Raw genomic sequence first — 57,671 nt, forward strand, 5'->3', positions numbered from 1 at the left:
TTGTTTGATGATCTCATTCTGTATTCTTGTTCGGCCCAGCTGTTTTTTTATTCATATATAGCTGTCGGCTCATTATCATCCGGGTGGATAGCAGCCTCAATCGAAATAAGGAAAAACATCCGTATCTCGCTCATTTCCAATCAGGCTCAACCACTTTAATATGCACACTTAATGAATATATATGCACAAACCAAATCATTCTGAGATCTCTATAGTGCTTCAGAACCACTACCTTTTTCAACATTTTCTTGGGATCTATAGCAAACAAAGCAGAAAAATACACTTCAGATGACTCAATGAAGCACATGAAATGTGCAAAAACCGAGCAATAAAAACAACCTTGTTTGTCTGTATGAGATGAATTAATCTCAAGACACTCAATTCAGCCTCACCCGGAGCCAAACACATGCAGCTGGATGATTTTGATAAAAAAATACTTGAACTGATGCAAAAAAACAGTCGAATACCGACTGAAACCATTGCAGAACAAATTGGTTTATCCACTTCCGCAGTACAAAGAAGACTCAAAAAAATGCGTGAGGAAAAAGTCATCCTCAATGAAATCGTGGTTGTTGCCCCCCAATATCTGACACATACCATGACTTTCATCGCAGGAATGGAAATTGAACGGGATAACTACGAGGTACTGGCCCGGTTTAAAGCATGGGCAAAAGCGAAAGATAATATTCAGCAAATTTATTATGTGACTGGTCAGGTTGACCTGATGATTGTTGTGACTGCCGCAGATGCGGTCGCTTATGACGCATTTATTGAATTACTGATGCAGGAAAATCCTCAGATTCAGCGGGTAAAAACACATGTGGTGCTCGACAAACCCAAGCAATCTTTTTATGTGCCACTCAAAGAAGCCCAGCAATAAAAGCACGCTTTCTCCGGCATAAAAATACCGGGAGCAGTGAGCCACTCTCCGGTATATCAACGAATTAAATGGCCTTAAACTGATTCGTCAGCGGATCATACTGATATCCCATCCCCGCCAGCTTATCGATGACCAGTTCGGAGTCAAACTCATAAGTTACCGTCAAATCGTCAAAGCTATCACACTCCAGACGAAGCTTTTCATTCACAATACCAAGCAAAATAGGACTATCCAGTTTCCCGACATTTGATAAATCCATCGCGATACTCTCCTTCTGCAGATCTGCCACGAAAAAATACCACCTATTCAAGCGTAGCCCCAAATCTGTCATCAGCGCGCAAATATCATGGAAGAATTGTCCGGTTTAGCGTGAATCCGGACGCTGTATCACACAATCAGGCTGGTGAGCCGGACAATTGAGGCTCTGCTGAGATAACTGAATGTGTTGATTTTGTGAATTGTGCTGATACAGCGAGTTAAAGCCGGTCATCGATGAAAGGAGCAAAAGGCATGACAGGGCCAACAACACCCGGCTCACAGTTGAAGACAGAAACAGATGCCAGCACCACAACAACAACCCGGCAATCATCAAACTGAAATAGATTAAAACAGAAGAAGTCATGATCGACAGCTGTTCATCCGAAAGCCCGTAAGTAAACGGAACAATGCAGACTGTGATCATCATTGCCGCCAGAACGCCAACAGCCGGAAGTAATTTATGAAATGCCTGCAAACGGGATTTCGCCATGACCAATAACAAATGGGCACTGATTGCACCGGACAAAATAGTCGAGAAAGCAATCACGACCCCACCAATCCAGTCCGGCATCCCGACTATCGTCATGATCACCAGAACCAGTGCTGCCATATCAGCCAGCCATAACAACATCAATGGCCCTGAGTCACGGGTTTTCCCTGTTTTCACCCGGGTATAAAGCCCGGCGATCAAAGCAGTGACGACCATAGCCAGTAAATGCTGAACCGCCACACTTGCCCACAATAACGCCAGTACCGGAAATAACCGGTGAATCCTTCCTCTTTGACCGGGGCAGATTTCTCCTTTCATCAAAACTAAGGTCAAAATCAACTGGGCCCCTGCAAGCATTGGGATCAGTGCAGAGAAAAAAGCAGATAACATCATAATTTACAGCAATTCAGATTCAGGTTAGGCGCAGATTATATCAAAACCGGTCAGGCGCAAAGAACGAAATCATCACCCTTTGTTTCTGATCTGATTTTCCCGGATATCAATATGGCTGGTTTTCGTTATCGGCCCCCGCTATAATTCCCGCCACAAAATGATGAGGTCAAAAAATGCACAACGCTGTTACACCAATTTTCGGACACAAAAAATACTGGGCGGAATGTTTCGGTACCGCGCCTTTTCTGCCGACCAGTAAAAAAGAAATGGAGAAATTGGGCTGGGACAGCTGTGATGTGATCATCGTAACCGGTGATGCTTATGTCGATCATCCAAGCTTTGGTATGGCGATTATCGGGCGCTTACTTGAATCTCAGGGTTTCCGGGTCGGTATTATTGCCCAGCCGGCGTGGAAAGATAAGCAGGATTTTATGGCCCTTGGCAAACCGAACCTGTTTTTTGGTATCACGGCCGGCAATATGGATTCGATGATTAACCGTTATACTGCTGACCGGAAAATCCGCCATGATGATGCGTACACGCCGGATAATCAGGGAGGTCGCCGGCCAGACCGGGCAACACTGGTTTATTCTCAAAGATGCCGCGAAGCATATAAGGATGTGCCGGTAATTCTGGGGGGGATTGAAGCAAGCCTGAGACGTGTGGCCCATTATGATTACTGGTCTGACAAAATTCGCCGTTCGGTGTTATTCGATGCAAAAGCCGATTTACTTCTGTTTGGTAACGCAGAACGAGCCTTAATTGAGGTCGCTCACCGGCTTGCAGGTGGTGAGGCGGTGGAAACGCTGCAAAACATTCGCGGTACAGCAGTGATTCGACAGGCTGCACCAGAAAATTTCCGGGTGATTGATTCATCGAGAATTGAAAAACCAGGACGTCCGTTTGTGCCGGTCAATCCTTATCAAACCGAAACGGCCTGCGAAACCAATAAGAATAATGAACAATCTCAGCCTATTACGGTCCGTCCTTCCCGTCATGATGCAAAAACGACAGCAGTCCGGTTACCTTCATTTGAAAAACTGCTCAATGACCGGATTTTGTATGCCCATGCAAGCCGTATTCTTCATCTGGAAACCAACCCATATTCCGGAAGAGCATTAATACAAAAACATGGTGATCGCGAATTGTGGGTCAATCAGGCCCCGATTCCGCTCACGACTGAAGAGATGGATTTTGTTTTTGGCTTGCCCTACGCAAGAACACCGCATCCCCGCTACGGCAAATCCAAAATTCCGGCTTATGACATGATTAAAACCTCTGTCAATATTATGCGGGGCTGTTTTGGGGGATGTTCTTTTTGCTCGATTACAGAACATGAAGGCAGAATTATCCAGAATCGCTCTCAGGAATCCATTATTGAAGAGCTGCAAGAGATTCGCGATAAAGTACCGGGCTTTACCGGAACGATATCAGACCTTGGCGGGCCGACGGCCAATATGTACCGCCTTGGCTGTTCAGATCCGAAAGCGGAAGCAAATTGCCGCCGTCCTTCATGTGTTTTTCCGGGAATTTGTCACAAACTGAACACTGACCATAAACATACAATCGATCTTTACCGTGCTGCCCGCGGCGTCGATGGCATTAAGAAAGTGCTGATTGCCTCCGGGGTTCGCTACGATCTGGCAATCGAGTCGCCGGAATATGTCAAAGAGCTGGTCACTCATCATGTGGGCGGATACCTGAAAATTGCACCGGAACACACAGAAAAAGGACCGCTTGATCTGATGATGAAACCGGGCATGGGCACCTATGACAAGTTTAAAGCCATGTTCGAAAAGTTCAGCGCAGAAGCCGGTAAAAAACAGTACCTGATTCCTTATTTTATCTCTGCTCATCCCGGTACAGAAGATGAAGATATGCTCAATCTGGCTTTATGGCTGAAACAGAATAACTTTGAATGCGATCAGGTCCAGAATTTTTATCCTTCGCCGATGTGTAATGCAACGGCGATGTACCACTCTGAAACGAACCCGCTGAAACGGGTCAAATATAAGCAGAGGGATGTTATTCCTGTCGCAAAAGGAGAAAGGCAAAGACGTTTGCATAAAGCCTTACTCCGCTATCACGACCCGAAAAACTGGCCGCTGATCAGGGAAGCTTTAATCAAAATGAATAAAAAGCATCTCATTGGTGACAAGCCCGGATGTCTGATTCCTGCAGAGGACCCGCAAAACAGCCATACCCCCGCACAGCGCAGAAAATCTGGCCGGCATGGTTCAAACCGCTTTGCGACAAAACATACCAAAAATCAGCCGGGTTTGATGCAAAACGGACAACGAAATAACAAAGATAAGCAGCAACCTCAATCATCTCAGTCACGGAACCAGTCAAAGTCTGGCGCCCAACCCACCCATTCGCCAAAGAGAAAGACAAAAAAAGCGCGATAAACCATCGCGCTTCACTTTCATCTGAATCCGGAAAATACGCTTCAGGCGTATTTTTCTTCAAAGGTTTTCATAAAGTTAACCAGCGCCTGAACACCTTCCAGCGGCATTGCGTTATAAATGGAAGCTCTCATTCCACCCACAGCCCGGTGACCTTTCAGTGCGACCAGTCCCTGCGCTGCTGCTTCTTCGAGAAAAGTGCTGTCCAAATCAGGGTTTTCGAGCTGAAAAGGAACATTCATCAGCGAACGGTTATCCGGATGAACTTTATTCTTATAGAAAGAAGACTGATCAATATAATCATACAGCAAAGCGGCTTTTTTCCGGTTCACCTGTTCTATCACTTTCACCCCACCCTGCGCTTTCAGCCACTGGAAAACCAGCCCTGATAAATACCAGGCAAATGTTGGTGGTGTATTAAACATCGAGTCCTTTTCAGCCAGAATCTTATAGTTCAGCACGGAAGGCAGCACATCACTGGCCAAATCAAGTAGATCATCACGAACAATCGCAATACAAATACCTGCCGGACCCACGTTTTTCTGAGCACCGGCATAAATGACACCATATTTGCTGACATCAATCTCACGGGAAAGAATTGTCGATGACATATCGGCGACAATGGGTTTATCTGTTACCGGCAGGTCATTGATTTCAATACCATCAATCGTCTCATTCGGACAGAAATGAACATAAGCAGATTCGGCATTCACCTGCCACTCACTTGCAGGTTTTACCGCAACGAGTCCGTCACATTCTGTTTTTGCTTCATAAATATCAACATCGCAATATCTGCGCGCTTCTTCAATCGCGCTCTCAGCCCAATATCCGGCATCAATATAAGTTGCTTTTTTAGCAGCTCCCAACAGGTTCAGTGGGACCGCTGCAAACTGAGCTCGCGCGCCACCCTGACAGAAAAGGACTTTATAGTTGTCCGGGATATTCAGCAAATCCCGGAGATCCTGCTCGGCCTGATTTGCGACTTCAATAAATTCTTTACTGCGGTGGCTGATTTCCATGACCGATGTTCCAAGGCCATGCCATTCAACAAATTCCGCTTGTGCTTTTTGCATTACAGCTTTTGGTAAAACAGCAGGACCTGCACTGAAATTGAATACAGTGTCAGCATTTGGCTCCATGAATGATTTACTCCTACGATCAAAGAGAAAAAGAAAGGTTCATACGATTAATAACACTTTTTCTCTGACAAAAAAAGTTACCGGGCAAAAAAGTTACTGGGTAAAAATTACCGGGTAAAAAAGATATTGGCCCCAGAGCATGTTGGTCTGGCTATATAAGACATAAGACAGAAAAGAGGCATAAGACAGAAAAGAGGCGCAAAGCACCTCTTTTCCTTTTTGATGACAGATTCAGTTTTACCGGGACAAGTACATCAGCATCATCAGAGAGGAAGCTAACGGCATTTTTTCACCGCTTTCAAAAATGAGATTGCCATCCTTGATGGTTGTATTTGTCACATAGACATCCCCTTTTTGTTGCACCATCTCCATGACAATCAACTCATCAATGCCTCTGCGCAGATCCGGATCTTTATCAATCAGACTCACCGGCACTGTCGCGTGGATTTCACCCTCGAGCTTATGCAGCAGTTGCTGCGGATTCATTGTGACGGACTCAATTCCCTCCGGCAAAGTCAGTTTCATTGATGTTTGTACCTGACCATCATCTAAACCAATATTCAGACGATCCAAAATAACAGAAAAGCCTTGCTTCACCAGTTGATTCAGAGCGTCAATCATTTCAGCCTGACTGATTTGCACGGCTTCGGAAGATTTCGCTTTATCTGCCGCAGATACGATTTTTGTTACACTGGCTTTATCCAGATTAACGATAGAGAAATCCATTTCCAGTCCGGTCAGGTTCCCCATCGGTGATGTGATCGCTGCCGTTTTAACGACCTGATTCATACTCATACGGCTTGCGTCAGCATTCTGAGACAAACCTGATTCGAAATTAAATTGATTCAGCTCGACCTGATTTCCTGACAATACATCTTCAAATGTGACTTTTTCCGTATTAAGGTGTTGTTTACCCAGCCAGAAATACCCTTCTTTCTTTCCTTCTCCATTCCCTGAAACATGCTCAAATGACAGTTTCTCTTCCGAAGCGAAATTCATGACGAAGGACGGAATCTGATACTGATAATTCACCTCGCCCGTGGCTCTGGCATGCCCGTTAAGCACAGCTTCATCGCTTGTCAAAGCCCATGATGTCTCATCATTTTTGCCATGATAATCCATCTTGCCCAGCGTCGTGGTAAAATCAGAATTCCCCACCAGGCTGGTGCTGGTTTTGATAACAAGCGGAAAGTCAGGATAATTTTTCAGTGTTGTTTCCGCATCCACAGAAAAAATGCCATGACGAATGTCACTGCGCCATATCAGGGAAACAGGAAAACCATCGGCCTGCAAATTGCTTTTCAGCTCTGGATCCACCACGGTCATTTCCACTTCAACTTGAGTGGATAAATAACCACGATCATAAGTCAGCGTTTTCCCTTCCACCCACTGATTTGAGAACGCACTCATTTCTCTATCAAATGCATTTTGAGTTATTTGTCCGACAACCAGTGGCCAACAGGCCACAAGACAAACAGCACCACCAACTGCTGCATATTTCTTTATTTGACTCATTATCGTAGTTCTCTGTTATTTTCAATCAATACGGCCAGATTCAATCAGGTTAAACAAATGATTTGTCCAACAGAATTTTTTAAACTGATATATCCACACAGCCTGAAGATGAGGTGTTCAGGTTGTGTGGATATATAGCGACCGTAACCGCTGTCTGTTTTAACATGTAAAGCGGCATTATAAAACCTGGGTCTCATCCTTAATGACGGATCCATGGTAAATTTTAGGTAACATAGTTGTTAAATCGAGAATAATGTGAACGATTATGCCATTCTTTGTTTAGATAATAATCCGGTAAGTGTTGAGCAATATCAGAATGAGCTGATGCCGTTTGCCGGGAGGTTTGACCTGTATTATGTCGACTCTCTGACAGAAGCTCAGCAAACACTCGATTTTATCCATGAACACTCACAAGATGTCGCCTTGGTGATTGCCAGTCATCATCATGCTCTGCAAGGCGCCGATTTCCTCATTCATCTCGATCAGCTCCCCCATACAAAAACAGCCAGAAAAGTTCTGATCAGTGCCGGAAAAGATATTCAGGCAATCTTATCCGCAGTCAACGAAGGCCGGCTTGACCACTGTCTGACAAAACCCCTTCAGGATAAGGTTCTGTATAAAACGGTCCATAAAGAGTTAACACACTATATTCTGGAGAAAGACCCTGAAAATCTGTTGAATTATAGTCATGAGCTCGATTCTAAAAAGCTGATGCGGGCTCACATTGATAATTCAATGCGTCGTTTCAGACAGGGTTTTATTAACGATTATCATCAAATGCCGGATAGTGAACTGGCTGAAAATGTCATTGTTTCACTCTATGCTTTTTTTGAAAAGAAAGATGAAACGAAGGCATGCAGAACTTATTCTGCAAATCATCTGTTAACGAAAGAAGGAGAAGAAAATCAGTACCTTTGGTTCATCACTAACGGCGAAGTTGCATTATTTAAAAAAGATGAACAGGGACAGGACCGGGAGGTTGTACGCCATCAAAAAGGCAACCTTGTGGGTGGTATGTCATTCGTCACTGGTGAACTCTCTTTTTCAACCGCGATTACACTGACAAAAACACATGTCATCAAACTCGACAGAGATGTATTTTCACGGGTGATGCACTCTGACAGCCAGCTACTGCCACTGTTTACGAATTTACTGCTGAGACACTTTAACCGCCGGCTGCAAAGGAGCATTTTAACCAAACTTAAACTGGAAGAAACGCTCGAATCGCTGGAGTCCACACAAAAGCAACTGATTGATCAGGAAAAGCTCGCCGTTCTGGGTCAGTTAGTTGCAGGTGTCGCACATGAACTGAATAATCCTGTCGCCGCTATTCTGCGTGGGGTTGAAACATTATCACAGGAAGTTCAGTGGATTTTTGACACTTATCCGGAAATATTCCCACCAGATGCTAATCAGTTACTGCATCAATCTATGACGATTTCTCCAATGTCAACCTCAGAGGAGAGACAGCGAAGCCGGACACTTGAAAAAACTTTGGGCGATCGTCATCTCGCTAAAAAGCTGGTTAAACTTCGCCTCGATGCCCGGGAAGATATCCTGCATCAGATCAAAACAAATGCATCAGGCGCTCACGACTACATCAGCCAACTGGAACATGTTGCCAGAACCGGCAGTACGCTGCGATCAGTTCAGGTTTGTGCACAAAGAATAGCTGACATGGTGAAGGGGCTTAAAAGTTATGCCAGAGATGATAAGGAACGTATTTGTCAGGTTGATATTCATGAAGGTCTCGAGGATACACTGGTCATTTTTGAAAACAAACTCAAACGACACCATGTGATCAAAGAATATGACACACTGCCGCTGATTACCGGCCAACCGACGGCCTTACAGCAGGTGTGGGTCAATCTTATTTCAAATGCTATTGACGCATTACCGGAAAAAAACGGACAACTTGAAATTATCACGGCCACTTTGAAACATCATGGACAGCCATATATCAGGGTTACCGTGCAGGATAACGGCATCGGTATTGCCGAAGAAATGAAAGCACATATTTTCGAACTAAACTTTACGACAAAGAAAGAAGGTAATTTCGGATTAGGTATCGGGCTCTCTGTTTGTCAGCAAATTATTCAGCAACATCACGGCTGGATTGATCTCGATTCAACAGTTGGGAAAGGTACATCAATCCATGTGTATTTATCCGCACAATAACAATCAATCCATTAATCAGATACGGCAAATCAGCCAGGAGAGCTTATGAATCAACGTTACTTAATTCTCTGCGTTGACGATGAGAGAGAAATTCTCGACAGTGTCTCACAAGATTTAGATATTTTCGAAGAGCATTTCACGCTCGAAGCAGCAGAATCAGTGTCTGAAGCAAAAGAAGTCATTGCTGAATACGCACAACAGGGGATCAAACTGGCGCTTATTTTATGTGACCATATTATGCCGGAACAAACGGGTATTGAGTTTCTAATTGAATTAAATCAGGAAGCATCAACCTTAAATAGCAGAAAAGTCCTCTTAACCGGCCAGGCTGGCCTGGATGATACTGTTGAAGCGATTAACCATGCCTGCCTTGATTTTTATATCAGTAAACCCTGGCAAGGTGATCAGTTACGTGACATTGTCAAAAATCAACTCACACAATATATGATAAAAAACGAATCCGATCTGACCGGATGGATGCCGGTTCTGAATACCGGAGAAATTCTTGCGGCCATGTCAAAACACCGTCATGATTTTGGCGAATAACCCACCAACCCATTTGGTGATGCAGTCGATCTGGTTAGTAAGTGGTGAAATTACATACAGTTTAACATTTTTCTTTCTCTAAAATGGCATTATATTTGCTTTATTCCCGTATACTCGACAAAAGCATGACGCTTTCCGGGTGGATGCCTGCGAGCACATTTAAAATGTTTTTGATCATGGAATGAACGGTGGGATAACACACTACCCTTTAGTCAGAATTTGAAATCACAAGGTTTAACTATGCGTAAAATTATTGGTGTAACAGCGTTGTTACTTGCATCTGGTTACTCTCAGGCTGCAGCTCCGGATCCAAACGATCCCTCAGTGATGAGTAACTTTAGTTACGACTATTATGAAGCCCGTATTGGCTTAAGCCCGACAACGTATGGTGCAAAACTCAGCATGTCTATTCACCCGAACGCTCATATGATTGGTCGTGTCGATTCAAAGCTCAGTGGTGACTACGATCTGTCAGCAGGTCTGGGCTTTCATGCACCTGCGAATAACTGGGCAGATTTCACCGGAGAAATGCTGTTTCGTATGATTGAACCTGAACACTCTAACGACACTGATACAGGCATGGAATTAACTTTAGGCGTGCGTCAGTGGTTAGGGCCGCAACTTGAGGTGGGCGGAAAAGCCGGCTATCTGACATTAGATAATAATAATGACTGGATTGGCTCTGTTTATGCCAGATTTCATTCAACAGAACTATTTTCTGTCGGTGCTGAAGCACGCTTAAATGATAATTATGATGATCAGGTCATGCTGACAGCGCGTTTCAAATATTAAGCTTTAAATAACTTCCCTTTGTTAATGTGAAATAGCCAGGTCAGCTGATCTGGCTATTTCATTTCTTGTGGTAAAGTGAGATGTATTTTCAGGTGAGTTTTTCTCTCTGATAATTCTCTGTTGCCTGCCTGACTGCTTCATACGCCAAAATGAGTTGTTGCTGTCTTGGCTCTCGTATTAATTCCCAGTAGATCCCTTCAATTGCACCGGCAAACTTCCAAAGTAATTTAACATCAACAGTATGACCATAAGTTTGTCTCACTTTGGAATAACACTGAACTGCACCGAGTTTATAAAAGGTCATCACATCCGGCACGCCTGATTTTTTTAACATCCGCTCAATGGTTAAATGAAGATTGGGTAAATCTCTGAGACGTTTATTTTCCGGCAGTGTTTTCTGATGCTTTTGCGTCAGGGCATACTGTTTGGACTTTTGTAAAATGTCCTCAAACGCCGGAGAACCGGACAGAAATAAATCTGTAATATTATAATAATTAACCCGGACCGAACTTTGCTTTTTCACCAGAACATATTTCCCTGTATACCCCATATTATGGAGTAAATTATCAAGTTCGCCTCCCCCTCTGATATAAATATAATCAGAATTAACCAGCGCAAACATGGCCCCCTGGCAGAATACTCCGATATCACCAAAGATCGATTTAGTGTCAAATTTTTCTCTATTTAACAGGTAATCAAAAAATTTTGTTGCTATCATATAGCTAGCCTCATGTTATGATTCTCCTTTGGAATTCAGGCTGACGTTGTAAATTGATTCGATTCTTATTCCTGATATGAAAAAATAAGCTGAACAACGACTTGTTTGTCTTTGAGCCGGAATATAACTAAACGATTTGAAACATGTCTGTATACGATATGAGACACTATCCATCAAACAGCATATCGATTATTTTGAATGGCATTTCTGCGTGTGTCTTCTCAGTTTAAGCCTGGTGCCAATTAATTGGCATAGATGCTGACTTTATTTGCGACCATACTTGCAACTAATAGATGAACTAAAAATTGCTATAACCAACACTAAATATGACGACTATGAACCATGTATCCTTTTTTTGGTTGCCGACTGACCAACAAGAATTATTTCAAGCCGTTGAGACAGAATTTGCTCAAATGGTTGAGTCTTCGATTCAAAGCGGCAAGTTTGAACTGCCTCCCATACCACATGTTGTTCTGGATATTCAGAAACTTTGTCTGCAGGAATCCACGACCATCGCTGACGTTGCTGATAGTTTAATTAATGATCCAAGCCTGACTGCAGTTGTTCTGCGTGTAGCAAACTCGGTCATTTTTAATTCCAGAGGGATTACATATAGTGATATCAATACAGCTGTATCCAGACTGGGAATTTACAGAGTCAGAGATATTGTGACAGCACAAGCCATCAAACAACTTAAGTACTCCGTTCATCTCAGAGATGAATGCGTGCAGATTCTTCGTCAAAGTGCAACAAACTCACGTAAGTTATGCGCGGCAATGGTTCTGGTGATTAAGTCATTTCAGGAAATTGACCCGGAAACATATGCTTATCTGGAACACGATAAAGCCCTGCTGGTCGGTTTGCTGGCAGATATAGGCTTATTCTGCCTGCTGAATGAATACCATAATTACCTGGAACAGGGAAATTATCTGGAACATAACCTGGCAATGCGTATTTTCGAATCCCGCTGTGATCGAACCAGTTACTACGTACTGAAGACCTGGGGATTCGACAATGATTACCTTTCAGTCGCAACCAGCAAAGAAGTCTCTGAAAAAGAGCATGATGTTTCTTATCTGGACATTGCCAAAATTGCTTATCACTTGCTGTTATTCAGAGATCAGGATTCGGATATTGATGAACATGAAGTTGAAATAAATACAACCGGGGCAGAAGTGCTCTATCAACTCAGTAATTTGTCTGATTCTGAGTTTAATACGCAAATCAGCTCTATTATTCACTCTTCAGGATTTTAATTCCGGCGGGATTCATCTGTTTAGTTTTACGTTGACGATGAGCCATGATGATCAAAAGCAGCATACCTGACGTAAAGCTATGGAATTAACGCGAGACATTCATTCCATTTTCGTTTAGATTGTCCCGCCAATGTACATAATAGCTATGAACTGAACAATGACATGAATTCTTCTGGCAATACAAAAACAGCAGATGCGAATCTTGATACCCTGCTCCGGATTTTTACTGTACCGGAAGACCGGAATTCTACATTAACAAAAATAGAAGAAGGACTTTCAAAAAATCTGAATGAATTCTTAAGAAATCATATCGTCACTGAAGAGCGCCCACTAAAAGAAATTGAGCAGGATTTTCTTTCTTCGCATATTCCTGAGCAGCCTGAGTTTATATCAGATCATACTCAACATTTACTGGATAAAGTCGTTTCTCAATCAGTTCACACCTCATCACCCGGATTTATCGGTCATATGACTTCGGCACTTCCTTACTTCTTAATGCCACTGTCAAAACTGATGACCGCTTTAAATCAAAATCTGGTAAAGATCGAAACTTCAAAAGTCTTTACGCCACTGGAGAGACAGGTTCTTGGCATGCTACATCGCCTGATTTATCAGGAAGATGACAATTTTTACCTGCAAAGAATGCATAGTGCTCATCACTCTCTTGGTGCATTTTGTTCCGGCGGGACCATTGCCAACCTCACCGCTTTGTGGGTTGCCAGAAATAATGTCCTGAAAGCAGAAGGACAATTTAAAGGGGTTGAGCAGGAAGGATTACTCCGGGCAATGAAACATTATGGCTATGATGGCCTGGCAATTCTGGTTTCTGAGCGTGGGCATTACTCTCTGAAAAAAGCAGCGGATCTGTTAGGCATTGGTCAGGAAGGATTAATTTCTGTCCCGACTGACCACAATAACAAAATCAGACCTGATGAATTAAAAGCCACGCTTACCCGGTTAAAACAGAACAACATCAAACCATTTGCTATTATTGGCGTTGCCGGTACGACTGAAACCGGCAGCGTTGATCCACTCGATGAAATTGCTGAGATTTGTCGTCAGGAAGGCTGTCATTTCCATGTCGATGCAGCCTGGGGTGGTGCTGCCCTGATGTCGAAGCAACATCAGTATTTACTCAAGGGCATTGAAAAAGCCGACTCTGTGACCATTGATGCGCATAAACAGCTCTATCTTCCTATGGGCGCAGGTATGGTGTTATTTAAAGATGCTGATGCAACACATGTCATTGAACATCATGCACAATATATCCTGAGAGAAGGCTCAAAAGATCTCGGTTGCCGGACACTGGAAGGTTCAAGGTCCGGTATGGCATTTTTACTTTATGCCTGTATGCACATTATCAGTCGTGCCGGATATGAATTACTCATTGATGAAAGTATTGCCAAGGCGAAGTATTTTGCTGAACTGATTCGTTCTCAACAGGACTTTGAACTCATCACCCAGCCAGAACTATGTATTCTGACCTATCGTTATCTCCCCGAATCTGTCAAAGATAGTATAAAACAATGTCCGCAAGAAAAGCGACATGCAATGAATGAGATATTAAATGAACTGACAAAGTATATCCAAAAAAAGCAGCGTGAATCCGGAAAAACATTTGTCTCGAGAACACAGCTAAACCCTGTTGAACTCAATGGTATGGATACAATTGTTTTTCGGGTCGTGCTCGCAAATCCACTCACTTCCAAAGAAATTTTGCATGAGGTGCTCGATGAGCAGCGAACAATCGCATCTCAGGCAATTTCTCTGATCAATAAATTAAAAGCGCTGGGCAGCTGAAAGACAAACTGAAAATTTATTTCTGAATCATTGTAACTAAAAAATGATTTTCATAAAAAAAACGCATTTCGTATAAAAATTACACAAAAAATGAAATCAAAATGAAATTTAGTTTGAGGTTTGTCATATTCTCATCATTTGGTGATCTGAAAAGCTACGGAGTTGATAGTGCTTCCGTTTATACTCTTGTTTTTAAGCACTTCGTTACAATTTTTTGTTTTTGGCTCACAAGGTCTTTACTCGGGACATTCTGCTGTCTCAGACCTGATGTGTGATTGATTCTCTTTTCCGTGTAAACATTATGAATACATTAGAAAAAATACAAAAAAATCTGGAAAATTTCAGCAAATCTGAGCGTAAAGTGGCTGAAGTCATCATGGCTTCGCCACAAACTGCGATTCATTCCAGCATCGCCACCCTGGCGAGGATGGCTGATGTCAGTGAGCCCACAGTAAACCGTTTCTGCCGCCGTCTGGATACAAAAGGCTTCCCGGACTTTAAACTTCACCTGGCACAAAGCCTTGCGAATGGCACGCCTTATGTCAACAGGAATGTGGAAGAAGATGATGGGCCAGATGCTTACACACATAAAATTTTCGAGTCAACCATGGCTTGTCTTGATATTGCCAAAAACAGCATCGAGCCTGCGCAAATTAATCGCGCCGTCGATTTACTGACACAAGCAAAACGTATCTCGTTTTTTGGTTTGGGTGCATCATCTGCGGTTGCCCGTGATGCGCAAAATAAATTTATCCGGTTTAATATTCCGATTACTTGTTTTGAGGATGTGGTCATGCAGCGTATGAGCTGTATTAACTGCACCGATAATGACGTAGTCGTCCTGATTTCACATACCGGAAGAACAAAAAGTTTGATTGAAATTGCTGAATTAGCGCAGCAATATGGTGCGACGGTAATCGCTATTACCGCGAAAGATTCACCACTAGATCAAGCTTGTTCATTGTCGATTTGTCTGGATGTTCCTGAAGATACAGACGTTTACATGCCTATGGCCAGCAGGGTTGTACAGATGACAGTCATCGATGTGCTGGCAACAGGCTTTACACTTCGTCGCGGCTCAGGTTTCAGAGACAACCTGAAACGAGTTAAAGATGCTTTAAAAAGTTCACGATACGATAAATTTCCCCAGTTCTGATCCTATTATTAATATGTTCTCATCATCCGGTGATACCAGTTTTGACCATGCTGGTATCTTCGTTTTGCGTCAGCGCTATTCATTCTATCCACGTATTGAGATAGCTTAGGTATAGATTTTAACTATCAAAACAAAAGGTACATGCTGCTTTATTTCAACATACAGTTCAGGCATAGTTACCCCAACAAGAAATCAAGGAGAAAGTTATGTTTGTAGTCATTTTTGGCCGTCCGGGTTGCCCATTCTGTGTCAGAGCAAAAGAACACGCTGAAACATTAAAAGAAAAGCGTGACGATTTTAATTTCCGCTATGTTGATATTCAGGCAGAAGGCATCAGCAAAGCTGATTTGGAAAAAACTGTCGGTAAACCCGTTGAAACAGTGCCACAGATCTTCATTGATCAGGAGCATGTCGGCGGCTGTACAGAATTTGAAGCCTATGCAAAAGAAAATCTGGGGCTGTTTGACTAATTCTTGATGTTCAAATACCTTGATACTGAATTCAAAGGCCCGTCAATACTTTTACTGACGGGCCTTTTCTGTTTTTGAATCTAAAACGATAAGTGTGAACAAAAAAGTATCAACTTTATTTTTCCAAATGCGGACATTTCACTAAATCTGGACTTGAGATCAAGCTGAATAAAATCGTACTAAAATTTCACTTATATTTTCCCGTAATTCATATACAATTTCCTTCGTCTTTTGTCCTTTAACCCACATACGCTGAGTCTGGCTGTGAATATAGATGTTGTACTATTGTTAAAACAAAACCCTATCCTGCTTATTTTTGTCGTCTTAGCCATTGGACTGGCAATTGGTAAAATCCGTATTGGTAGCTTTCAGCTTGGAAATTCTATTGGTGTACTCATTACCTCATTAATTATGGGACATTTAGGTTTTTCATTTAACTCAGAAGCACTGACGATTGGTTTTATGCTCTTCATCTACTGTGTTGGCATAGAAGCCGGGCCAAACTTCTTCGGTATTTTTTTCCGGGATGGTAAACACTATCTGATACTGAGTCTTGTTGTTCTTATTGTTGCGAACATGATTACTTATTTCGGCAGCCAGTTTCTTGCATTAGATTACGGACTGTCTGCCGGTATGATGGCAGGCGCGCTCACCTCCACTCCGGTTTTGGTTGGTGCGCAAGATGCTCTCAATTCCGGTCTGGCCGAAATTCCGGCTGATATGAATATTTCTCAGATACTGGAAAATGTTTCAGTCGGATACGCCATGGCCTATCTGATTGGATTAATCAGTATGATTATGTTCGCAAAGTTGCTGCCAAGAATTCAGAAACAAAATCTGTCAGACTCGGCTCAACAGATCGCCAGAGAGCGAGGTCTGGAACATAATGGACAACGTAAGGTTTATCTGCCAATTATCCGCGCATATCGGGTGGGTAAAGAGTTAATCAACTGGATTGACGGAAGAAACTTACGCGAACTGGGTGTATACCGCCAGACAGGCTGTTACATCGAAAGGATCCGCCGAAACGGCATCATAGCCCATCCGGATGGTGATGCAATTTTACAGGAAGGTGATGAAATCGCGTTGGTTGGTTTTCCCGACAGCCATGCGAGACTGGACCCGAGTTTTCGGAATGAACGGGAAGTATTTGACAGAAATCTGCTTGATTTGAGAATTACGGAAGAAGAAATTGTCGTTAAAAGTGATGGCATTGCAGGAAAACGCTTATCTGAGCTCAACCTGTCAGAGTTTGGGTGCTTTCTGAACCGGGTGGTACGGGCACAAATTGAGATGCCAATGGATTCAGATATTTTTCTGGCAAAAGGTGATGTCCTCCAGGTCAGTGGTGAAAGAAGCCGGGTTCAGGGGCTGGCTGATAAAATTGGTTTTATTTCAATCCATAGTCAAATCGCAGACTTATTTGCATTTTGTTGCTTCTTTATATTCGGCATCATGCTGGGCCTGATCACAATGAAGTTCGGCCAGGTATCTTTCGGGCTGGGTAATGCTGTGGGCTTATTACTATCTGGTATTATGCTCGGATTTCTCAGAGCGAATCATCCGACCTTCGGTTATGTCCCTCAGGGAGCACTGAATATGGTAAAAGATCTCGGACTGATGTTTTTCATGGTTGGCATTGGTCTCAGTGCCGGTGGCAATATGTTTGAGCACCTTTCTGAAATCGGAGTAAAACTCCTTGGTCTTGCATTTCTGGTGAGTGTCGTCCCTGTCGTCTTTGCCTACCTGGTTGGTGCCTATTTGCTGAAAATGAACCGGGCGATGTTGTTTGGTGCCATTATCGGAGCCCGAACCTGTGCGCCTGCAATGGATATTGTAAATGATTATGCAAAATCGACTATTCCAGCTCTTGGATACGCCGGTACATATACGATTGCGAATATATTGATGACAATTGCGGGTACAATTCTGATTTTGCTGACTTAATGCGTCATGAGTTTATCCCATAATGATAAAAAGCCGGTTAGTAAACCGGCTTTTTAATAAACAATTCCGTTTATCGGATCAGATATCAATCACATCAAATTCTGCAACAGGGTTTACGTCTGCTTCATAATCGACGGAATCGATACCGAAGCCAAACAGCTTCAGAAATTCCTGCTTATAATCCTCATAATCAGTCAGCGCTTTCAGATTCTCAGATGTAATCTGTGGCCATAAATTCTGACAATGCTGCTGGATATCATCTCTGAGTTCCCAGTCATCCAAGCGCAGGCGATTCTTATCATCGACTTCAGGCGCACTTCCGTCAGCTTTATATAAGCGCTGGCTGAACATGCGATAAATCTGTTCCATACACCCTTCATGGACACCTTCTTCACGCATTTTCTTAAATACCATCGCAATATACAAAGGCATCACAGGAATCGCTGAACTTGCCTGAGTGACAACTGACTTCAGTACAGCAACATTAGCGGTTCCGTTTTTCGCACTCAGTTTGCTGTTTAAAGCTGTCGCTGCACGATCCAAATCCATCTTGGCCCGGCCTAAAGCACCGTCCCAGTATATTGGCCAGGTAAGTTCAGTGCCGATATAACTATAAGCAACGGTCTTACAACCATCGGCCAACACACCCGCATCATCAAGCGCATTAATCCAAAGCTCCCAGTCCTGTCCGCCCATAACACAAACTGTATCTTCGATTTCCTGTTCAGTTGCAGGCTCAACACTTGCTTCGATAATGACATCTCTGTTTGTATCAACAGCGGTTGAAGTATAAGTATTTCCAATCGGCTTTAATGAAGAACGGATCACTTCACCCGTATCTGGTAACTTACGCACAGGGGAAGCCAGTGAATAAACAACCATATCAATCTGGCCAAGATCCTGCTGAATTAGTTCGATTGTTTTCTGTTTCGCCTCATGAGAAAAAGCATCCCCATTTAAGCTTTTTGCATATAACCCAGCTTCATGTGCATACTTTTCAAATGCTGCTGAATTATAAAAACCTGCTGTACCTGGCTTTTTCTCTGTACCTGGCTTCTCAAAAAACACACCGATAGTTGCAGCCTCACCGCCAAAAGCAGCTGCAATCCGGGATGAAAGCCCATAGCCGCTGGATGCGCCAATCACCAGAACACGCTTGGGAGCGTTAACAATTTTTCCCTGAGATTTAGTATATTCAATCTGCTCTTTCACATTAGCCGCACATCCTGAAGGATGTGTCGTTGTGCAAATAAATCCACGAATTTTAGGTTTGATGATCATATTCAGCTTCCTTAAAAAAACTTCTTAAGGATAAAAGGTTCATCAAAAAAACTCATCCTATTTTTTCAAAAAAAGCTTCAAAAAAAGTTTCGAATGAACATTGGTTGGCTCTCCTCTGAAAAAACAGGTTGTCCGCCTTTCACTTCGGCAGAAAAATGAAAAAAAGTTGAACTCTGCCACGAAATGACAGTCATAATTTTAACGTTAACAATAAGAATTGTGTTGAGACTTCAACTGATACTCATTGTTTACGCTGCTTTTTCTTGTTAACTCCTATTATAATGCCCGGTGTATGAACGTTTTCACCGGGTTTTCTTTTTTATACCCGCCAACCATCTGAAATCAGCCAATGTAAAGTTAACCAGTAAATGACAGATAAAGCACTTATCCAATCTATATGTGACAGTCCGGTCACCCGCCATCAGTTTGGCCGGTTTCAATTTTTTCTCAAGCGGGACGAATTACTTCATCCTGAATTCTCCGGCAATAAAGCCCGTAAATTCATGTCTCTTTTAACAGGCAACTATCGACATATCAAAACAATAACCAGCTATGGTTCACCGCAGGCGAATTCCCTTTATTCTCTGGCTGCGCTGGCCCAAATCAAAGGCTGGAGACTTGAATATTATGTTGATCATATCCCTGAATTCATGCAACAGAATCCAACCGGAAACTACAGAGCAGCGCTTGGTCTCGGTGCAAAAATTATTGCCACAAATAATGAAGCACATGGTTTTTTACGACCGGAAGATTATATCCACCGCTATCTCCCGCCAAGAGATGACACTCTGATCATTCCCGAAGGTGGGCGGTGTGAGCTTGCCAGAGATGGCGTGTCAGCGCTGGCGTATGAACTACTGGCATGGATTAAAGAAAATCAGATACGTTCTCCGGTTATCGCCTTACCTTCCGGAACGGGGACGACAGCACTGTATCTTCATCAGATAATGAAGATGTATCATATACCGGTTATCACCTGTGCCTGTGTGGGGGGAAAGGATTATTTAATTCAGCAGTTTTTATCTTTGCAGGCTGACAGCTATCCGACCATGCTCGAATTACCCAAAAAACATCATTTTGGTAAACTTTACCAGGAAAACTATCACATTTGGATGCAACTATATCATCAGACGAATGTGGAATTTGATCTACTCTATGATCCGCTGATGTGGCGCTGCCTGCGACAAAATGAGGCTGAATATTCAAAAATGAACTTAATCTATATTCATCAGGGCGGCATCAAAGGCAATGAGAGTATGCTCCCCCGATATCAGCGAAAGTATCCGGATATTGACAAACTGGCTTTTAACCAATCGCCAGCCTTGTCTCCGGATACCTGAGTTTATGGCTTCTGGGGCTTGCCAGAAAATACGCCAGTGTCAATGGGCCAAGTCTCCCCATAAACATAAGCAACATAATAATGATCTCCCCGGTCTCACTTAAACCAGAAGTCAGTCCCCGGGACAAACCGACCGTCCCCAATGCAGAAACAGCTTCAAAAATAATATCAATCATTGGCGCATGCTCACTCAGCAACAAACAAAAAATTGCAACCCAGGTGACAACAATAGAAACAAACGTCAAAGCAAGAGCCTTACTCACTGTTTCTCTGGATATTTCCCGCTTAAATACATAAACCGCGGCATCTCTTCTTAAATATCCGTAGGTGGCCAAAATAAGGACAATAAAGGTCACAACCTTGATGCCGCTGGCAGTGCTCATTGAGCCGCCGCCAATAAACATGAGAACCAGCATGAGCGATGTTGTTGCATCTTCAAGCTTATCGATCGGTAATGTGTTGAATCCTGCTGTTCGGGGAGCAACAGCCTGAAACCACGATGCCAGCCAACGGCCAGACTCATTCATTGGTCCGAGAGTATCCGGATTGTTGGACTCAATCAGGTAAATCGCAACAACAGCAACTGCATTAATGATGACCGTTCCCGAAATCATCATTTTGCTGTAAGGTGTTAAACGAGACCAGCGCTTACTACGCAGCAAGTCAATCCACACGGAAAAACCCAGTCCGCCAATAATAAATAGTCCGGATATAGTAAAATTAATCACCGGGTCATTCACATATGGGATTAAATTATCACTATTGAGTGCAAAACCCGCATTATTGAAAGCACTGACTGTATAAAAAAAGCTATGAAACAAGCTGACTTTCCAGCCCAGTTCATCCCACCAATAAATAAACAGGATTGCTATCCCAACAGCTTCAACGCAGAGTGAAAAAATTAATACAGATTTCACCGTGGAAATCAGTGTGGACGCATCAGTCTGATTAAATGCCTCTTTTGCAACAGTGCGCTGCAGAAAATTAATTTTTCCTCCCAGTGCAATTAAAGTCACGATTGCAAATGTCATTAAGCCTAATCCACCGAGCTGAATCAATAATGCAATCACAATTTGGCCAAATACAGTAAACTCTGAGCCCGTGTCTACAACGGACAGTCCCGTAACTGTCACTGCTGATGTCGCAGTAAATAAACTCTGAGACCATTGAATTGGTACAACGGTTGCCAAAGGTAATTTAAGCAGACAGGTGCCCACCAAAATTAATAAAAGAAAACTGCCACATAAGATCAGAGGAGGTGCAGCAAGTATTTTTCTGGCTGGTTTTCCACGGTCTTTACGTTCAACAACCGGTGTCATAGAAGGATGCCACAATTTCATATTCAGCCTTACCCCAGCTTGGGTGCCAGTGACTTCAGGGCATCACGTGTTCCACAGAGTAAAAGAGTATCCTGCGCCATGAAGGTAAAATCAGGAGAAACATGTGTAAAGACCTGTTGCTCTCTTTTAACCATAACCAGGTGAACAGTGTCTTTTTCTGAATCCATCAGGATCTGACTTACCGGACACTCATGCAGAGTATCGGCAACCTGGATCTCTACAATATACAGACCATGACCAATAGAAAGATAATCTTCAACCATCGGATAATTGAGTGCCTGCGCAACCCGTATTCCCATTTCTTCTTCTGGGTGAATAATTCTCGAGACACCTAATTTTGATACAATCGTATGATGTGCTTTTGTGCTGGCCTTGACCCAGATGTCACTGACACCCAAATTTTTCAGTGCCAGAATACACAGCAGGCTTGACTCCATATCCTCACCAATCGCGACAACAACAGCATCGCTCGCTTCAAGATCCAGCTCTCTTAAAGCATGTTCATCAGTCGCATCACAAATAATAGTCTGGGTTAAATCGTCAACATATTTCTCTGCTATCCGGGAATCCTTATCAACACCGGTAACAGAATGTCCCAGATACATTAGCTCAAGACTTGCCGCAACCCCAAAACGCCCCAGCCCAATGACTGTAAAATGTGCCATCTAATTCCACCTTGTTAAACCTGATAACGAACGTCCAGTCAGACAGCTGACTGGAAAAAACATTCAATACCGATACATTGAACATTCTCTGTTATCCGATCAGATATGATTTTTGACAACAATATAGCGCTGTTCTCTGTAAACAGGAATGATTGAGTATAAATGACCAGAAGTGAGATGAAGAAAAATAAATTAAACTAGAGCGTGTTTATGAAGGTGAAGACGAGAGAAATATCAGGAGAACATGGTCTGACATGCCCTCCCCTGATACAAATTAATTTGAAGCTTCCTGAGTTTGTTCTGTTTGTTTTTTCATACGTTCGTTCATAAAAAATTGCAGAAATAAACTGATATCGAAATCCATAATGAGTTTCCTCTGTAGCGATTAATGGCTGTGTATACATTTCTCAATAATATACGGCACTTGGATTTATCAATGACTTCATCAACATACAATATGGTTGTTAAATAACAATACTCACATTAAATGTATGATTTAAATCATCCTATGCGCTAATAATAAGGTGACTCAAATCACATTTCAAGTTTTTTATGAAAAAATTAAACTTATTTTTTGTAATTTAATTACACAATTATAATTAACTTCTAAGGTGTGTTTATCTTTCAGCACCGCTCCTGCCGGAAACTATAAAAGATAAACACACCCTTGCATCCTGTATGCGCAAGTCAGCTTTATTTGCCTGCCAATTTATAGTATTTACTGTAAGCAGTTGTTTCTTTTAAAAACAATTGCTAAATTAGATCTCTCTTATATAAAAAGGCATGTGTATCTATGTGGGACGAAATCTATAACACAGCAGCGTACGTGTATGGGACAGAACCAAATCAATTCCTTCAGGAAGCAGTTTTACACATCCCGAAAGGAAATATTCTCTGCCTGGGAGATGGAGAAGGAAGAAATTCAATTTATCTGGCTAAGCTTGGTTACAACGTCACAGCAATCGACTTATCTTTAGTTGCTATCAATAAAGCCCGAAAGCTGGCTGATGAACATCAGGTCCAAATCAATCATATCCATGAGAACCTTGAGCACTTTAAGTTTGGGGCCCACCAATGGGATGGTATTGTCTCCATCTTCTGCCATTTACCTTCGATATTACGAAGTCAAGTCCATCAATCAGTATGCCAAAGTCTGAGACCCAAAGGTGTATTCGTGATTGAAGGCTATACAGTTCAACAGCTTCAATACAAAACTGGTGGGCCGTCTTCAGCAGATATGATGATTTCAAGCCAGATTCTGTCAACGGAATTGAGCCAGCTGGAACCATTAATACTCACCGAGACAGAAAGATTTATCCATGAAGGACAAAAGCATCATGGGCTAAGTCATGTCGTACAAGGAATTTTTACTAAAAGTGAATAAAAGCCCGAATCGCCCGGGAGACCTCTCATTCACTGTCAATAAAACTGCGAACAAATGGAATCCCACATAAATTATACTACTATTGTAGTCAGTGGTATTTCGATTCTGTGAAATACCCTTTCCTACTATTCTAATAAAAATCCAGACTTATTGACGTCATGTTTGCTTTTTCTGATGAAACCAGGAGACAGATATGAATCAAATCTCTATAAAATCAAGATTATATATTTTGGTATTGGTCCCACTCATCCTTTTGACGCTGGGAATGGCCTATCTGACAAACGTCAAGATGGCTGAATTAAGTCAGATGCAAATTCAGGATGTCCGAAAACAACTGGTTGCTTTAAAAGAAGATACTCTCAAAACTTATATAGAGATCATTGACTCTGCATTAATCCCCCTGAAAAAACAGAATGCATCCCGGGAGGAAGCCATAAAAAAATTATCCGGTATCAAATATGGCCAAAACGGATACATATTTGGTTATGACTCCAGAGGCAACCGGATATTTCAGGGTGACACAAATAAAGATATTGGCAAAAATTTCTGGGATGCGAGAGATACAAGAAACAATCTCTTTATTCAGGATATTATAAGAAATGGAAAAAATGGCGGTGGGTTCTCTCATTACTTTTTCCCGAAACCTGGCGGGAGCGTTGCAAAAGAAAAATGGAGTTACTCAATATATCAATCACAATGGGATATTATTATTGGAACTGGTTTTTATATTGATGACATCGATGACACAGTCGTGATGATGCAGCAGCTGTCTGATAAAAAATCTGCCGAAAGCTTTGTTTCAATCCTTCTGTTATGCGGTGGAATTTCCGCGATCGTGGGCATATTTGGCTTTTTTATTGTTCGCAGTGTCTTATCACCACTCAAACAATTTGACCACTCAATCGCAGAGTTTGCCAGTGGTCATGCAGATCTAACAGCCCGGATGCAAGCTTTTACGCTACCGGAATTCAATTCTCTCAGTACTAATTTCAACCAATTTGTTTCGACTCTTCAATCGATCATAAAAAGTGTTACAGAATCCAGTCTCACAATTTCCGGTGAAACAAAAACAATGACCGAACAAGCCAATGAATCCGATCTGCTTGCACTCAGACAAAGAGAAGAGACAGAGCAGGTCGCCACAGCAATGACGGAAATGACAACGACTGCGAATGAAATATCACAGAATGCACACCAGGCGGCACAGTCAGCCCAGACAGTTGATAACAGAGCAAGAGACGCAATGCAGACGGTTTCTGATGCTGTAGACTCTGTCGGGAATCTTGCAGGCCAAATTGATCAGGCAAATTCTATTGTTTGCCGGCTTGCCGGGAATGTAAATGATATATCAGCTTCTCTGGATGTCATTCAGGATATTGCTGAACAAACGAACTTGCTTGCCTTAAATGCGGCGATTGAAGCGGCAAGGGCTGGTGAACAAGGACGGGGATTTGCTGTTGTGGCAGACGAAGTCAGAAAACTCGCAAGCCGGACTCAAACAAGTACCAGAGAAATTACCGATATACTGGAGCAATTAAAAGTTGCCACTAATGACGCTGTATCAGCTATGGATGAAAGTAAAGATCAGAGTGAACAAACGGTCACTCAGGCTAATTCAGCTGGTCAGGCGTTACAGGATATCATTCATGCCATTGAAATCATCATGGATATGAATTCATTAATCGCCACAGCCACCAATGAACAAAATCATGTTGGCCAGGATATTTCACAGCGTATTGTGATCATCTCAGATCAGAGTTATCAGTCGGCCTCACTAACAGAAAATACCCGTCGTATCAGTGATAAATTAAGCCACCAGGCAGAGGAACTGAAACAATTGATCAATAAATTTACTGTATAAGATGAAACAGAGGGGAACAACACAACGAAAAGACACAAAAAAACCTGCTAAAAGCAGGCTTAAATGGTGCGTCTGAGTGGACTCGAACCACCGACCCCCGCCATGTCAAGGCGATACTCTAACCAACTGAGCTACAGACGCATAATTTGTTGTTCTGATGAATGGTGCGTCCGAGTGGACTCGAACCACCGACCCCCGCCATGTCAAGGCGATACTCTAACCAACTGAGCTACGGACGCAACACTTGAGAACGGGATGGATATTAGCGACAGTCGTATCAGAGTGCAAGCAAAATTTATCTGCAAAATGACTGATTGGTTTCAACTTCACCAATGTGATCTTTTTTTACTCAGAAGCACACTACATATTTGGCAGAGGTCATTTTTTTTTGCATCAATAAATCCGACGCACTTCTAATTTTGTGATATGCTCCCATAAATTCGGTTGAACTATTACAATGATTGCGTAACATACGCGAATCAACTGAAACTTGGATATAAAAGCGCATTACAAAATGGATGACAGGTTACATACACAATCTCATACGTTCAGAACTTCTGTGCTTTCAGGGATCAGCTTATTTCTTACTATTCTTGCCTTGTTTCTGGCAATATTTCACTTTGTCTACCAGAACGAATACTGGCTTGCTCTGGGAGAATGTATTCTTTCCATCTACTCCGGTTTTATCTATACCAAAATCAAGCAAGGCCGGTACTCCAGAACAAGTGTTCTGTATTATGCTTATTATCTGATTTTTATTTTTGGTATAGGAAATTATCTTGAACCTATTAGCCAGGGTCTGTTTGTATGGAGCTGTTTTGCCCCCATCACGCTTTATCTCTTGCTGGGTATCAGACATGGGATGTATGCAACCGGTGTATTTTTAATTGCACAATTTATATTGGTTGCAATTAAGTTCAGCCATAATCAGACTTACGATATTTTAAGCCTGATGTTCAATTTGACTTTATGCTACTGTGGGATATGGGTCATTTCTCATCTGTATGAATCGAACAGATATCATACCGAAAACTCTCTGCTATATTTAGCCTCACGTGACTCACTTACAGGCACTCATAATCGTCTGTCACTGGCTACTTTCTTTTCTCATTTTACCCAGAAGAAAAACGACAAAGAACAACTGTGCCTGCTTATTCTGGATATTGATTTCTTCAAACAGATCAATGATCAATTCGGACATGATGTGGGTGATAAAGTATTAATCGAAATCAGCTTGCTAATCAGCCGGATTGTTGGAGATAACAATTTGTTCCGAATCGGAGGAGAAGAGTTTTGTGTCACTTTGTGTGACAAAGATATCAACGAAGCGCGTCATATAGGCGAGAAGTTATGTAATTCAGTCGGCGATCATATTTTTAATGTTGGCAACAATAATCTGCATTTAACATTAAGTATCGGTATTTGCCAATACCGTGACGGAGATAATCTTTCAGACATACTAAAACTCGCAGATATAGAACTCTACAAAGCCAAACAAAATGGAAGAAACCAAGTCAAAATATGCCAAATGCCTTATGAAATACATCAGGAAAAACAGTCAGACTCAGTGTGAGCCCAACTCCTTCTCCTAAACCACTTCTTCACTTTCGTTTTCGATATCGTCATCCTCAAAAACCACATTGTAATTTTCAACATAATTACACTGAGGCTGACGACTGCAGGTAAAAAACCTTCGGCCTTTAAATTCACCCTGACTTGCGACTCTGACAACCATCGGGCTACCACACTTCTTACAAAACCGGACTTCTTTATCCGGCTCAATCAAATCAATATGTGTTGCCAGTAACCGCCTTAATTTGCTCACCTGATAGCTGTAACGAATATTAGTACCAATGAGAGGAATGTTTGCAGAGCGGCAAACATGAAGTAATAATTTTTCCCGCTCAGCTTTTGGCTTATTCAGTGTTTTTCCGTTATCCAGTTCAATCACAGCACGTGGTTCAAAAGTCCTTGGATCACAGACCACAAACTGAAAATAGTGCTTTGCAATTCTGTTGGTTGCAATAAAGCGATCTTTCTTTTTTCTGATACCCACAGGGACAAGGAGTTGTGCCATATTCACCTTAGCAAAGACAACCCCATGTTCTCCCACTGCATCCGTCAACGCACGATAAAAAGTGCTTTCAGCTGCCGTTAAGACAGGTGAATGATTCCGGTAGGTATAGTCTTTGGTATTATCATCTTTAATTAGATATTTTTGTGCAAACAGAAAAAATAAAACCAACAAAGCAACAATGATAAATATATTCAACATCGTACCTGTCTACTCCTGCTCTGCGGCACATTAAATATATCAAGCGATTGCATTAGTCATCCAAATCAAAAATATATTTGTCCATCATAGAAACCATTCTCCCTATTTCTGGTTTCGTGATTGTATCATTCGCTCCCAGAGACATCGCTTTATGACGGTTATCATCACTCATCAAAGAGGAAAACATCACAATTGGAGTATCACGGAATACTTCCATATCTCTGAGGCGTTTCACCAAATGCATGCCATCCATCCGGGGCATTTCAACATCGGTCACCACAGCATTGATCAATTCAGAAACAGGAACGCCTTCAGCATCTGCTGAACCTTTGATATTCATGAGTTTTTCATAAGCTTCGCCACCGTCTTTACAAGCGATAATATTGTATCCGGCAGAACTCAACGTATCCTGAATGAGACTCCGGATAAAGGCTGAATCATCAACAACCATCACCGTCTTCGCATTACGTTTTGAGACCATCTTCTGATTCAGATTTACACTTCTGTCGACTGTAACATCGTACTTTTCCATACTCAGTTCAGGATTGATGTCCGCAATAATTTTCTCGAAGTCCAGAATCATGATCAGCCGCCCTTCTTTGCGTACAACGGCAACAACACAGTCTTGTTCCCCGGCCTCAAGAAACTGACTGGGAGACTCGACGTCATTCCAGGAAATACGGTGAATACGGCTGACATTATCAATCAAAAAGCCATTCGTCATCCGGTTAAAATCCGTCACAATGACATATTTACTCTGAATCCCGTTCGCTTTTGGTATTTCCAGCCAGCCGGCAAGGTCAACTAAAGGTGTCAGTATCTCCCGTGAAGAAAAAACACCGATCATATGCGGCTGAGCATTTGGATAATCAGTCGTCTCAGGTACACGAATTACTTCTCTGACTTTAGCAACGTTAATGCCGTAGTAGCACCTTTTCGTTCCCCCTTCTGGCAACTGTTTTTCTAAATGGAACTCAATAATTTCGAGTTCGTTTGTTCCGCTTTCGGTTAAAATTGAACTTGTTGAATGATTTTGATCCATACCACTCTGCTTCTTCTGAATGTTTTTAAACAGGATAATTAAAACGCAATGGTGTCTTTTCTCATTATTATCCTATTATCAACGATTAACCATGTTTTTCCTAAAATTATTTTTAAGAATTGAGCATCTCAGCCCTTTACCCGCCTTGTAATCTGCCGAAAATTAATCATTTATCGATTTACATATTAATTCAGTGCCATAGCATATCACCAAATCTCACTGAACACCGCGTATGCAGGTTGTTGGGCCTCGTCATTCCATCTCGTACAGAGGTCACAAATTCTGATGAATATCGTAGAAAAGTCCTCCTGTATTTCTCATTAAACACCGAGAGGTTGTATAATTTTTATACACACCCGTGTAATCATAATTACAATGAAAAAACGTCAGGAAATCACATGAGAGGGAAAATATATGACACGTGATGAGCTAGGAATTTGCTTATCCAGAGACATGCTGGTTAATCATTTAGAATCCACGTTCACCTGCATTCGTGCCTACAAAGCAGAGGCTGATACTGATGACATACACATTCAGCTTGAGTATGCACAAATGAAGGGCAGAGATGTTCTTGTATCAATGAAAGGGACACGAAAATTAACCTGGAGAGCAGATTTCATCTGCCCCAGTCTGAAGTAAGAATAAGCAAAAATACTCCAGATCACTTTCTTGATATCAAAGTAGCATCAGCTCATATAACGTAGCCAGTGTGATCACAAATACACTGGCACGTTTGTCTGTTAACTGTATCACGTCCATTTATACCATATCGAAATAAAAATCATTTTTTTATACCGTAATCAACTGTCTATTTTGTGATTTTCTATCGACATGTTACCTGGTTTCAGTTAAGTTTAGCAGTATAGACGTCCAAATAATTTTATAGAGAGTTTACTGTGCCAATCAAGATTCCTGATCAACTCCCCGCAATTGATATTCTCAAAAATGAAAATATCTTTATCATGCATGAGTCAAGAGCTTCAACTCAGGAAATCCGCCCGCTAAAAGTGTTAATTTTGAATTTAATGCCAAAAAAAATTGAGACTGAAACACATTTTCTCCGGCTTTTGTCAAACAGTCCTCTGCAAATTGACATTGAATTATTACGTATTGATAACCGTCCAAGCCGCAATACCCCAGAAGAGCATCTGAACATGTTCTACAGACAATTTGAATTAGTTCAGGATCGCAATTTTGACGGATTAATCATTACAGGCGCGCCTTTAGGGCTGGTTGAATTTGAAGATGTCGTGTATTGGAAGCATCTGGAGACGATCATCAGATGGGCGAAAACGCATGTAACTTCGACTATGTATGTTTGCTGGGCAGCTCAGGCAGGCCTGAATTTACTCTATGGTTTAAAAAAGCAGACCCTGAAAGAAAAATTGTCTGGTGTTTATACACACTCAATCGCAAATTCATTTCACCCGCTATTAAGGGGGTTTGATGACTCTTTTCTTGCACCCCATTCCCGTTATGCCAACTTCCCGGTTGATTTCATTCAGGATAACACTGATTTAGATATCTTGGTCACATCAGATGAAGCAGGTGTTTATCTTGCAGCAAGTCCGGATAAACGACATGTATTTGTCACAGGTCACCCAGAATATGATGCAACGACACTGCACAATGAATATATCCGGGATTTAGGTGAAGGCTTAGAGCCACCAATTCCTGTCCGCTACTATCCGAATGACAACCCGGATAACCCGCCCAGTGCCAGCTGGAGAAGCCATGGTCATCTTTTGTTTTCAAACTGGCTAAACTATTGTGTGTATCAGCAAACACCTTATGACTTGGAGCACTTTAGCGAAGACAAATTTACAAAAGACGACTGACATCACTTATTTCCATGAATTGCAGTCATTACTGATGACTGCAATTGACTTCTGCTCCTTCACATTCAGATACCTCGCGTTGTCAGCTTCAAACAGACTCTGTATAAAATGTTTAATTCTCAGGTATGTTTAATATGATACGACATGAAAAAAAGCATTTTACTTAGTCTTTGCCTTCTTTGTTCCTGCACCACAACACACCAATCCAAACAAACAGAGATATCTACAGCAGATGCACGGATCTCTCTGGGTGTCGCATATTTACAGAATAACCAGCGTGAGCATGCCAGAAGTAACCTGCTAAAAGCAGAAAAAGCGGCACCAGAATATATTGGTACACTCATGGCAATGGCTTACTATTATGATTTTATCGGTGAAATGACTCAGGCATCTCAGACATACCTTCAGGCTTTGAGTATCTATCCAAAACAACCCGATTTGCTCAATAACTATGGGACTTTTTTGTGTAAACACGGGCACTATAAAGCTGCACTGAACTATTTTCAGAAGGCATACATACAAACGGATTACATCAAAGTTGCAGATAGTCTGGAAAATGCCGGACTCTGTGCTTTCAGAGCAGGCAAAATATCAATGGCCCAAAAAATGTTCAAACAAGCTATCAGCTATGAGCCGGACAAAAAAGTTTCACACTTTTATCTGATATACATAGAAAATGGAAAAAGAGGAACGCACGACTGAACACCCGTATGAAACATCTGATGCTCCAGAGCGGGTTTAAATCAAATACAAAAAGTAAAACAGCAGACAAAATAAACCTGATCACCTCATTTGTGTTTGTTTGTTTTTTTGTCCTGAGCACTCTGACTCTTTTTGCGCGTTGTATAATGCTGACGTCTGCGTTTTAAAATCTTCTGCTTTCGTTGAATACGGCGATATTCCTTATATATCATCCAGATAAATGCAATAATTCCGACACTGAAAAGCACACCGAAAAAAAACAGCAGAGGTCCACATACCCAGTCAGGCTCACATGGTAAGTAAATCTCAAATTCCACTATTTCTGCCCTCCTTTCCTGTGTAACCACAGGCAAATAACCCATAACTCAGTACAACTATCTGTATTATAGATAAAAGCACAGCAATCAAGGCTCTGAAAACATACACCGATCATAAAATGATCAAATGATTACAAATAATCAGATGACATCATCTGAGCCTATAACTTTACCGGCTGGAATGTTAATCTTCTCCCCTCGCTGATACATTAAAACATTTTCCGGATCACAATCATGAATCTATCAAAATTGACCCCTTCTGTTTTTAGTCATTTATATAAGGATATTGTTGAATTTCGCCTGACATTCGACTTACCGGTTGAACAACCAGAAAGTCTTGATCAGGCAGCCGATACCTTACATACCTCTTTAGCAATTGAAGAACTAACTGAACTGGCTGATGCGACAGATAAAACTGAGCAAGCTGATGCGATTATCGATACAGTTTACGTACTGATGGGCCGGCTGGTTCATCTGGGTGACGATGCTCCTGAAAAAAATATCGGTATTAGCTATCTGATCGATTTACTGCTTAACGTCGCAGAACACCGGCAGATTGATTTTATTCCGTGTTGGAATGAGGTCCATAGCTCAAACATGAGTAAGGTGTGTAAAAATCAGGAAGAATATCAAGCGACTGAACAGTTTTATGCGCAACAGGGTATCCGGCTGTTACCGGTCGAAAAAGGCCACTACATCATCGCAAAATGTGCTGAAGACTTTAGCAATGATGAAAAAACGATTCGTAAAGGGAAAGTCTTAAAATCTGTCAATTATCGTCCTGCTGATCTTGAACCACTGACAAAATAAAAAAAAGGCCACCTTGCTTCGCAAGGTGGCTAAGGAGACTATAAAAAGCCTAACAAGAACGAGAATGTATCGATCTTATTAATGCGATTAGCGTGCCAAAAAAACAAAAACCTATAAGCATATGATTTTATTCACTTTTAATAACATTAGTATTTCAAACTAAAAACCTTTCAATCAATCCCTGCGCCACTTTTGTGCTTCATGCACCAAAACTAATCGAACAGTAAATAAGATTTTCCTTTTATATCAACAGCCTGTACATCTGTTTGAAATATGTCTTTAATCGATTCACTATTCAGTACTTCTTTTGGTCGTCCTGAACGATACAAAATTCCCTGATTCAGCAATACAACCTGACTTGCATTCTTGTATGTCCTGTTCAGATCATGATTTGCCATCAGTATAGTGATCCCCATGGCTCTGACCTCAGCCAGTAAATCATACATGAGCTTTTCCTGCCCGACATCTAACGCTGATGCGGGTTCATCCAAAATCAGATATTGCCCCTCAGGATTCAGGGAAGGCCAAATTTGCAAACAGCTTCCAGCCAAACGAACCCGCTGCCATTCACCACCAGAAATATGATGAATGGAACGGGCCAGTTTATCCTGCAGATTTAATCGTCCACACAAATAATGAATGACGTCAGAAATTTTTTTCTGATCAGCTATGACTGAATCAGGTATAGACAAAGTGAGGTAATGATAAACATCCACCGCAAAAACCGGACGTTCATTCTGAGCAAGATATGCCCGGCGAACCGCTAAATCCTGAGTTGTTAAACAGGAAATATCGTCAGTCCCAAAACAGACCTGCCCCTGATATGACATCATACCGGCCAAAGCAGCCAGTAAGGTACTCTTTCCGCTGCCATTTGGTCCGACGATATGAAGGAAACTCCCAGGCTCACACTGAAAACTCATCGGCAGCAAGCGGGTTCCGACATGAAGATTATTCACGTGAATCATAATTTCTCAGTAAAATCCAGACAAAAACCGGTGCACCAATCGTAGCAGTCACAACTCCCAGAGGAAGCTCGGCTGAACTTAATGCTGTTCTGGCAATAAGATCAGCACACACCAGCAGTAATGCGCCTGCAATTGCGGAAACTGGCAGTAAATAACGGTTATCTGCACCAAATGCCATTCGTAGTAAATGAGGAACAACCAGCCCGACAAATCCAATAATACCGCCTAACGCAACCGAGACACCCACAAGAACAGAAACTGCAATAATGAGCTTCCACCGGGTTGAAGATACATTGACACCAAGTTGTCTGGCATGGCTTTCTCCCAACATCAGGCGATCCAGTAATATCCCTCGGGAAATGAGCCAAAATAATGCAGGCAAAGCCAGTAAAGACAACAGATGCTGAGACCATTCAACACCACCAAGACTCCCCATCAACCAGTACATTAGCTGGCGTAAACTGAATTCCTGACTGAAATAAAAAGCCCACGTAATCACTGACTGCTCCAGAATTCCCAGCGCGACACCAACCAGCAATAAACGAGTACTGGTCAGGCGCATCACCCGGCCAATACTGACAAGTAGTAGTGTAAAACCAAGGGCTCCCGCCACCGCACCAAACATAAGGCCAGTCGATGTTGCAGCAACAGGAAAAAGAAACAAAATAATGACAATCGCAACACTCGCACCGCTCGAAACCCCGATAATTCCGGGCTCCGCTAAAGAGTTTCCAAGCAGCACCTGCAAAACTGCACCAGAAACAGCAAGACAGGCACCGATCACACAAGCTGCAATCAGACGGGGTAAACGTAATTCAAAGATGAGCTGCTTTTCAAATAAAGTGAGGTGTTGCAACGGAGAAAAGGTCACTTCTCCTGCCATAAGGTAGACACCACTAAAAAAAATAAGAAGCACCACCATCGTCCATAACACACGAAACCAGTGCTTTTTTTTCGCAGATTGAAGTTGAATAAAATCCATATTTTTCCGGTGCTAATCACATATGCGCCAAGGCGTGTTTATCTTTCATCGCCTAACCATAACGCGTCAGCCCACAAATAAAAAGAGTCCGGAACAAGAACAAATTTAATCGTAAACCAGTTGATCACCTTCATATCTGGCAACAACAGGACAAAGCATATAGGCCGCAGGCTCACCGATTTCAACATGCCGGTTCGGAAATAAGACTGACTCACCGTCATTTTTTGCCATCAGAGGCTTATCACCATCATGCCCAAAAACTTCTCCATGCTTAAAAGCCGTAAAGTTCTCTATATCCTCAGGGAACAGAAAATCAAAATCTTCTTTCATCCTGACGATTGTCCGGCTTACTCTGTAAATAGTGGATTTTTTTGACAAATGCTCACTCTTTTCCCGACTGATTAAATCCCTGAGTGCCATATCAAATATAGCGAATGAATTCAGATCACTTTCTCCGATGCGTGAAGCTTTGCCTAATTCAAATGTTGCTGAGCGTGCGGAATAACAATCCGCTGTATACCAGCTAAAAGAACCAGAAGGTGCATTTGCCAGCACAATCGCATTAATGTGGGCAAGCTCTATAAAATCAATTAATGCTTTCGAACGAACCGGATGCCGGACTTTCGGACTAATGACAAAAGTAGAATACCGGGAAGAGTAAAGCGTACTGTGTAAATCAAGATGCCAACGGGACTCAACCGGGGTCTCTTCCCAAAACGATTTAATCAATACTTTAAGATTATCTGCAATCACCAGTTCTGTTGATGGCTCCCGGGGTTTATCATCAAATAAACGTTCCAGATTTTCATCGATAAATTGCTTGTTTTGTTTAATTGCATCTAAATTCGCAATCACAAACAGACAATGTTCTTCAATTTTCTGAAAACCACTTTCCACATCTGTAACAATACGGTTGACCATTTCAACCGGACCGGCATCCTTACCATGAATACCGCAGGAGACAAGCACATGCTTTGTACTTTCGTCCATATGTGGTGGAATGATTTCTAAAACACCCGGAAGATGTAACTTCAGGCAAAGCCCCTGCTCTGTTACATACTCGGTTGATAAGGGAGCACTATCACTATATAAGCTATCAATAAGAAATGATTGCCGAAAAAGTGAATTAGCCATGCATAACTCCTTAACCTGATCCTGATTGGATTCCTGTCCAAAAGGACTCAATCCCTATAAATGTCTGATAATAAAACAGACTGTGATTTTATCATTAAGTTGTCAAAAAGCATTCCATTGATTCCTCACAATGTGAACCATACAGTTTTATCATTTTATTCTTCACATCTTTGTTGACTCATCAAAAATTTCAGGGTCAGCCGCAAGGGCTGCAGGAAAAGCCGGAATACCTTCCACCATCCATCACATGTTAGTCCGGACATCAGCAAATAAATTCCATTGCAGATATAAAACACTGATTATTTGTTGAAGACCAATGCGCTCAATCACATTTATTATTTTTTCCGGGAGATACCAATTGATCTCAAATGAATTAGAGTGATATAAAATTAGTTGCGCATAAATATATACATATGTCTGTATAAATACAATTAAATAAAATAAAGTGGAGACCCCATGAAAAATAATAAAATATTCAGCGGTATTTTCGTTTTAACGTCAGTGCTTACATCCTGTTCTGTCTGGTCATCAACGGTAAACGTTGATCTGAATAAGACATATCAGGCAATTGACGGCTTTGGTGGCATGAATGCGCCGGGTTGGATAGCTGACTTAACCTCATCACAGGCGAAAACAGCTTTCGGTACAGGGAGTGGCGAACTCGGCTTATCCATTATGCGGATGAGAATCGATCCAGACTCCAATAATTGGAGTAAGCAGGTGCCGATAGCTCAATATGCCGCTTCAAAACATGTGAAATTGCTTGCAACACCCTGGACGCCACCAGCGTATATGAAAGACAACAATAGTTTGAAGAATGGCGGAAAATTAAAATCAAATCACTATCATGGCTATACCCAGCACCTGAATAAATTTGTCAGTTATATGAAGTCAAAGAATGCCGCAATTTACGCGCTTTCTATACAAAATGAACCAGACTGGCAACCTGATTATGAGTCTTGTGAATGGAGTGGTTCAGATTTCGTGAACTACCTGAAAGCGGAAGGAAAAAATCTTGATAACTCAGTTAAAATTGTTGCACCAGAATCATTGAACTTTAACCACAAACTTTCTGACCCCTTCCTGAACAATTCTCAAACTGCAAAATATGTGGATATCGTTGGCGGCCATTTATACGGAAAAGAAGCCTTTGACTATCCGCTTGCCCGTCAGAAAGGCAAAAAATTATGGATGACAGAACATTTCACAACCAATGATGATGCCAATAACTGGTCGAAAGCTTTAAGTGTCGGAACTGAATTGCACAAAAGCATGGTATCTAACTATAGCGGCTATATCTGGTGGTATATCAGACGAAGCTACGGCCTGCTGACCGATAATGGCAAAGTCAGCAAGCGTGGCTATATCATGTCTCAGTATTCCAAATTCATCCGTCCGGGCTTCGAGCGTGTCAGTGCAACAGAAAAACCAGCATCTGGTGTTTATGTCACCGCATATAAAAATAATAGTGGCAAAGTCGTGGTTGTCGCTGTAAATACAACATCATCACAACAAAAACTGGATTTTAAACTCAATCACGATTCTGTGAAATCTCTGGTTAAATACAGCACATCTGAGAAGTTAAATGTTGGCTATGGTGGGACTTACAAGCTGAACAGTCATAAAACAACAGCCTACGTCGACCCTAAAAGTGTCACAACGTTTGTGTCTGAATAGCGGCTAAATCAACGCTGACTGATTCAATTTCTTAAAATATGTGAATCCCCGGGAAACAAAACGTTACCCGGGGATTTTTATTGACCATGATATCATCTGTTAAACGCCTGTCGCTTGCCGTACATAACAAATCCATTCAAAATAAATGAGAATGATTCAGATGATTCGTTGTCTAAAACGCCAGTCATACATAACCGCAATATTCAGGTATTCAAAAAATATGTTTAGAGCCCCATTGATTGCTATCTTCACCCTCTTTGTCAGCATGATTAGCTGCCACACATATGCAGCAGGTAAAACAACCTATGGCTCAGCTGTGATCAACAAAGTTACCAGTATCTATGACGCAGATACATTTAAAGCAAATATAAAAGGCTGGCCTGATATCATTGGTAAAAAAGTATCCATCAGAGTCAACGGTGTTGATGCACCAGAGATCCGCGGGAAGTGCAAAAAAGAAAAAAACTCGGCACGGATTGCAAAATTATTCACAATCAAAGCACTCAGGACAGCAAAGAAGATCGAATTACGAAATATAAGACGCGGCAAATATTTCCGTATTCTGGCAGATGTCTATGTTGATGGCCGGAATTTATCTGATTTACTGATCAACTCCGGGCTTGCAAGACCTTACGATGGCGGGAAAAGAGGGGGTTGGTGCCGGTTCTGATGTTCCTGAAAAATTTGATGTACAGGGCATGACCCTCTTCTCTCACCGCCAGTATTTGCTGATGAATTTGTCTTGCTTTTTTGAGCGTGATTGCAGGATACTTGCCAATACGAAAGCGTTTATTCTTGCCATTGAAGCGACAGCGGTACTGAAAAGTGATATTTGCCTTAGGTGAGATTTTGGCAATGAGTCCTTCTTCATCGTTCAGTTCTGATGGCCCACGATATTCGTTGAGTTTGTTGATAGCACTGAGTTACAGATATTAACCATTGCTAATCGACCGCCACACAAGGCCTGAACAGAATATTTATGGACAATCCACTAAACCTATGAATAACAACGACCAACCTACATTCTTCTTTTTTGATTATGAAACCTGGGGAACCAGCCCAGCCAAAGACCGGCCCTGCCAGTTTGCCGGTATCCGGACAGACATGGATTTCAATATCATTGGTGAACCACTGACTTTGTACTGTAAATTACCACCGGATTATCTTCCATCTCCTGAAGCCGCTTTAATTACCGGTATTACTCCTCAGCTTGCCAATGCCAAAGGTGTGAGTGAGCCAGAATTTATCCACCGGATTCATCAGGAACTGGCAAAGCCAAATACAACCAGCCTCGGCTATAACAGTATCCGCTTTGATGATGAAGTCACCCGCTATACCTGTTACAGAAACTTTCTTGACCCTTACGGATGGAGCTGGCAGAACGGCAATTCAAGATGGGATCTGCTGGATGTAGCCAGAGCCTGTCATGCACTGCGCCCCGACGGTATTAACTGGCCGGAAAATGATGATGGTATCACCAGTTTCAAGCTTGAACATTTATCCGTTGCAAACCAAATCGAACACAGTAATGCGCACGATGCAATGGCCGATGTATACGCAACCATTGAACTGGCAAAGCGGATTAAAAACTCACAGCCAAAACTATTCGATTACTTCTTTTCTATGCGTCACAAGCGCCAGCTGACTGAGTTAATTGATATCGTCAATATGACACCACTCATGCATGTCTCCGGCATGTTGGGACATCAATGCCAGTATACAAGCTGGGTTGTCCCCCTCGCCTGGCACCCCGTGAATAAAAATGCTGTGATTACTGTCGATCTGGCAAAAAATCCACAACCTTTATTTGATCTCTCTGCTGAAGAATTAAAAGAACGGTTATACACCAGACATGATGATTTAGCTGAAGGAGAGCTACCGGTTCCGGTGAAGCTGATTCATCTGAATAAATGTCCGATTCTGGCTCCGGCAAAAACGCTGACCGCAGAAAATGCGCATCAGATAGGTATCAACCGGGAAGCATGTCTGCAAAACCTGTCTGCCTTAAAAGGTTCACCAGCTATCAGAGAAAAACTGCTTCAGTTATTCACTGAAGAGAAGCCATACCCGTCTGATGATAACGTCGATACCATGCTGTATCAGGGATTTTTTAATCCGGCAGATAAAGCTGCGATGGAAATTATCCGCGAGACGCCACCAGAAATGCTCGGGGAGCTTTCTCTTACCTTTCAGGATCAGAGAATTGCACCTCTTCTGTTCCGTTACCGGGCCAGAAATTACCCGGGTACATTAAGTTATCAGGAAAGTCAGCAGTGGTTAAGTCACTGCCAGGATTACTTTACCAGTCATATGGATGATTATATTCTCAGGCTGGAAAATCTCGTGGTTGAGCATGAAGGAAATGAATCAAAACTTAAGATCCTGAAATCCATTTACCATTATGTTGCCGGACTGACTTCCTGAACCTGTCGGGTGGATTGAATCAAGCAGCATCAATCTTGTTTTTACCCAAAGTGGATCACAAAATGTTTCAAGTAGTATTAAGATATCTGATATCTTTCTGTGTCATATTTATCTGTTTATGGGCTGGTTTAACCATTCAACACTGGCTTCATCTCTCTATTCCCGGCAGTGTTATCGGCATGATTATTCTGTTCATGTTACTTTCATCTGGTATTTTACCCGTCACATGGGTTCAGCCCGGCGCAAGCCTGTTCATCCGGTACATGGTTTTTTTGTTTATCCCGGTGAGTGTAGGCTTAATGAGTCATTTCGATATCTTAATCGATAATGCTTTTTCAATTTTTCTCAGTGTGGTTGTCGGAAGCGCTATCGTGCTCATTTGTATGGGAACAGCGCTGGATCGTTACCTGAAACGGAAGGAGCATTCATAATGTGGCTGGTCATCACGATTATCGTTTTTCTGTTTGCACGCTGGTTATGTAACAAACTAAAAAATCCGCTGGCAAATCCATTACTTCTGAGCGTTATCATTTTGATTTCTTTGCTCATGCTGACAGGTGTTCCCTACCCGGCCTACGCCAAAGATACCTCGGTGATCAATTTTTTATTGCAACCCGCAGTCGTCGCTCTGGCTTACCCGCTGTACGAACAATTACCACAAATCAGAGCAAACTGGCGGGTGATTTTAGCTGCCTGTACAATAGGAAGTGTGATGTCAATGATTTCCACCGGCCTGATCGCTGTCGCGCTGAATACAGACAATACACTGATTGCAGCACTGCTGCCGAAATCAGTGACAACACCAATTGCCATGGAAATCACCTCCAGCCTGGGAGGAGAAGCTTCCATTACAGCAATTCTCGTGGTCATTGCCGGGTTATTCGGGGCTGTTTGCGCTTACCCGGTTTATAAACGGCTGAATATCACGCACCCGATAGCTAAAGGGCTGACCATGGGGGCAGTTTCTCACGCATTAGGTACTGCAACCAGTGCCGAAAAAGCGCCGCAGGATGCGGCGTTCAGCTCGCTGGCACTGGTGTTATGCGGCATCATCACTTCAATTCTGGCTCCAACATTTTATACACTCGCACTATGGTTTGCTGATTTTATCAGTTAAAACACATCCAGCCTTCCTGTCCGGTACAACAAATATCGGGCAGGAAGGCACAAACAACAATCAATGACTTTCTCACCATCAAACAACACATCGCGATTATTCCTCGTGTTATCGCACATTTATTTTGAAATATGTCACAAATGCAATGAAATAATTAATAGATGTCTCGTATTATTTATATGCATGTCACACTGTATATAAAAATCTAAGCTAATATAAAAAAGTTGATTACTTCAGAGAAAGAATGATATGACCCTAAACATCTCTCAGGCCCTGACAAAAATTCCGGCCGAATTACGCTCATATCTGACCCCTGTAATATCCCATCACGAATTTTCAGGTCAGTTAAGTCCCCGGCAAGTGAATCAGTTAGCCAGTCTGGCAAAGACTGATGCATCAGCTATTCCGTTAAAACTCCTTCCTTTAGCCGCTGCGTATGCACTCACGCCCATCTCTGATTTTCAGGTTGGCGCTATCGCCAGAGGGTTCTCCGGCACACTTTATTTTGGTGCCAATATGGAATTCGCCAAAACTCAGATGGGGCAAACAATTCATGCAGAACAGGCCGCCATTTCGCACGCGTGGATGTCGGGAGAAACGGCGCTGACAGATATCATCATCGACACACCACCGTGTGGCCATTGCAGACAATTTATGAATGAACTGACCAGTGCAGACACATTACAGATTCAGCTCCCGGATAAACCAGCCTGCGGATTACATCATTACCTGCCGGAAGCCTTCGGGCCGGGAGATCTGGGAATCACTTCCGGATTAATGTCTGAAAAAAACCATATGAAACACATCAATACTCAGGATGAACTTGTTCTTTGTGCGCTTCATGCATTAAATCAAAGTCACGCGCCTTACAGCCAAAACTACAGTGGGGTTGCGGTTCAGATGCGTGATCAGAAAATTTATATGGGTGCCTATGCTGAAAACGCAGCTTTTAATCCAAGCCTTCCACCGCTTCAGGTTGCTCTGGTGCAAGCCAGAATGGGAGGACATGAACTCAATGAGATTCAGCGGGTTGTGCTGACAGAAATGAGTCATGCGACCGTCAGTCATTTGATCGACACACAATATGTCCTCAGACAAATCGGTCCTTTGCTCGAATGTGAATATCACCAGATTGACGAATAGTCATCACTCTCCGTCCACGCTCTAGGGAAAAGAGATAAGAGTCACTTTTCCCTGACGCCTGCCAAAACAAAAAATTCATCATGAAAACATCAAGCTCCGGCCGAATCCACGCTTCATCGACCCAGAACGCAAACGTTTGCTTTCATCGGAAAAATCAGTATGATTGCCGCAAAATCTGAATGATGAACAGAGGTTATGGCATGTTTGGAACAGCAACAACAAAAGGTGCAACACGGGTTCTTCTTCTGGGAGCAGGAGAGCTGGGCAAAGAGGTTGCCATTGAATGCCAAAGGCTGGGACTGGAGGTGGTTGCATGTGATAAATATGCCAATGCACCAGCCATGCAGGTTGCTCATCGAGCGCATGTCTTTGATATGTTAGATGGTGAGAAATTACAGCAGATTATCGAACAGGAGCGTCCAGACTATGTTGTGCCGGAGGTTGAAGCAATAGCAACGGCAACATTAGCAAAAATGGAGCAACAAGGTGTCTGTGTCATTCCTACAGCGCATGCAACACAACTGACCATGAACCGTGAAGGTATCCGTCGTCTGGCCGCTGAAGAGTTAAACCTGAAAACTTCACCCTATCGGTTTGCAGACAATTATAAAGATTTTTGTCAGGCCGTGGCAGAAATTGGAACGCCATGTGTTGTTAAGCCGGTGATGAGCTCTTCAGGAAAAGGACAAAGTGTTATCAGAACTGAAGCTGAAATTGATCAGGCATGGCATTACTCACAAGATGGCGGTCGTTCCGGTGCGGGAAGAGTCATTATCGAAGGATTTATCGATTTTGATTATGAAATTACCCAGCTCACGGTCAGTGCCGTCGATGGGATTCATTTTTGTGATCCAATCGGTCACCGTCAGGAAGATGGAGATTATCGTGAATCCTGGCAACCTCAGGCAATGTCAGAAAAAGCGTTGGCAGCAGCAAAGGTCACGGCAGAAAAAATCGTCACAGCATTAGGCGGATTTGGTCTCTTCGGTGTCGAACTCTTTATTCAGGGTGATCAGGTTATTTTCAATGAAGTCTCCCCCCGCCCTCACGATACCGGGCTGGTCACATTAATATCCCAGAATATGTCTGAGTTTGCACTCCATGTCCGTGCTTTTACCAAATTGCCAATCGGACATATTTCCCGCTATCATCCGGCCGCCTCGGTGGCACTTCTGGGTCATGGCACCTCACAAAATGTCAGATATGAAGGATTAGCAGAAGCTCTGGCGATTCCGGCTACCCAGCTACGTCTTTTTGGTAAACCTGAGATTGATGGCAGACGGAGAATGGGAGTTGTACTGGCTACCGGGGAAGATACCGGACAAGCCAAAAAACGGGCTCTGGACAGTGCCGCCCGAATCAAAATAGCCTGTGATTCCACCTTAATCAGGTAAAACAAACATGAAGGAGCTGACAGCTCCTTTCTTATATTGATTCAAACACCCGGAAAATACTCAAACAACCACAAAGATACATAATTTCAGGTGGCTTGAGTCAATGCCTGAATCAGTTTTTCTCAATCAACCACACATCACCATCCGGAAACCCACCAGACTCGAATTCCGTTTCCTCAGATCCCAAAAGCACGGATTCTGACAGGCAGGCGATTCGGCAATGAGGAAATAATCGCTCGAGATCACTTTGCTGTACAGGAAAAATTCCCTCAAATTCATCAGAGTGTTCATAATGAGCGCTAATCAGCAGAATCCGTCCTCCGGTTTTCAGCAAAGCAAGCAACCGTTCGGCATACTGCTGCCTCTCTTCCGGGGAAATAACCACCATTGCCGCACGATCATAAATCAAGTCAACAGCTGGCAGAGGCGCAGTAAAAAAATCCCCCCGATACAGGTTCAGTTCATCAAACTGATATAACTCATGGGATGAATCAACACGAGTCACAAGCGGTGTATAAAAGTTTTCTGCAAAGAGAGCTCTGACAGCAATTTCACTGACTTCAACGCCATAAACTTCCTGATGCCGGGAAGCCAGCCAAACAAGGTCTTCACTTTTACCACATAGTGGCACCAATACTTTTTCATCCTGCTGCGGTAAAAGTCTGGTCCAATACTTTAGCAAAAATGGGTTTTCCTGAACCTGATGAAAGCTGATCTGGTTGGAAGCCCATTTCTCCAGCCAATAATCGATCTTCACAATAATAATACCCGTATAAACTAAATGAGCTTATGTCAAACGACATAAGCTCAAATACATAAAAGCCCCAGAGAAATCGAAAGACCACCTCAGTGGTCTTTCATATTCTCAGTCATTATGAGTCAATATTCTCGACCCGGGCCTTCAGCTTTTGTCCCGGACGGAATGTCACAACACGCCTCGCAGAAATGGGAATATCTTCACCTGTTTTGGGATTTCGTCCGGGACGTTCATTCTTATCCCTGAGATCGAAATTACCAAAGCCAGATAATTTAACCTGTTCCCCATTCTCTAACGCTTTGCGTATTTCCTCAAAAAAAGCTTCAACCGTTTCCTTGGCATCCCGTTTACTAAAATCAAGCTTCTCAAACAGGTTTTCAGCCAAATCGGCCTTTGTGAGCGCCATAAACTTTCCTCAAAGCTGTACCAACCACACTGCCAGAATTGCAGTCCCAAAGCATTTTTTATCAACCAATCAACAACATATCGGCCACACGCTAATTAGTGTATGCCAACCTTATGATTTACGCCAACTTTTTTATTAAATCGATGATAAAATGCTCACATTCATCACAAAGAAAATGTATTTTACATTTAACATATTTCACAATAATTGATTGATTTAAAGATAGAATTAGTCAAAAGCGTCAAAAAATAAAATAAAACCCGATATTTCTGTCAATAACGGAATTTTGTTCAGATTCAGTCTGAAATGCAACGTTGTGAATAAATATTATGCTTCAAATACACATAAAAAAAGCAGACTGATTAATAAATATCAGTCTGCTTTATCAAAAGGTTAGCGGATTTTTCAATTAATCCCGTAACGTTGCATCATATTTTCCGGAAACAGCTGCCAAAATATCTGCAACCGCAGAGGAAATATCCGGTTCTTCTAATGTTTTTTCGTCAGATTGTAATGTCAAAGCAATTGCAAGGCTCTTCTTACCGTCTTCAACACCTTGACCGACATACACATCAAACAGTTTTGCATCTTTCAGGTATTGATGACCACTTTCCAGACAGGCAGAAACAATATTGCCTGAGTCAATACTTTGATCAACCACCAAAGCGATATCCCGGCGGTTTGACGGGAATCTGGAAACCGCACCAATTTCAGGAATCAGGCGCTGATTCACGGCATTCCATTCAAGTTCAAACACAACGGTCCGGCCATTCAGTCCAAACTTCCGTTCCAGCTCCGGATGCACAGTGCCGATAACACCAATCTGACGACCTTCATGCAGAATTGCCGCAGTCTGGCCCGGATGTAATGCGGGATGTTTTGCAGCAGTAAAACTATAAGCGCCCTGATTAGACGTGAGCTCCAGAATGGCTTCCACATCCCCTTTCAGATCGTAAAAGTCAACAGTTTTACTGTCCAGCGCCCAATGTTCATCAGTCTGTGGTCCGGCAATCACACCTGCTAAGACAGGCTCCTGACGAATTCCCATCTCTGCCGTCTCATCAGGAACAAACCTGAGCCCGTATTCGAATAAACGAACACGCGGTTGCTGACGTTTCTGGTTATGAATCACCGTATTCAGCAGCCCCTGAATTAAACCCAGACGCATTGCTGACATCTCAACAGAGATAGGACTTGGCAGGATTAACGGTTCAACATCCGGCACAATCAGTTTCTGTTGTTCTGGCTCAACAAAGCTATAAGTAATCGCTTCATGATAACCACGATCAACCAGCAGATCTCTGACCCGTTTTAATGACAAATCAGCTTCTTTATACTGATTCATTGTCAATGCAGCAGCTGGCGCCTGAACCGGAATATTGTCATACCCATAAATACGTCCGACTTCTTCAATCAAATCCTGTTCAATCGCAATATCAAAACGCCAGGTCGATGCTGTTGCATGCCAGCCATTTTCTTTGACATCAACAGACATCCCCAAACGGGAAAGAATATCCACCACATCTTCATCCGGAATATGATGGCCAAGCAACTTATCCAGCTTTTCACGACGCAGTAAAACCTGATTTGGCTGAGGCAACTCAGACGCGGATTCTGCCACATTCACCGGTGCAACATCACCCCCACAAATCTCAACCATCAGCTGTGTGGCACGCTCCATAGCATTCATCTGAAGCGCATAGTCAACACCGCGCTCGAAACGCATGGAAGAGTCAGTATGAAGTCCATAGCTGCGTGCCCGGCCACGAATGACCGCAGGGGCAAAAAATGCACTTTCCAACAGTACATCTTTAGTCTCAGCGCTGACGCCTGAACCTTCACCGCCAAAAATACCAGCCAGTGCCAGCGCTTTGCTGTGATCGGCAATCACCAGTGTATCCGCATTCAGTTTTGCTTCAGTGCCATCAAGCAAGGTCAGTTGTTCATCCTGCCTTGCCATCCGCACAACAATTCCGCCGTCGATCTGAGATAAATCAAAAGCATGCATCGGCTGACCTTGCTCCAACATCACGTAGTTGGTAATGTCAACAACAGGATCAATAGAGCGAATGCCACAACGACGCAGCTTTTCCTGCATCCATAAAGGTGTTTCCGCCTTAACATTTACATTCCGGATCACCCGGCCAAGGTAACGCGGACAACCTTCAGGCGCCTGAATATCGATCGCAACCTGATCATCAATCGCTGGCTGTACCGCTTCAATTTGTGGCTCAGTCACATCAATCCGGTTCAGAACACCTACCTCACGAGCCATCCCTCTCAAACTGAAGCAGTCAGCACGGTTTGAGGTCAAATCAACATCAATGGTTACATCGTTCAAAGCCAGGAACTCACGAAAATCGGTCCCGTTCACGCTATCAGCAGGTAACTCAAGAATGCCATCAGACTCGACATCAATCCCCAGTTCAGAGAACGAACACAGCATGCCATGAGACGGCTGACCCCGTAACTTCGCTTTTTTAATTTTAAAATCACCCGGTAGCACGGCACCTACCGTTGCAACAGCGACTTTCAGTCCCTGACGACAATTCGGCGCACCACACACAATATCAAGCAGCTCAGCGTCACCGACATCAACTTTAGTCACACGTAATTTATCTGCATCAGGATGCTGTTCACATTCAACAACCTGACCGATTTTGACACCGGTAAAAGAGCCAGCGACAGGTACAACATCGTCAACTTCAAGACCTGCCATCGTAATCTGGTGAGAGAGTTCATCGGTTGTCACGGAAGGATTCACCCATTCCCGCAACCATGATTCACTGAATTTCATTCTATTTTGCCCCTGAATTATTTGAACTGTTTAAGGAAACGAAGATCATTTTCAAAAAACGCACGTAAATCATTTACGCCGTAACGTAACATCGTGAGTCGTTCAATCCCCATCCCAAAGGCAAAACCTGAGTATTTTTCAGGATCAATTCCAACACTACGTAACACATTCGGATGCACCATGCCGCATCCCAGAATTTCAAGCCATTTACCATTCTTCCGTCTCACATCAACTTCAGCAGAAGGCTCTGTAAAAGGGAAATAAGAAGGACGGAAACGGACTTCAAGCTCTTCTTCAAAGAAGTTACACAAGAAATCATGAAGGATGCCTTTCAGGTGAGCAAAATTCACATTTTCATCGACCAGCATTCCCTCGACCTGATGGAACATTGGCGTATGCGTCTGATCATAATCATTCCGGTAAACACGCCCCGGAGCGATAAACCGTAAAGGCGGCTGACGACTTTCCATCGTCCGGATCTGGACACCGGATGTATGGGTCCGCAACATCAGTTTCGGATTAAAAAAGAAGGTATCGTGATCGGTTCTTGCCGGATGATCATCTGCAATATTCAACGCATCAAAATTGTGAAAATCATCTTCGATTTCAGGGCCGGACTCAACAGTAAAGCCTAATTCACCAAAAAAGCTTTCGATCCGTTCAATGGTTCTGGTAATCGGATGAATACCACCATTTTCAATATGACGGCCAGGTAATGTGACATCAATGGTTTCTTCGGCGAGTTTCGCTTCAAGTTCTTCGCGCTGAAGCGCCTCTTTACGGGCACTGATAGCCTGTTGAACTGTTGCTTTCGCTTTGTTAATTTCCTGACCCGCAGTTCTGCGTTCTTCTGGAGGAAGCTTGCCCAGATTTTGCAACTGAGCCGTCAATTCCCCTTTTTTACCCAAATACTGGACACGTACTTCGTCAAGCACAACAAGTGTGTCAGCAGCCTGTATTGCCGCGGTCGCACCGGCAATGATCTCTTGTAGATGTTGCATCGTTTCCTCATCTGCCTTCCGGCAGTTTCTGCAAAGGTTCCGTTAGGTGACCTGAATTGATTTCCTGGAAATTTAAAACTAATTAATACCTGATTCCAAAATCAGAATAGCTTCGTTTCAGAGTATCTGTTTTCGTAACCGATACAGAATTTACTCTGAAAAAATAAGCGTCTTGAGGTAATAGGCACACATAGTAACGAAAGCTGCATCTAAAGCCAAACTGTAATCGCTTTTCTGGCGATGATTGAACCACTCATACCATTCTAAGTAATCTTCTGATCTGGATATATCTGGTTCCGCAAACCGCCAAGCGCCCCACCAGACACATCCAGATGATCAGTTTATTTTCCAGATTAGTATCACAGATAAAAATATCATTGCAGTTTCATCAGAAATAGGAATATTAACTAACCGAACTATAATCCGGCAAAAATCAGAGGTAAGTGAATACTGGATATAATGAATAATTTCAGGGAATACAGACAGAGAAGAGATTCTGGAGCGACATACGAGGTTCGAACTCGTGACCTCAACCTTGGCAAGGTTGCGCTCTACCAACTGAGCTAATGTCGCATAAAGATGGTGCCCCGGGCCGGACTTGAACCGGCACAGCGCGAACGCCGAGGGATTTTAAATCCCTTGTGTCTACCAATTCCACCACCAGGGCACGCAATTCTGGATTGCGGTGCACTCATTGAAAGAGGAAACACCATCTTAGCACTGTCATTAACAATACTAACAAATCTGGAGCGACATACGAGGTTCGAACTCGTGACCTCAACCTTGGCAAGGTTGCGCTCTACCAACTGAGCTAATGTCGCAAATGGAGGCGCGTCCCGGAGTCGAACCGAGGTCCACGGATTTGCAATCCGCTGCATAGCCACTCTGCCAACACGCCTTAACCAAACCGTCTTGCTTGGTACGGGATGCATTCTACGGATTCAGTACCCTCAGTCAACATAATTTTTTTATTTTTGAATCGTTTGCCTATTTTACATTCAAAAGCACCAATTAATCCCCATAAGCAGGCGATTCGATCAACTTTATTCCGGATTTCACTTCTGTTAAGCCACTGAAAAACTGAGATATACCAAGCTCTGGACAACTCATTTGCTTCATTTACCGTTTTCGTTACAAAGAAGCGATAATAACAATCTGCAAACAATCAAGCAGGATGAACAATAACCATAAAGTACTTCACAGATTCAATATTTTATAACTTGATATCTGACATTTCCGTCAGATGGATATTGTCCTTCAGAAAAGAAATTTCTATGTTAAACAACAACACAGATGACTTTATGGATGTATAGATGAAATTTAATCAGCAACATATCAATGAAATTAACCTGCTCTTGCAATTTGATCTGAACAGCAGAGATACCGGAATTAAAGTGCATAAAACGGCTGAGAAAAAAACCATCGATGCCGTTCAGGCACTTTACAGCAAGAATTTATGTACGCATCCAGATGGCGGCTACCTGACTGATGAAGGCATTGAAGCTGCCCAACATGCGGATCGTATTCTCAGAATTCTGACTTCAAACTAAGGAAAAAGAATTTCACCTGCACCTTCTGATAATACAGAATTATATCAGGCTCAGCATATGAAAACTGTCACGATTATAGGTGCCGGATGGCTTGGATTGCCATTAGCACAATACCTCAACGGCAAAGAATACACTGTCTTTGCCAGCCGTACTTCAGAAAACGGAGCTCAGGAGTTAACCGAACAGGGACTTCATGGATTCTGTTATCAGTTTGACAATACCGCACCCGCGCTTGCACCTATTCTGACCCAGCAAAAGACGGACATCGTGATTGGCTGTTTTCCGCCCGGTTTTCGTCAAAATAAAGCCGGTCAATATACTCAACACTGGTTAACACTGGCCGAACAATCTAAGCTTGCCGGTGTAAAAAAACTCATTATGATCAGCTCAACCGGAGTTTATCCGGATCTCCCGGAGAAAATGACGGAAGAGAAAGCCAGCCTGGGGCTGGCAGAGAAAGAGAACAAATTTAGTGAAAAGAACCGTATTTTACTGGCAGCAGAACAGCAAGTGCTGGATTCACGGCTTGACTATGTTGTTCTCCGCTGCAGTGGCTTAATCGGTCCAAAGCGACATCCCTCACGGTTTGTCCGCAATTTGAAACAAATCAGCCGTCAGGCGCCTGCAAATATGGTTCATCAGCTTGATGTCATCCGGGCCGTCACATTTGCAATCGACCATCTGACGAATGAAGTGATGAATGTCACCACACCGGAAACCGTCAGCAAAGCTGCATTTTATCAGGCAGCGCTAAAATCAGTGAACGCAGATATCACCATGCCACCGATCACTGAAACCCGCGATAAACTCATTTCCGCAGAGAAGCTTTGTGAAGCTGGTTTTAAATACCATTTTCAAAATACACTCGAGGCATTGGCATACAACAAAGATATTGCCGGTTGAGTCTCCCAGCCGGCTTAGCATTGGCCCTACAGGCCAAGCGCCTCTTTATAATGGCGACGACACACAGAAATATATCGGTCATTACCACCGATATCGACCTGGTCGCCTTCAGCAACTGCCTTACCAGATGCATCCACCCGCACGACCATATTGGCCTTTTTGCCGCAGTGACAAATGGTTTTCAGCTCTACCAGCTTGTCTGACCAGGCAAGCAGATATTGGCTGCCTTCGAATAATTCACCTTTAAAATCTGTTCTCAAACCGTAGCACAATACCGGAATATCGAGTTTATCAACCACTTCAGAAATCTGATAAACCTGACTCCGGGTCAAAAACTGGCACTCATCAATCAGGACACAGTCAATACGGGATGTCTGATGTAACTCCTGAATATCTTCATAGAGGTCAGTGCTGTCCTGATATAAATAGGCTTCTTCTTTTAATCCAATTCTGGAACTCACAACACCAGTGCCAAACCGGTCATCGACCGCTGCAGTAAAGATAACCGGCGTCATCCCCCGCTCACGATAATTAAATGAAGACTGCAGTAAAGTCGTTGATTTCCCTGCATTCATTGCAGAGTAGTAAAAATACATTTGGGCCAAAAGAAATTCCTGTTTCTGAACACAATATAAAAAGTGAATATGAAAGAAGGTGGCAAATGCCACCTTCCGGGTCACAGAAGTAATAATTATGTCATCAAATAACTATTTTTTGTCAACTGCAACCGAAACTGCCAACTCTTCAAGTGCTGCCGGATTTGCCGGGCTGGGCGCATCAGTCATCAGACAGGAAGCTGCTGTTGTTTTCGGAAATGCAATCACGTCACGAATGTTTTCAGTACCACACAGCAGCATGACTAACCGATCCAGACCAAATGCCAGACCAGCATGCGGTGGTGTTCCGTATTTCAGCGCATCCAGCAGGAAGCCAAATTTCAGCTTTTGTTCTTCTTCATCAATTCCCAGCGTTTCAAACACCGCCGTCTGCATCGCTGCATCATGAATCCGCACAGAACCACCACCGACTTCATAACCATTCAGCACCATGTCGTAAGCATTAGAGTTTGCACTGGCCGGATTCGCGATCAGCTCTTCAGGAGTCACGCCCAGCGGTGAAGTGAACGGGTGATGCATCGCACTTAAATGACCGGCGTCATCTTCTTCAAACATCGGGAAATCAACAACCCACAGTGGCGCCCATGCAGAAAGATCCGTCAGTTCAAGATCAAGACCCACTTTCAGGCGCAAGGCACCTAATGCTTCCGCTACAACATTTGCTTTATCTGCACCAAACAGGATGATGTCGCCGGATTTTGCCTGAGTTCTGTCCAGCAATGCTTCAATCACTGAAGCACTCAGGAATTTAGCCACCGGAGACTGAACACCATCAGCACCGGCATCGCGATCATTCACTTTCATCCATGCCAGGCCTTTCGCACCGTATACAGAAACAAACTCAGCATAACCATCAATCTGTTTACGGGTGAGTTGTGCTCCACCGGGAACGCACAATACAGCAACCCGCCCTTTTGCATCATTTGCAGGGCCGGCAAATACTTTGAAATCGACATCTTTGACCAGGTCAGCAACATCAATCAGTTCCAGTGGATTGCGTAAATCAGGCTTATCACTACCGAAACGGCGAATCGCTTCACTAAATGGCATCACAGGGAACTCGCCCAGATTCACATTAAGCAGCTCCTGCCACATATCCCGGATCATTGTTTCAGTCACCTGACGAACTTCATCAGCCGTCATGAATGATGTTTCAATATCAATCTGAGTAAATTCAGGCTGGCGATCAGCACGTAAATCTTCATCACGGAAACATTTCACAATTTGATAATAGCGATCAAAACCTGACATCATCAGCAACTGTTTAAACAGCTGTGGCGACTGAGGCAACGCATAAAACTGACCTTTATGTACACGACTCGGTACAAGATAATCTCTCGCACCTTCTGGCGTCGCTTTTGTCAGCACGGGTGTTTCGATATCTAAAAAGCCATGCTCATCAAGAAAACGACGCACAAAACTGGATGCTTTCGCTCTTAACTTAATCCGCTCACTCATTTCAGGACGACGTAAATCAATATACCGATACTTCAAACGTTGTTCTTCAGTATTATTCTGGTTGAAATCCAGAGGCAACACATCCGAGCGGTTAATAATTTCAAGATGCTTTGCCAGCACTTCAACTTCACCTGTCGCCATATCACGATTGATCTGACTTTCCGGACGGGCTCTGACTTCACCAGCCAGGCGGATACAGAACTCATTACGAAGCTGGTTGGCAGTTTCGAACACATCAGCCATATCCGGATCAATAACCACCTGAACTAATCCTTCACGATCACGCATATCAATAAAAATTAGACCGCCTAAATCACGGCGGCGATTTACCCATCCGCAAAGTTCCACAGGCTGCCCCACAAGGGACTTGTTCAGATGACCACAATAATGGCTGCGCATAATGATTTTCCCAATGATTAAATAATTAACTTCAACAACCACCGCTCTTACTCTCCCTAAGACCAGTGATATTAATTCTCTCTGTCAGGGATCCGGTCGATACCGCCTGACTCCGCAGCCCGGTATCGATGCAAAAAAAGCAGAACCCGTTGACACATAAAACAGAAAAATGTACCAAGAAACTAAATGTACAAAAAAACAGGCGCAGATTATAGCGCTAAACAATCGTGTTCTCCAAAGCGATATCACAGATTCCGGGTAATTTAATGCAAAAACTACAAACAAAGCTCCCATTGAGACTGGGGTTGACACTCTGGTCACACCCACAATGGCAGCAAACATTCTACGGACGCGGCACAACAGCTTCTGAAAGACTTGAAAAATATGCTCAGGTTTTTCATACCGTTGAAGGCAATACGACGTTTTATGCATCACCGGCATCCAAAACAGTTTCCAACTGGAAAGCAGCAACGCATGATGACTTTCGCTTTACATTTAAGCTACCTAAAGAAATCACCCATGAGTTGATGCTGACCGGTTGCCGGCATGCCTTACACACCTTTCTCACTCTTCTGGAACCTATTCACGAAAGAATTGGCCTCTGGACGATTCAGCTGCCAGCCGCTTTTGGCCCGGAGTTTTTCCCCCGCCTTCAGCAGTTTTGCCAGCTTTTTCCGGCCCATTTCCCATTGGGTGTCGAAATACGTCATCCGGCATTTTTCACCAAAGGCCCTGAAGAAAAAACATTGAATCAGTGGCTGATTGAACAAAAAATAAACCGGATTATCATGGATAGTCGTCCGGTCTTTGCTGCACCGCCAGAGACACCGGCAACGATAGATGCTCAGCGAAAAAAGCCACGTCTTCCCGTTCATGCAATCGCAACAGCCGGCAAGCCCATGATGCGTTTTATTGGTCATCCGGCGCTCAACGAAAATCATATATTTTTTCAGCCATGGCTCAATAAGCTGACAGCATGGATTCATGAAGGCCGTCAGCCTTATGTGATGATACATACCCCGGATAACGCTCTGGCTCCGGAACTGGCTCAGCAGTTGTATCAGTCACTTCAGCAAAAAACGGCTTTACCGGATCTTGCTGCTTTTCCTGCCATGAAAGAACAAAATCAACTCCCGATATTTCCGGATGAATTTTCCTGATGAGGATCATTGGCCTTGTTCCGGGCGATGCAAGATAGCTAAAATTCACAGATTCACCGTTTCACAAAACATGACAAAGCCCCCGTTATTTCATAAAATACGCGCCTTTTCGTGGGAAGCATGTCGATAATGTCATGCCTGTGCGTTCGGATCATGAGGTCACTATGAGTTATAAAGACACTATTTTTTCAGCCCCAATCGATAAAATTGGCGACTTTACGTTTGACGCCCGGGTTGCTGAAGTCTTTCCCGATATGATTCAGCGGTCAGTTCCCGGTTACAGTAATATCATTTCTGCGATTGGTATGATGGCCGAGCGTTTTGCCCGCCCTCACTCAAATATCTATGATTTAGGCTGTTCTCTGGGCGCAGCGACACTTTCTGTCCGGCGTCATATTCAGCATGAAGGCTGTAAAATCATCGCAGTTGATAATTCTCAGGCCATGGTTGAGCGTTGCCGCCTCCATGTCGACGCTTACCGTGCAGAGACTCCGGTGGACGTCATACAGGCTGACATCAGAGAGGTCAACATCGACAATGCTTCCGTTGTTGTTCTCAATTTTACCCTGCAGTTTCTGCCACCGGATGACCGTTATCAATTGCTGAATCAAATCTATCAGGGCCTGAATCCGGGTGGTGTGCTGATTTTGTCAGAGAAATTCGTCTTTCCTGACGACAAGGCCAATACACTACTGATCGATCTGCACCATGATTTCAAGCGGGCCAATGGCTATAGTGAACTTGAAATCAGCCAAAAGCGCAGTGCAATAGAAAATGTCCTGCAACCAGACAGCATTGAAACGCATAAAGCGCGTTTTCATGACATCGGTTTTTCCAGTTTTGATGTCTGGTTCCAGTGTTTTAACTTCGGCTCCATGTTCGCAGTGAAATAACGGAACAAGCACCGTAAAACACATCATCAATATGAATTATTTAATTGAAACCAAAAACAGCGGTATGGTTTGACATGTTTGATTTTGCAAATTTTTATCAATTGATTGCGGCGGATCCCGCCTTACAGCCCTGGTTAAATACACTGCCCGCCAGACTGACGGACTGGCAGAATCAGGCTCATGGCGATTCCGACCGCTGGCAGAGAACGCTTAAGAAAATTTCTTCATCTCATCCTGATATCATCGAGTTGAAAGATCGGGTATCAGTGACTAATCATGAAGCATTGCCCGACGGTGAAAAGAAAAAACTCGAAAGTATTTTAAAAACACTCCATCCATGGCGCAAGGGACCTTATTATCTTCATGATATCCATATCGATACGGAATGGCGCTCAGACTGGAAATGGGATCGGGTTCTGCCCCATATCTCTCCGCTGAAGCACAGAAAAGTACTCGATGTCGGCTGTGGTAACGGATATCACATGTGGCGAATGCTCGGTGAAGGTGCACAACTGTGTATTGGTGTTGATCCCTCTCATCTGTTTCTCATCCAGTTTGAAGCCATTCGTAAACTAATGGGAAATGACCAACGAACGCACCTGCTGCCGCTTGGAATTGAAGATATTCCCGCAAGTGAAGCCTTCGATACAGTGTTCAGTATGGGCGTTTTATATCACCGCCGGTCACCATTAGAGCATTTGCAACAACTGAGAAATCAGCTGGTTCCCGGCGGAGAACTGGTCCTGGAAACTTTAGTGATCGAAGGCGATGAGAACGCTGTCCTGGTCCCGGTTGACCGATACGCCCAAATGCGCAACGTTTACTTTTTTCCCTCATCTAAAGCGCTTGCTATCTGGCTGGAAAAATCCGGGTTTACTGATATCGTCATCGCAGACGAAAGTATCACAACGACGGATGAACAGCGAAGCACGACCTGGATGACCCATAATTCCCTTCCTGATTACTTAGATCCGGCAGATCCTTCCAAAACTGTTGAAGGTTATCCGGCTCCGCGACGCGCGATTTTAGTCGCCAGAAAATCATAATTGACATACATCTAACGTGCGATAGCCGAAATCAGAGTAGGCTATCGGAAAAGTCTGGGATCTCCTCAATCTAACCGACACAGATTCACAATGAATGTAAGAAAGATAAGGTTGCTCATGTTGAAAAGGCTTGCACTGATGATGGCAATTTCTGCGCTCACCGGGTGTTCTTCTGTTAAGGAAGATAATTTTCACAAGGAAACAATTTCCGCCATAAAAAATGCTGAACTGAGTATTTCTCAGCGCCTGGTAAATCTGGAGCTGCAATCAAGCCATCAGGCTAAATATATTGATGGTCTGGAAACAGAAATTAATTCGCTGAAACATCAGGTCACCCGACTGAATCAGCACATGTATCAGTTCAGAAAACAGAAAAAATCACAGGAAAAAACAGCATCAGTTACTCAGCCAGAGCCTGAATATCCGCCGGTTCAGGATATTCCTGCGAATAAAATTATTCTGGGTCGTGTCGAGCATGTGACAATTGATTCAATCCGGCAAACCTTTAATGCACGTGTTGACACTGGCGCCGCAACCTCATCGTTAAACGCAGCAAATATTGAAGAATTTGAAAGAAACGGTAAAAAATGGGTTCGCTTTCATTTGTCAGAAAATATGAAAGACACCTTAAAAGATCACTGGATAGAAGCTCCGGTCACGCGCTATGTCAAAATTCGTCAGTCAACTCAAAATGAAACGGAGAGACGACCTGTAGTCAGCTTATGGATCAGTGTCGGAAAAATTCATGAACGGACAGAGTTCACCCTGGCAGACCGATCACATATGAGCCACCCGGTTCTGCTTGGACGTGAGTTTATTCGTGATATCGCCTTAGTCGATGTCAGCCGGAAGTTTATTCATACACCAAACAGTAAAGGCAGTAAGAACAAATCATGACTTCACGCGTTCCATTTTACCTTTGCATACTTATTCTGCTTGCAACCGGTATTTATCTGAGTGTATTTCGTCATCAGGTCTATGGTGTTCCGTGGACACCAGGCAAGACACGTCAGGTCTGGGATATTGAGGCACGAATCCAGTTTTATGC

Annotated in this window: 52 protein-coding genes and 6 tRNA genes (1 of these 58 only partly in view); 32 read left to right on the forward strand and 26 right to left on the reverse strand. The window is 43.0% G+C overall.

Annotation, left to right across the window (positions count from 1 at the left end; all coding sequences use genetic code 11):
* The first annotated feature begins 406 nt into the window (after positions 1-406).
* A complete protein-coding gene (locus tag OCV29_RS09195) occupies positions 407-880 on the forward strand; it encodes an Lrp/AsnC family transcriptional regulator (protein ID WP_073603039.1) in 474 nt (157 codons plus the stop codon).
* 64 nt (positions 881-944) lie between these two features.
* Here the strand turns inward: OCV29_RS09195 and OCV29_RS09200 are convergent, their stop codons facing one another.
* Positions 945-1,139, reverse strand: coding sequence for a DUF4250 domain-containing protein (locus OCV29_RS09200; RefSeq protein ID WP_073603040.1), 195 nt, complete (start codon positions 1,137-1,139; stop codon positions 945-947).
* Positions 1,140-1,244: 105 nt separating this feature from the next.
* Complete coding sequence (locus tag OCV29_RS09205; RefSeq protein ID WP_139281537.1) at positions 1,245-1,961, reverse strand: hypothetical protein; 717 nt, start codon at positions 1,959-1,961, stop codon at positions 1,245-1,247.
* Positions 1,962-2,194: 233 nt separating this feature from the next.
* Between OCV29_RS09205 and OCV29_RS09210 the strand changes: the two genes are divergently transcribed.
* A complete protein-coding gene (locus OCV29_RS09210; protein ID WP_073603042.1) occupies positions 2,195-4,429 on the forward strand; it encodes a YgiQ family radical SAM protein in 2,235 nt (744 codons plus the stop codon).
* A gap of 41 nt (positions 4,430-4,470) precedes the next feature.
* Here the strand turns inward: OCV29_RS09210 and serC are convergent, their stop codons facing one another.
* Positions 4,471-5,565, reverse strand: coding sequence for a 3-phosphoserine/phosphohydroxythreonine transaminase (gene serC / locus OCV29_RS09215; protein ID WP_261887309.1), 1,095 nt, complete (start codon positions 5,563-5,565; stop codon positions 4,471-4,473).
* 237 nt (positions 5,566-5,802) lie between these two features.
* A complete protein-coding gene (locus tag OCV29_RS09220; RefSeq protein ID WP_073603044.1) occupies positions 5,803-7,080 on the reverse strand; it encodes a DUF945 family protein in 1,278 nt (425 codons plus the stop codon).
* Between the two features lie 255 nt (positions 7,081-7,335).
* On the opposite strand from OCV29_RS09220, the gene OCV29_RS09225 reads away from it, so the two are divergent.
* The 3 genes from OCV29_RS09225 (at position 7,336) to OCV29_RS09235 (ending at position 10,596) form a co-directional block, all read left to right on the forward strand.
* Complete coding sequence (locus OCV29_RS09225; RefSeq protein WP_073603045.1) at positions 7,336-9,258, forward strand: ATP-binding protein; 1,923 nt, start codon at positions 7,336-7,338, stop codon at positions 9,256-9,258.
* A gap of 45 nt (positions 9,259-9,303) precedes the next feature.
* Positions 9,304-9,804, forward strand: coding sequence for a response regulator (locus tag OCV29_RS09230; RefSeq protein ID WP_073603046.1), 501 nt, complete (start codon positions 9,304-9,306; stop codon positions 9,802-9,804).
* 240 nt (positions 9,805-10,044) lie between these two features.
* Positions 10,045-10,596 (forward strand): hypothetical protein, encoded by a 552-nt coding sequence (locus OCV29_RS09235; RefSeq protein ID WP_073603047.1) that lies wholly within the window; start codon positions 10,045-10,047, stop codon positions 10,594-10,596.
* Positions 10,597-10,684: 88 nt separating this feature from the next.
* On the opposite strand, the gene OCV29_RS09240 is transcribed toward OCV29_RS09235, so the two are convergent.
* Entirely contained in the window at positions 10,685-11,314 is a 630-nt protein-coding gene (locus OCV29_RS09240; protein WP_073603048.1) for a TfoX/Sxy family DNA transformation protein, read from the reverse strand.
* 335 nt (positions 11,315-11,649) lie between these two features.
* Here OCV29_RS09240 and OCV29_RS09245 point away from each other — a divergent pair, with 335 nt between their 5' ends.
* The 5 genes from OCV29_RS09245 to OCV29_RS09265 all read left to right on the forward strand — a co-directional run bounded on the left by OCV29_RS09245 (position 11,650) and on the right by OCV29_RS09265 (position 17,943).
* A complete protein-coding gene (locus tag OCV29_RS09245; protein ID WP_073603107.1) occupies positions 11,650-12,570 on the forward strand; it encodes an HDOD domain-containing protein in 921 nt (306 codons plus the stop codon).
* 162 nt (positions 12,571-12,732) lie between these two features.
* Positions 12,733-14,370, forward strand: a complete 1,638-nt coding sequence (panP, locus tag OCV29_RS09250) for a pyridoxal-dependent aspartate 1-decarboxylase PanP (protein WP_073603049.1) — start codon at positions 12,733-12,735, stop codon at positions 14,368-14,370.
* A 301-nt stretch (positions 14,371-14,671) separates the two neighbouring features.
* Positions 14,672-15,526 (forward strand): MurR/RpiR family transcriptional regulator, encoded by an 855-nt coding sequence (locus tag OCV29_RS09255; protein WP_073603050.1) that lies wholly within the window; start codon positions 14,672-14,674, stop codon positions 15,524-15,526.
* A gap of 206 nt (positions 15,527-15,732) precedes the next feature.
* Entirely contained in the window at positions 15,733-15,996 is a 264-nt protein-coding gene (locus OCV29_RS09260) for a GrxA family glutaredoxin (protein WP_073603051.1), read from the forward strand.
* 264 nt (positions 15,997-16,260) lie between these two features.
* Positions 16,261-17,943, forward strand: coding sequence for an aspartate:alanine antiporter (locus OCV29_RS09265; protein WP_073603052.1), 1,683 nt, complete (start codon positions 16,261-16,263; stop codon positions 17,941-17,943).
* 78 nt (positions 17,944-18,021) lie between these two features.
* Here OCV29_RS09265 and fabV read toward each other — a convergent pair whose 3' ends face one another.
* Positions 18,022-19,224 carry an enoyl-ACP reductase FabV gene (fabV, locus tag OCV29_RS09270; RefSeq protein WP_073603053.1) on the reverse strand — a complete coding sequence of 401 codons (1,203 nt, stop codon included), beginning with the start codon at positions 19,222-19,224 and terminating at the stop codon, positions 18,022-18,024.
* A gap of 368 nt (positions 19,225-19,592) precedes the next feature.
* Between fabV and OCV29_RS09275 the strand changes: the two genes are divergently transcribed.
* Complete coding sequence (locus OCV29_RS09275) at positions 19,593-20,564, forward strand: 1-aminocyclopropane-1-carboxylate deaminase (protein WP_073603054.1); 972 nt, start codon at positions 19,593-19,595, stop codon at positions 20,562-20,564.
* Here the strand turns inward: OCV29_RS09275 and OCV29_RS09280 are convergent.
* Positions 20,530-21,903, reverse strand: coding sequence for a TrkH family potassium uptake protein (locus OCV29_RS09280; RefSeq protein ID WP_073603055.1), 1,374 nt, complete (start codon positions 21,901-21,903; stop codon positions 20,530-20,532). The two genes, OCV29_RS09275 and OCV29_RS09280, sit on opposite strands and share 35 nt — an antisense overlap.
* An 8-nt stretch (positions 21,904-21,911) precedes the next feature.
* A complete protein-coding gene (locus OCV29_RS09285) occupies positions 21,912-22,568 on the reverse strand; it encodes a potassium channel family protein (protein WP_073603056.1) in 657 nt (218 codons plus the stop codon).
* A 793-nt stretch (positions 22,569-23,361) separates the two neighbouring features.
* Between OCV29_RS09285 and OCV29_RS09290 the strand changes: the two genes are divergently transcribed.
* Positions 23,362-23,952 (forward strand): class I SAM-dependent methyltransferase, encoded by a 591-nt coding sequence (locus OCV29_RS09290; protein ID WP_073603057.1) that lies wholly within the window; start codon positions 23,362-23,364, stop codon positions 23,950-23,952.
* A gap of 193 nt (positions 23,953-24,145) precedes the next feature.
* Positions 24,146-25,813 carry a methyl-accepting chemotaxis protein gene (locus OCV29_RS09295; protein ID WP_073603058.1) on the forward strand — a complete coding sequence of 556 codons (1,668 nt, stop codon included), beginning with the start codon at positions 24,146-24,148 and terminating at the stop codon, positions 25,811-25,813.
* Positions 25,814-25,877: 64 nt separating this feature from the next.
* On the opposite strand, the gene OCV29_RS09300 is transcribed toward OCV29_RS09295, so the two are convergent.
* Positions 25,878-25,954 (reverse strand) — tRNA-Val (locus OCV29_RS09300).
* 21 nt (positions 25,955-25,975) lie between these two features.
* Positions 25,976-26,052, reverse strand: a tRNA-Val gene (locus tag OCV29_RS09305).
* Between the two features lie 275 nt (positions 26,053-26,327).
* On the opposite strand from OCV29_RS09305, the gene OCV29_RS09310 reads away from it, so the two are divergent.
* Positions 26,328-27,386, forward strand: a complete 1,059-nt coding sequence (locus OCV29_RS09310) for a GGDEF domain-containing protein (RefSeq protein WP_073603059.1) — start codon at positions 26,328-26,330, stop codon at positions 27,384-27,386.
* 15 nt (positions 27,387-27,401) lie between these two features.
* Here the strand turns inward: OCV29_RS09310 and OCV29_RS09315 are convergent, their stop codons facing one another.
* Complete coding sequence (locus tag OCV29_RS09315) at positions 27,402-28,088, reverse strand: DUF2726 domain-containing protein (RefSeq protein ID WP_073603060.1); 687 nt, start codon at positions 28,086-28,088, stop codon at positions 27,402-27,404.
* A 52-nt stretch (positions 28,089-28,140) separates the two neighbouring features.
* On the reverse strand, positions 28,141-29,130 hold the full coding sequence (locus OCV29_RS09320; protein WP_073603061.1) for a chemotaxis protein: 990 nt from the start codon (positions 29,128-29,130) through the stop codon (positions 28,141-28,143).
* A gap of 414 nt (positions 29,131-29,544) precedes the next feature.
* On the opposite strand from OCV29_RS09320, the gene OCV29_RS09325 reads away from it, so the two are divergent.
* From OCV29_RS09325 to OCV29_RS09340, 4 genes are all read left to right on the forward strand, one after another.
* On the forward strand, positions 29,545-29,769 hold the full coding sequence (locus tag OCV29_RS09325; RefSeq protein WP_073603062.1) for a hypothetical protein: 225 nt from the start codon (positions 29,545-29,547) through the stop codon (positions 29,767-29,769).
* 257 nt (positions 29,770-30,026) lie between these two features.
* Positions 30,027-30,968, forward strand: coding sequence for a homoserine O-acetyltransferase MetA (gene metA / locus OCV29_RS09330; RefSeq protein WP_073603063.1), 942 nt, complete (start codon positions 30,027-30,029; stop codon positions 30,966-30,968).
* Positions 30,969-31,112: 144 nt separating this feature from the next.
* Complete coding sequence (gene pilW / locus OCV29_RS09335; protein WP_073603064.1) at positions 31,113-31,670, forward strand: type IV pilus biogenesis/stability protein PilW; 558 nt, start codon at positions 31,113-31,115, stop codon at positions 31,668-31,670.
* Positions 31,671-32,221: 551 nt separating this feature from the next.
* Positions 32,222-32,797, forward strand: coding sequence for a nucleoside triphosphate pyrophosphohydrolase family protein (locus OCV29_RS09340; protein ID WP_073603066.1), 576 nt, complete (start codon positions 32,222-32,224; stop codon positions 32,795-32,797).
* 212 nt (positions 32,798-33,009) lie between these two features.
* Here OCV29_RS09340 and btuD read toward each other — a convergent pair whose 3' ends face one another.
* The 3 genes from btuD to OCV29_RS09355 form a co-directional block, all read right to left on the reverse strand.
* A complete protein-coding gene (btuD, locus tag OCV29_RS09345; RefSeq protein WP_073603067.1) occupies positions 33,010-33,765 on the reverse strand; it encodes a vitamin B12 ABC transporter ATP-binding protein BtuD in 756 nt (251 codons plus the stop codon).
* Positions 33,749-34,747, reverse strand: coding sequence for a vitamin B12 ABC transporter permease BtuC (gene btuC / locus OCV29_RS09350; RefSeq protein WP_073603068.1), 999 nt, complete (start codon positions 34,745-34,747; stop codon positions 33,749-33,751). The genes btuD and btuC overlap by 17 nt, the downstream gene beginning before the upstream one ends.
* Positions 34,748-34,852: 105 nt before the next feature.
* A complete protein-coding gene (locus OCV29_RS09355) occupies positions 34,853-35,881 on the reverse strand; it encodes a succinylglutamate desuccinylase (protein WP_073603069.1) in 1,029 nt (342 codons plus the stop codon).
* Between the two features lie 456 nt (positions 35,882-36,337).
* Here OCV29_RS09355 and OCV29_RS09360 point away from each other — a divergent pair, with 456 nt between their 5' ends.
* Both OCV29_RS09360 and OCV29_RS09365 read left to right on the forward strand, forming a co-directional pair.
* Entirely contained in the window at positions 36,338-37,558 is a 1,221-nt protein-coding gene (locus OCV29_RS09360) for a glycoside hydrolase family 30 protein (protein ID WP_073603070.1), read from the forward strand.
* A gap of 220 nt (positions 37,559-37,778) precedes the next feature.
* Positions 37,779-38,228 carry a thermonuclease family protein gene (locus tag OCV29_RS09365; RefSeq protein WP_073603071.1) on the forward strand — a complete coding sequence of 150 codons (450 nt, stop codon included), beginning with the start codon at positions 37,779-37,781 and terminating at the stop codon, positions 38,226-38,228.
* Here OCV29_RS09365 and OCV29_RS09370 read toward each other — a convergent pair.
* Positions 38,167-38,472, reverse strand: coding sequence for an Arm DNA-binding domain-containing protein (locus OCV29_RS09370; RefSeq protein ID WP_084193270.1), 306 nt, complete (start codon positions 38,470-38,472; stop codon positions 38,167-38,169). The genes OCV29_RS09365 and OCV29_RS09370 overlap by 62 nt on opposite strands.
* Positions 38,473-38,557: 85 nt before the next feature.
* Between OCV29_RS09370 and sbcB the strand changes: the two genes are divergently transcribed.
* The 5 genes from sbcB to purT all read left to right on the forward strand — a co-directional run bounded on the left by sbcB (position 38,558) and on the right by purT (position 43,636).
* Positions 38,558-39,982: an exodeoxyribonuclease I gene (sbcB, locus tag OCV29_RS09375; RefSeq protein ID WP_073603072.1), complete on the forward strand. Its 1,425-nt coding sequence runs from the start codon at positions 38,558-38,560 to the stop codon at positions 39,980-39,982.
* A gap of 62 nt (positions 39,983-40,044) precedes the next feature.
* The gene (locus OCV29_RS09380) at positions 40,045-40,413 is read left to right on the forward strand and encodes a CidA/LrgA family protein (RefSeq protein ID WP_073603073.1); all 369 of its coding nucleotides are present in this window, start codon (positions 40,045-40,047) and stop codon (positions 40,411-40,413) included.
* A complete protein-coding gene (locus tag OCV29_RS09385; RefSeq protein WP_073603074.1) occupies positions 40,413-41,099 on the forward strand; it encodes an LrgB family protein in 687 nt (228 codons plus the stop codon). The genes OCV29_RS09380 and OCV29_RS09385 overlap by 1 nt, the downstream gene beginning before the upstream one ends.
* Positions 41,100-41,348: 249 nt before the next feature.
* Positions 41,349-42,242, forward strand: coding sequence for a cytidine deaminase (cdd, locus tag OCV29_RS09390; protein ID WP_073603075.1), 894 nt, complete (start codon positions 41,349-41,351; stop codon positions 42,240-42,242).
* Between the two features lie 200 nt (positions 42,243-42,442).
* A complete protein-coding gene (gene purT, locus OCV29_RS09395; RefSeq protein ID WP_073603108.1) occupies positions 42,443-43,636 on the forward strand; it encodes a formate-dependent phosphoribosylglycinamide formyltransferase in 1,194 nt (397 codons plus the stop codon).
* Between the two features lie 112 nt (positions 43,637-43,748).
* On the opposite strand, the gene OCV29_RS09400 is transcribed toward purT, so the two are convergent.
* From OCV29_RS09400 to OCV29_RS09435, 8 genes are all read right to left on the reverse strand, one after another.
* Positions 43,749-44,393 carry a class I SAM-dependent methyltransferase gene (locus tag OCV29_RS09400; protein WP_084193271.1) on the reverse strand — a complete coding sequence of 215 codons (645 nt, stop codon included), beginning with the start codon at positions 44,391-44,393 and terminating at the stop codon, positions 43,749-43,751.
* A gap of 115 nt (positions 44,394-44,508) precedes the next feature.
* The gene (gene ihfA, locus OCV29_RS09405; protein WP_073603077.1) at positions 44,509-44,799 is read right to left on the reverse strand and encodes an integration host factor subunit alpha; all 291 of its coding nucleotides are present in this window, start codon (positions 44,797-44,799) and stop codon (positions 44,509-44,511) included.
* A gap of 409 nt (positions 44,800-45,208) precedes the next feature.
* The gene (gene pheT, locus OCV29_RS09410) at positions 45,209-47,596 is read right to left on the reverse strand and encodes a phenylalanine--tRNA ligase subunit beta (protein ID WP_073603078.1); all 2,388 of its coding nucleotides are present in this window, start codon (positions 47,594-47,596) and stop codon (positions 45,209-45,211) included.
* A gap of 17 nt (positions 47,597-47,613) precedes the next feature.
* Positions 47,614-48,597 (reverse strand): phenylalanine--tRNA ligase subunit alpha, encoded by a 984-nt coding sequence (pheS, locus tag OCV29_RS09415; RefSeq protein WP_073603079.1) that lies wholly within the window; start codon positions 48,595-48,597, stop codon positions 47,614-47,616.
* A gap of 497 nt (positions 48,598-49,094) precedes the next feature.
* Positions 49,095-49,170 (reverse strand) — tRNA-Gly (locus OCV29_RS09420).
* A gap of 7 nt (positions 49,171-49,177) precedes the next feature.
* A tRNA-Leu gene (locus OCV29_RS09425) sits at positions 49,178-49,264 on the reverse strand.
* Between the two features lie 78 nt (positions 49,265-49,342).
* A tRNA-Gly gene (locus OCV29_RS09430) sits at positions 49,343-49,418 on the reverse strand.
* A 3-nt stretch (positions 49,419-49,421) separates the two neighbouring features.
* Positions 49,422-49,495 (reverse strand) — tRNA-Cys (locus OCV29_RS09435).
* 415 nt (positions 49,496-49,910) lie between these two features.
* On the opposite strand from OCV29_RS09435, the gene OCV29_RS09440 reads away from it, so the two are divergent.
* Positions 49,911-50,147 carry a TIGR02647 family protein gene (locus OCV29_RS09440; protein WP_073603080.1) on the forward strand — a complete coding sequence of 79 codons (237 nt, stop codon included), beginning with the start codon at positions 49,911-49,913 and terminating at the stop codon, positions 50,145-50,147.
* Between the two features lie 57 nt (positions 50,148-50,204).
* The gene (locus tag OCV29_RS09445; protein ID WP_073603081.1) at positions 50,205-51,050 is read left to right on the forward strand and encodes an NAD-dependent epimerase/dehydratase family protein; all 846 of its coding nucleotides are present in this window, start codon (positions 50,205-50,207) and stop codon (positions 51,048-51,050) included.
* A 26-nt stretch (positions 51,051-51,076) separates the two neighbouring features.
* Here OCV29_RS09445 and OCV29_RS09450 read toward each other — a convergent pair whose 3' ends face one another.
* Entirely contained in the window at positions 51,077-51,655 is a 579-nt protein-coding gene (locus OCV29_RS09450) for a thymidine kinase (RefSeq protein WP_073603109.1), read from the reverse strand.
* Positions 51,656-51,757: 102 nt separating this feature from the next.
* Positions 51,758-53,524, reverse strand: a complete 1,767-nt coding sequence (gene aspS, locus OCV29_RS09455) for an aspartate--tRNA ligase (protein WP_073603110.1) — start codon at positions 53,522-53,524, stop codon at positions 51,758-51,760.
* A 266-nt stretch (positions 53,525-53,790) separates the two neighbouring features.
* Here aspS and OCV29_RS09460 point away from each other — a divergent pair, with 266 nt between their 5' ends.
* From OCV29_RS09460 to OCV29_RS09480, 5 genes are all read left to right on the forward strand, one after another.
* Positions 53,791-54,684: a DUF72 domain-containing protein gene (locus OCV29_RS09460; protein ID WP_073603082.1), complete on the forward strand. Its 894-nt coding sequence runs from the start codon at positions 53,791-53,793 to the stop codon at positions 54,682-54,684.
* A 164-nt stretch (positions 54,685-54,848) separates the two neighbouring features.
* Complete coding sequence (cmoA, locus tag OCV29_RS09465; protein ID WP_073603083.1) at positions 54,849-55,577, forward strand: carboxy-S-adenosyl-L-methionine synthase CmoA; 729 nt, start codon at positions 54,849-54,851, stop codon at positions 55,575-55,577.
* 74 nt (positions 55,578-55,651) lie between these two features.
* Positions 55,652-56,623, forward strand: a complete 972-nt coding sequence (gene cmoB, locus OCV29_RS09470) for a tRNA 5-methoxyuridine(34)/uridine 5-oxyacetic acid(34) synthase CmoB (RefSeq protein ID WP_073603084.1) — start codon at positions 55,652-55,654, stop codon at positions 56,621-56,623.
* A 117-nt stretch (positions 56,624-56,740) separates the two neighbouring features.
* Positions 56,741-57,520: an ATP-dependent zinc protease family protein gene (locus OCV29_RS09475; RefSeq protein ID WP_073603085.1), complete on the forward strand. Its 780-nt coding sequence runs from the start codon at positions 56,741-56,743 to the stop codon at positions 57,518-57,520.
* Positions 57,517-57,671: the start of an inactive transglutaminase family protein gene (locus OCV29_RS09480; protein WP_073603086.1), read on the forward strand. It continues 1,354 nt past the right edge of the window; the window shows 155 of its 1,509 coding nt (coding positions 1-155); its start codon is at positions 57,517-57,519; its stop codon lies off the right edge, out of view. Before OCV29_RS09475 ends, OCV29_RS09480 begins: the two co-directional genes overlap by 4 nt.

This window comes from Vibrio aerogenes, assembly GCF_024346755.1.
Lineage (GTDB): Bacteria > Pseudomonadota > Gammaproteobacteria > Enterobacterales > Vibrionaceae > Vibrio > Vibrio aerogenes.

Coding starts and splice junctions, on each gene's coding strand:
- OCV29_RS09235 (WP_073603047.1), top strand. CDS start 10,045: ATGCGTAAAATTATTGGTGTAACAGCGTTGTTACTTGCATCTGGTTAC.
- OCV29_RS09275 (WP_073603054.1), top strand. CDS start 19,593: ATGACAGATAAAGCACTTATCCAATCTATATGTGACAGTCCGGTCACC.
- OCV29_RS09315 (WP_073603060.1), bottom strand. CDS start 28,088: ATGTTGAATATATTTATCATTGTTGCTTTGTTGGTTTTATTTTTTCTG.
- OCV29_RS09385 (WP_073603074.1), top strand. CDS start 40,413: ATGTGGCTGGTCATCACGATTATCGTTTTTCTGTTTGCACGCTGGTTA.
- OCV29_RS09320 (WP_073603061.1), bottom strand. CDS start 29,130: ATGGATCAAAATCATTCAACAAGTTCAATTTTAACCGAAAGCGGAACA.
- cdd (WP_073603075.1), top strand. CDS start 41,349: ATGACCCTAAACATCTCTCAGGCCCTGACAAAAATTCCGGCCGAATTA.
- OCV29_RS09310 (WP_073603059.1), top strand. CDS start 26,328: ATGGATGACAGGTTACATACACAATCTCATACGTTCAGAACTTCTGTG.
- btuC (WP_073603068.1), bottom strand. CDS start 34,747: ATGGATTTTATTCAACTTCAATCTGCGAAAAAAAAGCACTGGTTTCGT.
- purT (WP_073603108.1), top strand. CDS start 42,443: ATGTTTGGAACAGCAACAACAAAAGGTGCAACACGGGTTCTTCTTCTG.
- pilW (WP_073603064.1), top strand. CDS start 31,113: ATGAAAAAAAGCATTTTACTTAGTCTTTGCCTTCTTTGTTCCTGCACC.
- OCV29_RS09285 (WP_073603056.1), bottom strand. CDS start 22,568: ATGGCACATTTTACAGTCATTGGGCTGGGGCGTTTTGGGGTTGCGGCA.
- sbcB (WP_073603072.1), top strand. CDS start 38,558: ATGAATAACAACGACCAACCTACATTCTTCTTTTTTGATTATGAAACC.
- aspS (WP_073603110.1), bottom strand. CDS start 53,524: ATGCGCAGCCATTATTGTGGTCATCTGAACAAGTCCCTTGTGGGGCAG.
- pheT (WP_073603078.1), bottom strand. CDS start 47,596: ATGAAATTCAGTGAATCATGGTTGCGGGAATGGGTGAATCCTTCCGTG.
- OCV29_RS09210 (WP_073603042.1), top strand. CDS start 2,195: ATGCACAACGCTGTTACACCAATTTTCGGACACAAAAAATACTGGGCG.
- OCV29_RS09380 (WP_073603073.1), top strand. CDS start 40,045: ATGTTTCAAGTAGTATTAAGATATCTGATATCTTTCTGTGTCATATTT.
- cmoA (WP_073603083.1), top strand. CDS start 54,849: ATGAGTTATAAAGACACTATTTTTTCAGCCCCAATCGATAAAATTGGC.
- OCV29_RS09280 (WP_073603055.1), bottom strand. CDS start 21,903: ATGAAATTGTGGCATCCTTCTATGACACCGGTTGTTGAACGTAAAGAC.
- ihfA (WP_073603077.1), bottom strand. CDS start 44,799: ATGGCGCTCACAAAGGCCGATTTGGCTGAAAACCTGTTTGAGAAGCTT.
- btuD (WP_073603067.1), bottom strand. CDS start 33,765: ATGATTCACGTGAATAATCTTCATGTCGGAACCCGCTTGCTGCCGATG.
- OCV29_RS09445 (WP_073603081.1), top strand. CDS start 50,205: ATGAAAACTGTCACGATTATAGGTGCCGGATGGCTTGGATTGCCATTA.
- OCV29_RS09230 (WP_073603046.1), top strand. CDS start 9,304: ATGAATCAACGTTACTTAATTCTCTGCGTTGACGATGAGAGAGAAATT.
- OCV29_RS09365 (WP_073603071.1), top strand. CDS start 37,779: ATGTTTAGAGCCCCATTGATTGCTATCTTCACCCTCTTTGTCAGCATG.
- OCV29_RS09255 (WP_073603050.1), top strand. CDS start 14,672: ATGAATACATTAGAAAAAATACAAAAAAATCTGGAAAATTTCAGCAAA.
- cmoB (WP_073603084.1), top strand. CDS start 55,652: ATGTTTGATTTTGCAAATTTTTATCAATTGATTGCGGCGGATCCCGCC.
- OCV29_RS09460 (WP_073603082.1), top strand. CDS start 53,791: ATGCAAAAACTACAAACAAAGCTCCCATTGAGACTGGGGTTGACACTC.
- OCV29_RS09325 (WP_073603062.1), top strand. CDS start 29,545: ATGACACGTGATGAGCTAGGAATTTGCTTATCCAGAGACATGCTGGTT.
- OCV29_RS09340 (WP_073603066.1), top strand. CDS start 32,222: ATGAATCTATCAAAATTGACCCCTTCTGTTTTTAGTCATTTATATAAG.
- OCV29_RS09220 (WP_073603044.1), bottom strand. CDS start 7,080: ATGAGTCAAATAAAGAAATATGCAGCAGTTGGTGGTGCTGTTTGTCTT.
- OCV29_RS09195 (WP_073603039.1), top strand. CDS start 407: ATGCAGCTGGATGATTTTGATAAAAAAATACTTGAACTGATGCAAAAA.
- fabV (WP_073603053.1), bottom strand. CDS start 19,224: ATGATCATCAAACCTAAAATTCGTGGATTTATTTGCACAACGACACAT.
- OCV29_RS09200 (WP_073603040.1), bottom strand. CDS start 1,139: ATGGATTTATCAAATGTCGGGAAACTGGATAGTCCTATTTTGCTTGGT.
- OCV29_RS09290 (WP_073603057.1), top strand. CDS start 23,362: ATGTGGGACGAAATCTATAACACAGCAGCGTACGTGTATGGGACAGAA.
- OCV29_RS09260 (WP_073603051.1), top strand. CDS start 15,733: ATGTTTGTAGTCATTTTTGGCCGTCCGGGTTGCCCATTCTGTGTCAGA.
- pheS (WP_073603079.1), bottom strand. CDS start 48,597: ATGCAACATCTACAAGAGATCATTGCCGGTGCGACCGCGGCAATACAG.
- OCV29_RS09440 (WP_073603080.1), top strand. CDS start 49,911: ATGAAATTTAATCAGCAACATATCAATGAAATTAACCTGCTCTTGCAA.
- OCV29_RS09245 (WP_073603107.1), top strand. CDS start 11,650: ATGAACCATGTATCCTTTTTTTGGTTGCCGACTGACCAACAAGAATTA.
- OCV29_RS09475 (WP_073603085.1), top strand. CDS start 56,741: ATGTTGAAAAGGCTTGCACTGATGATGGCAATTTCTGCGCTCACCGGG.
- OCV29_RS09240 (WP_073603048.1), bottom strand. CDS start 11,314: ATGATAGCAACAAAATTTTTTGATTACCTGTTAAATAGAGAAAAATTT.
- panP (WP_073603049.1), top strand. CDS start 12,733: ATGAATTCTTCTGGCAATACAAAAACAGCAGATGCGAATCTTGATACC.
- OCV29_RS09295 (WP_073603058.1), top strand. CDS start 24,146: ATGAATCAAATCTCTATAAAATCAAGATTATATATTTTGGTATTGGTC.
- OCV29_RS09355 (WP_073603069.1), bottom strand. CDS start 35,881: ATGGCTAATTCACTTTTTCGGCAATCATTTCTTATTGATAGCTTATAT.
- serC (WP_261887309.1), bottom strand. CDS start 5,565: ATGGAGCCAAATGCTGACACTGTATTCAATTTCAGTGCAGGTCCTGCT.
- OCV29_RS09360 (WP_073603070.1), top strand. CDS start 36,338: ATGAAAAATAATAAAATATTCAGCGGTATTTTCGTTTTAACGTCAGTG.